Source organism: Bacteroides luhongzhouii (genome assembly GCF_009193295.2).
Lineage (GTDB): Bacteria > Bacteroidota > Bacteroidia > Bacteroidales > Bacteroidaceae > Bacteroides > Bacteroides luhongzhouii.
In genome coordinates, this window is record NZ_CP059973.1 from 2191511 (window position 1) to 2249181 (window position 57671).

38 protein-coding genes, 2 tRNA genes and 3 rRNA genes (1 of these 43 cut by a window edge) are annotated in these 57671 nt (G+C 43.5%); 35 read left to right on the forward strand and 8 right to left on the reverse strand.

Features of this window, described 5'->3' with window-relative positions:
* Window positions 1-548: 548 nt before the first annotated feature.
* A complete protein-coding gene (locus GD631_RS07890; protein WP_143260559.1) occupies window positions 549-1922 on the reverse strand; it encodes a sigma-54-dependent transcriptional regulator in 1374 nt (457 codons plus the stop codon).
* A gap of 87 nt (window positions 1923-2009) precedes the next feature.
* On the opposite strand from GD631_RS07890, the gene GD631_RS07895 reads away from it, so the two are divergent.
* The 15 genes from GD631_RS07895 to rodA all read left to right on the forward strand — a co-directional run bounded on the left by GD631_RS07895 (window position 2010) and on the right by rodA (window position 27727).
* Window positions 2010-2849, forward strand: a complete 840-nt coding sequence (locus GD631_RS07895; protein WP_143260560.1) for a peptidylprolyl isomerase — start codon at window positions 2010-2012, stop codon at window positions 2847-2849.
* A 5-nt stretch (window positions 2850-2854) separates the two neighbouring features.
* Window positions 2855-4087, forward strand: a complete 1233-nt coding sequence (locus tag GD631_RS07900) for a M16 family metallopeptidase (protein WP_143260561.1) — start codon at window positions 2855-2857, stop codon at window positions 4085-4087.
* 111 nt (window positions 4088-4198) lie between these two features.
* Entirely contained in the window at window positions 4199-5557 is a 1359-nt protein-coding gene (locus tag GD631_RS07905) for an MATE family efflux transporter (protein WP_143260576.1), read from the forward strand.
* A 40-nt stretch (window positions 5558-5597) separates the two neighbouring features.
* A complete protein-coding gene (locus tag GD631_RS07910; RefSeq protein ID WP_143260562.1) occupies window positions 5598-7913 on the forward strand; it encodes a hybrid sensor histidine kinase/response regulator in 2316 nt (771 codons plus the stop codon).
* 117 nt (window positions 7914-8030) lie between these two features.
* Entirely contained in the window at window positions 8031-12542 is a 4512-nt protein-coding gene (locus tag GD631_RS07915) for a translocation/assembly module TamB domain-containing protein (RefSeq protein ID WP_185911604.1), read from the forward strand.
* Window positions 12543-12544: 2 nt separating this feature from the next.
* Window positions 12545-14887 carry a translocation and assembly module lipoprotein TamL gene (tamL, locus tag GD631_RS07920; RefSeq protein ID WP_143260563.1) on the forward strand — a complete coding sequence of 781 codons (2343 nt, stop codon included), beginning with the start codon at window positions 12545-12547 and terminating at the stop codon, window positions 14885-14887.
* 128 nt (window positions 14888-15015) lie between these two features.
* The gene (locus GD631_RS07925; RefSeq protein ID WP_004299937.1) at window positions 15016-15927 is read left to right on the forward strand and encodes a nucleotidyltransferase family protein; all 912 of its coding nucleotides are present in this window, start codon (window positions 15016-15018) and stop codon (window positions 15925-15927) included.
* A gap of 142 nt (window positions 15928-16069) precedes the next feature.
* The gene (locus GD631_RS07930) at window positions 16070-18025 is read left to right on the forward strand and encodes an ABC-F family ATP-binding cassette domain-containing protein (RefSeq protein ID WP_143260564.1); all 1956 of its coding nucleotides are present in this window, start codon (window positions 16070-16072) and stop codon (window positions 18023-18025) included.
* A 209-nt stretch (window positions 18026-18234) separates the two neighbouring features.
* Window positions 18235-20271, forward strand: a complete 2037-nt coding sequence (locus tag GD631_RS07935; RefSeq protein ID WP_143260565.1) for a M13 family metallopeptidase — start codon at window positions 18235-18237, stop codon at window positions 20269-20271.
* A gap of 151 nt (window positions 20272-20422) precedes the next feature.
* Window positions 20423-21946, forward strand: a complete 1524-nt coding sequence (gene purH, locus GD631_RS07940) for a bifunctional phosphoribosylaminoimidazolecarboxamide formyltransferase/IMP cyclohydrolase (RefSeq protein WP_008997858.1) — start codon at window positions 20423-20425, stop codon at window positions 21944-21946.
* Window positions 21947-22054: 108 nt separating this feature from the next.
* The gene (locus tag GD631_RS07945) at window positions 22055-23077 is read left to right on the forward strand and encodes a rod shape-determining protein (protein ID WP_004299941.1); all 1023 of its coding nucleotides are present in this window, start codon (window positions 22055-22057) and stop codon (window positions 23075-23077) included.
* Between the two features lie 7 nt (window positions 23078-23084).
* Window positions 23085-23930, forward strand: a complete 846-nt coding sequence (gene mreC / locus GD631_RS07950; protein WP_143260566.1) for a rod shape-determining protein MreC — start codon at window positions 23085-23087, stop codon at window positions 23928-23930.
* The gene (mreD, locus tag GD631_RS07955; RefSeq protein WP_143260567.1) at window positions 23927-24424 is read left to right on the forward strand and encodes a rod shape-determining protein MreD; all 498 of its coding nucleotides are present in this window, start codon (window positions 23927-23929) and stop codon (window positions 24422-24424) included. The genes mreC and mreD overlap by 4 nt, the downstream gene beginning before the upstream one ends.
* Window positions 24425-24426: 2 nt before the next feature.
* On the forward strand, window positions 24427-26289 hold the full coding sequence (gene mrdA, locus GD631_RS07960; RefSeq protein ID WP_143260568.1) for a penicillin-binding protein 2: 1863 nt from the start codon (window positions 24427-24429) through the stop codon (window positions 26287-26289).
* The gene (gene rodA / locus GD631_RS07965) at window positions 26270-27727 is read left to right on the forward strand and encodes a rod shape-determining protein RodA (protein ID WP_143260569.1); all 1458 of its coding nucleotides are present in this window, start codon (window positions 26270-26272) and stop codon (window positions 27725-27727) included. Before mrdA ends, rodA begins: the two co-directional genes overlap by 20 nt.
* A gap of 2 nt (window positions 27728-27729) precedes the next feature.
* Here the strand turns inward: rodA and gldH are convergent, their stop codons facing one another.
* The 5 genes from gldH to GD631_RS07990 all read right to left on the reverse strand — a co-directional run bounded on the left by gldH (window position 27730) and on the right by GD631_RS07990 (window position 32530).
* Window positions 27730-28203 (reverse strand): gliding motility lipoprotein GldH, encoded by a 474-nt coding sequence (gene gldH / locus GD631_RS07970; RefSeq protein WP_143260570.1) that lies wholly within the window; start codon window positions 28201-28203, stop codon window positions 27730-27732.
* Window positions 28181-29734 carry a PSP1 domain-containing protein gene (locus tag GD631_RS07975; protein ID WP_143260571.1) on the reverse strand — a complete coding sequence of 518 codons (1554 nt, stop codon included), beginning with the start codon at window positions 29732-29734 and terminating at the stop codon, window positions 28181-28183. The genes gldH and GD631_RS07975 overlap by 23 nt, the downstream gene beginning before the upstream one ends.
* A 15-nt stretch (window positions 29735-29749) precedes the next feature.
* Window positions 29750-30874: a DNA polymerase III subunit gene (locus GD631_RS07980; protein WP_143260572.1), complete on the reverse strand. Its 1125-nt coding sequence runs from the start codon at window positions 30872-30874 to the stop codon at window positions 29750-29752.
* Between the two features lies 1 nt (window position 30875).
* Window positions 30876-31829 (reverse strand): methylenetetrahydrofolate reductase [NAD(P)H], encoded by a 954-nt coding sequence (gene metF / locus GD631_RS07985; protein WP_143260573.1) that lies wholly within the window; start codon window positions 31827-31829, stop codon window positions 30876-30878.
* 188 nt (window positions 31830-32017) lie between these two features.
* Window positions 32018-32530 carry a ferritin-like domain-containing protein gene (locus tag GD631_RS07990; protein WP_143260574.1) on the reverse strand — a complete coding sequence of 171 codons (513 nt, stop codon included), beginning with the start codon at window positions 32528-32530 and terminating at the stop codon, window positions 32018-32020.
* A gap of 1395 nt (window positions 32531-33925) precedes the next feature.
* Here GD631_RS07990 and GD631_RS07995 point away from each other — a divergent pair.
* From GD631_RS07995 to der, 10 genes are all read left to right on the forward strand, one after another.
* A 16S ribosomal RNA gene (locus GD631_RS07995) occupies window positions 33926-35454 on the forward strand.
* Between the two features lie 208 nt (window positions 35455-35662).
* Window positions 35663-35739 (forward strand) — tRNA-Ile (locus tag GD631_RS08000).
* A 70-nt stretch (window positions 35740-35809) separates the two neighbouring features.
* Window positions 35810-35883: transfer RNA gene (locus GD631_RS08005), tRNA-Ala, on the forward strand.
* Between the two features lie 161 nt (window positions 35884-36044).
* Window positions 36045-38922, forward strand: a 23S ribosomal RNA gene (locus tag GD631_RS08010).
* Window positions 38923-39015: 93 nt separating this feature from the next.
* Window positions 39016-39126: ribosomal RNA gene (gene rrf, locus GD631_RS08015) — 5S ribosomal RNA — on the forward strand.
* The 16S, 23S and 5S rRNA genes sit together here with 2 tRNA genes alongside, the layout of an rRNA operon.
* Window positions 39127-39332: 206 nt before the next feature.
* Window positions 39333-39911: a YceD family protein gene (locus GD631_RS08020; protein ID WP_004313594.1), complete on the forward strand. Its 579-nt coding sequence runs from the start codon at window positions 39333-39335 to the stop codon at window positions 39909-39911.
* Between the two features lie 12 nt (window positions 39912-39923).
* The gene (rpmF, locus tag GD631_RS08025; RefSeq protein WP_004296852.1) at window positions 39924-40109 is read left to right on the forward strand and encodes a 50S ribosomal protein L32; all 186 of its coding nucleotides are present in this window, start codon (window positions 39924-39926) and stop codon (window positions 40107-40109) included.
* An 87-nt stretch (window positions 40110-40196) separates the two neighbouring features.
* Window positions 40197-41204 carry a beta-ketoacyl-ACP synthase III gene (locus GD631_RS08030; RefSeq protein WP_143258977.1) on the forward strand — a complete coding sequence of 336 codons (1008 nt, stop codon included), beginning with the start codon at window positions 40197-40199 and terminating at the stop codon, window positions 41202-41204.
* 86 nt (window positions 41205-41290) lie between these two features.
* Window positions 41291-42172 (forward strand): GTPase Era, encoded by an 882-nt coding sequence (gene era / locus GD631_RS08035; RefSeq protein ID WP_143258978.1) that lies wholly within the window; start codon window positions 41291-41293, stop codon window positions 42170-42172.
* Between the two features lie 48 nt (window positions 42173-42220).
* Window positions 42221-43534: a ribosome biogenesis GTPase Der gene (gene der, locus GD631_RS08040; protein WP_143258979.1), complete on the forward strand. Its 1314-nt coding sequence runs from the start codon at window positions 42221-42223 to the stop codon at window positions 43532-43534.
* Between the two features lie 125 nt (window positions 43535-43659).
* Here der and lptB read toward each other — a convergent pair whose 3' ends face one another.
* Complete coding sequence (gene lptB / locus GD631_RS08045; protein WP_004308626.1) at window positions 43660-44421, reverse strand: LPS export ABC transporter ATP-binding protein; 762 nt, start codon at window positions 44419-44421, stop codon at window positions 43660-43662.
* A 75-nt stretch (window positions 44422-44496) separates the two neighbouring features.
* Between lptB and GD631_RS08050 the strand changes: the two genes are divergently transcribed.
* Both GD631_RS08050 and GD631_RS08055 read left to right on the forward strand, forming a co-directional pair.
* Window positions 44497-45240 (forward strand): MlaE family ABC transporter permease, encoded by a 744-nt coding sequence (locus tag GD631_RS08050; RefSeq protein ID WP_004308627.1) that lies wholly within the window; start codon window positions 44497-44499, stop codon window positions 45238-45240.
* Window positions 45237-46007: an ABC transporter ATP-binding protein gene (locus GD631_RS08055; protein ID WP_143258980.1), complete on the forward strand. Its 771-nt coding sequence runs from the start codon at window positions 45237-45239 to the stop codon at window positions 46005-46007. Before GD631_RS08050 ends, GD631_RS08055 begins: the two co-directional genes overlap by 4 nt.
* Before the next feature lie 65 nt (window positions 46008-46072).
* Here the strand turns inward: GD631_RS08055 and GD631_RS08060 are convergent, their stop codons facing one another.
* Window positions 46073-46318 (reverse strand): RNA-binding protein RbpC, encoded by a 246-nt coding sequence (locus tag GD631_RS08060; protein ID WP_004297160.1) that lies wholly within the window; start codon window positions 46316-46318, stop codon window positions 46073-46075.
* A gap of 606 nt (window positions 46319-46924) precedes the next feature.
* On the opposite strand from GD631_RS08060, the gene tig reads away from it, so the two are divergent.
* From tig to GD631_RS08100, 8 genes are all read left to right on the forward strand, one after another.
* Window positions 46925-48280, forward strand: coding sequence for a trigger factor (gene tig / locus GD631_RS08065; RefSeq protein ID WP_143258981.1), 1356 nt, complete (start codon window positions 46925-46927; stop codon window positions 48278-48280).
* A gap of 143 nt (window positions 48281-48423) precedes the next feature.
* Complete coding sequence (gene clpP, locus GD631_RS08070; RefSeq protein ID WP_004297164.1) at window positions 48424-49086, forward strand: ATP-dependent Clp endopeptidase proteolytic subunit ClpP; 663 nt, start codon at window positions 48424-48426, stop codon at window positions 49084-49086.
* Between the two features lie 2 nt (window positions 49087-49088).
* Complete coding sequence (gene clpX, locus GD631_RS08075) at window positions 49089-50333, forward strand: ATP-dependent Clp protease ATP-binding subunit ClpX (RefSeq protein ID WP_143258982.1); 1245 nt, start codon at window positions 49089-49091, stop codon at window positions 50331-50333.
* 167 nt (window positions 50334-50500) lie between these two features.
* Window positions 50501-52681: a DNA helicase RecQ gene (gene recQ, locus GD631_RS08080; protein WP_143258983.1), complete on the forward strand. Its 2181-nt coding sequence runs from the start codon at window positions 50501-50503 to the stop codon at window positions 52679-52681.
* Window positions 52682-52769: 88 nt separating this feature from the next.
* Window positions 52770-54248, forward strand: a complete 1479-nt coding sequence (guaB, locus tag GD631_RS08085; protein WP_143258984.1) for an IMP dehydrogenase — start codon at window positions 52770-52772, stop codon at window positions 54246-54248.
* A gap of 143 nt (window positions 54249-54391) precedes the next feature.
* Window positions 54392-55936 carry a peptidylprolyl isomerase gene (locus GD631_RS08090; RefSeq protein WP_143259152.1) on the forward strand — a complete coding sequence of 515 codons (1545 nt, stop codon included), beginning with the start codon at window positions 54392-54394 and terminating at the stop codon, window positions 55934-55936.
* A gap of 54 nt (window positions 55937-55990) precedes the next feature.
* Entirely contained in the window at window positions 55991-56836 is an 846-nt protein-coding gene (locus GD631_RS08095; protein WP_143258985.1) for a peptidyl-prolyl cis-trans isomerase, read from the forward strand.
* Between the two features lie 9 nt (window positions 56837-56845).
* Window positions 56846-57671: the 5' portion of a peptidylprolyl isomerase gene (locus GD631_RS08100; protein ID WP_143258986.1), read on the forward strand. The gene runs 557 nt beyond the window's last position; the window shows 826 of its 1383 coding nt (coding positions 1-826); the start codon lies at window positions 56846-56848; its stop codon lies off the right edge, out of view.

Here is a 57671-nt window from a genome sequence, read left to right on the forward strand (position 1 = left end):
GGGCAGAGACAAGGTTTGCCGGTGGCATTGAAAGTGGACCGTTGTGCGTCTACTTTTCTTAGATAGCTACCTAGTTCTTTAGAAAGTTTCTTCACGATGTCCGGATGCTGTGCACTGAGTCTTTTTATTCATGGGATAGTTGTTAAGTGTTTTTAGATGTCTTCTTTTCATAGCATTGTATGTAGGTTACTATATTGGTTTACAAATGCACGCAAATAATTTTTTTTTGAATATATAATTTCTTTCATTTAATATATGTGTTTTATCCAAAAGGGTACGGAAATGAGGTAAACTCATACAATTATAGTTCAAAAAAACTTCCGTAAACATTCTCAACTATACTTATCCCTATGAGAAAAAATACTCATAGTAATGAGAAGAAATACTCATAGTAATGAGAATTTTTTCTCATTGCAGTGAGAATATACCCTTGTTAGAATAGGCTGAAACAGTTCATTATTGTGCAGAAATAAAGTTTTCAACAGAAGTGCCGGAGAAAATTCAGTTAATCCGATGGTGTTACGGAGTATACTTGCAGATTTACAGAGTTATAAGTCTATATTATACAGTTTCAACTTATTATATAATGTCTTCCGGTCAATATTCAGTAATTGTGCAGCTTTACTTTTATTATTTCCAGTTTGGCGCAGTGCTTCCAAAATATGCTCTTTTTCGGTTTCTTCATTGCGTAATGCAATACTGGTGTTACTCAATGCAGGAGTTTCTAAAAGCTCGTTTCCCAATTCCAGCAAGGTAATGAAGCTGCTTTGTGCTAATAAAGTCGCTCTTTTGACGATGTTCTTCATTTGGCGTAAATTTCCCGGCCAATGATAGCTCAATAAAGCTTGGGATGCTTTGGCGTCAAAGCCAATCAGGTGTTTATCCAGTTCCTTGTTTGCTTGGTCGAGGAAGAAGTTGGCAAAGAGTAGAATATCCTCTTTCCGCTCTTTCAAATCAGGCATCCGCAGAGTAAATTCATTGATGCGATGATAAAGATCTTCACGGAAAGTGCCTTTCTCAATACCCTGTTCCAGGTTCTCGTTGGTGGCAGATACCAAACGAATGTCTACCGATATCTCCTGTGTAGAGCCTACCGGACGTATTTTTCTCTCTTGCAGAGCACGGAGCAGTTGTATCTGCACTTCATAACTAAGATTCCCAATTTCATCCAGGAAGATAGTACCTCCGTTGGCAGCAACGAAAGCACCAGTTTTATCAGTCAACGCACCTGTAAACGATCCTTTCACATGACCGAAAAACTCGGAAGCCGCCAGTTCTTTCGGGATAGAGCCACAATCTACGGCAATAAACGGTTTATCGCTTCGTTTGCTAAGCTGGTGAATACGATGTGCCACATACTCTTTTCCAGTTCCGCTGGAACCGTTGATAAGTACGGACATATTGGTCGGAGCTACCAGACCTACATAATTGTAGAGTTGCTTGGCTGCGTCGCTTTCTCCTTCCAGATAGGCACGGTTGTTTTCTATTGAATCTTTAGATGAGGCAGAAGAGCCTTTTTTAGAAGAAGATTTAGCTGTGTTATGAGTCGTAGGAGTTTCTCCGGACTGTAAACATTCAGAGATTTTCTTCAGTAACTCTTCCGGATTCACCGGCTTGGCGATATAATCACGTGCTCCCAGTTTCATTGCTTGCACGGCGGACTGTATATCCGCATAGCCAGTCATGATAATCAAAGGAATATCCATGCCTTGTTCGTTCATCCATTTCAGCAGATCAATGCCTTCATGGTCGGGCAGCCGCAGGTCTGATAAAACCAGGTCGACGCTTTGGCTTTCGATATGTTTCCGGGCGCGGGCAATATTACTCACTGATGATACTTCAAAGCCCTTTTTTCCTAACCAGGTTTTTAGCATCATTCCAAAAGTGATATCATCTTCAACGATCAATATGGAGCTCATCATGTCAGGTTTTGATTCTTTTAAGTCACAAAGGTAAGAGGATTTAGGCGAAAGTGGTATATTTGCAAACTTAAATTAAATAAAAGTGTTATGAAAAAGATTCTATTGATAATATTAACCATATCGTTTTGCGGACTTATTGCCTGCAAAACCGGAACAAAAAAAGGAGGAGACATGGATAAAGAAACGTTGGTAAAGATTGAAACAACTTTAGGAGACATCGAGGTGAAACTATATAATGAGACACCGAAACATCGTGATAATTTTATCAAACTGGTGAAGGACGGGGTTTATGAAGGTACACTGTTTCATCGTGTCATCAAAGATTTTATGATTCAGGCCGGTGATCCGGACTCAAAGAATGCGCCGAAAGGAAAAATGTTGGGTGCCGGAGACGTAGGTTATACCGTTCCCGCTGAATTTGTATATCCTAAATATTTCCATAAGAAAGGTGCCCTGTCCGCTGCCCGTCAGGGAGATAATGTGAACCCGAAGAAGGAATCTTCCGGTTGTCAGTTCTATATCGTGACAGGTAAAGTGTATAACGACTCTACTTTGCTGGGTATGGAAAGCCAGATGAATGAGAATAAGATTAATGTTATTTTCAATACACTGGCACAGAAACACATGAAAGAAATCTATAAGATGCGGAAAGCAAACGATGAAAACGGTCTTTATGATTTGCAGGAAAAACTGTTTGCGCAAGCACAGGAGATGGCTGCCAAAGAACCGGAATTCCATTTCACTCCGGAACAGATTGAAGCATACACGACGGTAGGCGGTACTCCGCATTTGGATGGCGAATATACCGTGTTTGGCGAAGTGGTGAAAGGTATGGACATTGTGGATAAGATCCAGCAGGTGAAAACAGACCGAAGCGACCGTCCTGAAGAAGATGTAAAGATAACAAAGGTGACAATACTTGACTGAATGGTATGAAAATCAACAGGCATATTCTTGATAATGGGTTACGTCTGGTACATTCGCAGGACGAAAGTACGCAGATGGTTGCCCTTAATATATTATATAATGTGGGAGCTCGCGACGAAGATCCCGAGCATACCGGCTTTGCCCATCTGTTCGAACACCTGATGTTCGGAGGGTCGGTGAATATTCCCGATTATGACATGCCGCTTCAATTGGCGGGTGGAGAGAATAATGCCTGGACGAATAATGATATAACCAATTACTACCTCACTGTACCTCGTCAGAACGTAGAAACCGGCTTTTGGCTGGAATCCGACCGGATGTTGAGTCTTGACTTTAGCGAACGGAGCCTGGAGGTACAGCGAGGAGTGGTAATGGAAGAGTTCAAGCAGCGTTGTTTGAACCAGCCTTATGGAGATGTCGGACATCTTTTGCGCCCTCTGGCCTATCAGACGCATCCTTATCAATGGCCTACGATCGGAAAAGAGTTGTCGCATATTGCCAATGCTACGCTGGAAGAAGTAAAAGCATTCTTTTTCCGTTTTTATGCTCCTAATAATGCGATATTGGCCGTGACCGGCAATATCTCTTTCGAAGAGGCAGTTGCTTTGACGGAAAAATGGTTCGCTTCTATTCCTCGTCGGGAAGTTCCTTTGCGGAACCTGCCACAAGAACAGGAACAGACAGAAGAACGGCGGTTGACGGTAGAGAGAAATGTTCCTCTCGATGCTTTGTTTATGGCCTATCACATGTCCGACCATCGGCATCCGGATTATTATGCATTTGATATTTTGTCGGATGTGTTGAGCAACGGACGTTCCAGCCGGTTGAACCAGCGTTTGGTACAACAGAAACAATTATTCTCGAGCATAGATGCCTATATTTCTGGCAGTGTAGATGCAGGGTTATTCCATATTAGTGGAAAACCTTCGGCTGGTGTCACTTTGGAACAGGCGGAAGCGGCAGTAAGGGAAGAACTGGAACTGTTGCAGCAAGAATTGGTTGATGAAGAGGAGCTGGAAAAAGTGAAGAACAAATTTGAGTCCACCCAAATATTCGGCAACATTAATTATTTGAATGTGGCAACCAATCTGGCTTGGTTCGAACTGCTTGGCCGGGCGGAGGACATGGAAAAAGAAGTAGAACGTTATCGTTCTGTCACAGCGAAACAATTGCAGAAAGTAGCCCAATCGGCTTTTCGGAAGGAGAACGGGGTTGTGCTTTACTATAAAAGTAAATGAGGATTTTAAATTTGGCACGGATTACGCTGTTGTTTTATGCAATCATATTTCTAAAAACCGTGAAATCCGCGTAATCCGTGCCTAAAAAGTTCTATTTATAAGACAAAGATGATGAAGAGACTATTTGATATATACAAGGACCATTACAAAGCACTTATTTTTCTCGGACTACCGATTGTGATCGGTCAAATAGGAGTGATTGTTCTCGGATTTGCTGATACATTAATGATCGGGCATCATAGTACGATTGAGTTGGGGGCGGCTTCCTTCGTAAATAATGTGTTTAATCTGGCGATTATTTTCAGTACAGGGTTTTCGTATGGACTGACTCCCATTGTAGGAGGTCTGTATGGGACTCGTCAGTATGCTCCTGCCGGACAGGCATTGCGCAACAGTTTGCTGGCAAACCTGATGGTTGCGTTGCTGTTGACTATATGTATGACTATTCTTTATTTGAATATAGAGCGTCTCGGACAGCCGGAAGAATTGATTCCTTTGATTAAACCGTATTACCTGGTTTTGCTTGCTTCATTAGTGTTTGTCATGCTTTTCAACGGATTCAAGCAGTTTACAGACGGAATTACGGATACCAAAACCGCCATGTGGATATTGCTTGGAGGAAATGTCTTGAATATCATAGGAAATTATATTCTGATTTACGGTAAACTCGGATTGCCCGAATTAGGTTTGTTGGGAGCAGGTATCAGTACGCTGTTCTCACGTATTGTGATGGTGATTGTGTTTATAATCATTTTTGTGCGTAGCCCGCGTTTTGTCCGTTATAAGATTGGCTTTTTCCGTTTGGGGTGGTCACGCGCCGTATTTGGACGCTTGAATGGACTCGGATGGCCGGTTGCTTTCCAGATGGGAATGGAGACAGCCTCCTTTAGTTTGAGCGCTATCATGATCGGTTGGCTGGGGACTATTGCTTTGGCTTCTCATCAGGTGATGTTGGCTATTTCGCAGTTTACATTTATGATGTATTACGGTATGGGGGCTGCTGTTGCTGTTCGTGTCAGCAATTTCAATGGTCAGAATGACATTGTCAATGTACGCCGTTCGGCCTATGCCGGTTTTCATCTGATGATGACATTGGGTGTCGTGCTTTCCCTGATTGTTTTTCTTTGCCGGAATTACTTGGGAAGCTGGTTTACCGACAGTCAGGAAGTGGCTGCTATGGTGACATCTCTAATCTTCCCTTTCCTTGTCTATCAGTTTGGCGACGGATTACAAATTACTTTCGCCAATGCTTTGCGTGGAATTTCAGATGTAAAACTGATGATGGTTATCGCCTTTATCGCCTATTTCATTATTTCGCTTCCCGTAGGTTATTTCTGCGGCTTTGTAATGGGATGGGGCGTAGTAGGTGTCTGGATGGCATTTCCTTTTGGTTTGACGAGTGCGGGACTGATGCTCTGGTGGCGTTTCCACTATATGACGAAACTCCCCGAACCCCATCCCAAAACCTAATACTTAATATTTAAAACTTAATACTTAAAACTCTACCCCAATGGCTTCCTTCCGTTTTACAAAGTTGAAAATAACCGCCGGTTACACTTTGTTACTGGCGATCCTCCTTTTCTCGCTGGTGTTTGTACATCGTGAGATGGAAGCATTGTCGGCAGCCGACGATCAACAGAATTTAAGAACAGATAGTCTGTTGACCCTTCTCCACGAGAAAGATCAAAACACGATTCAGATGTTGCGGGTGTTAAGTGAAGCAAACGACAGTCTTCTCTCAGCTTCGGAGATTGAAGAAATCATTTCCGAACAAGATTCTGTGATTACCCAACAACGGGTACAACATCGGGTCATCACCAAGCGTGACTCGTTAATAACTACTCCCAAAAAGAAGGGATTCTTCAAACGACTTGCAGAAGTGTTTTCCCCTTCTAAACAAGACAGTGCCGTATTAGTTAATACATCTTTGGAAGTAGCCACTGATACCATTCTCCAACCGACTACCTCTAAAGATTCTCTTCAGCAGAAAATCCGCATGGCTACCGAAGAAAAACGGTTGCAACGGAAGAAAACAATTCGGCGCACCAGTACAAAGTACCAGCGGATGAATACGCAGTTGACGGCACGAATGGATAGTCTGATTAAACAATATGAGGAAGAAATGACCCTGCGTGCCCGTCAGGATGCCGAACTTCAGCAGGAGGTGAGAATGCGGTCGGCACGTATCATTGGTGGTATCGCATCTGGTGCCGTACTATTATCGGCTTTTTTCCTGATATTGATTATGCGGGATATCTCTCGCAGCAACCGCTATCGTCAGCAATTGGAGGTGGCGAATAAACGGGCGGAAGATTTGCTTGTTGCCCGTGAGAAATTAATGCTGGCCATTACCCACGACTTTAAAGCTCCGCTGGGTTCAATCATGGGATATACCGAACTTCTGTCCCGGTTGACAAAAGATGAACGGCAACGGTTCTACCTCGACAATATGAAGAGTTCTTCGGAACATTTGTTGAAGCTGGTCAGTGACTTGCTCGATTTCCATCGACTCGATCTCAATAAAGCGGAAGTGAATCGTGTAACCTTTAACCCTTCCCAGCTATTCGACGAAATTTATGTCAGTTTCGAACCTTTGACCGCTGCCAAAGGTTTGGCCTTGCAATGTCACGTTGTCCCGGAACTGAACGGAAGATACATCAGTGATCCTTTGCGACTCCGGCAAATTGTGAATAACCTTTTGTCCAATGCCGTAAAGTTTACTCAAAAAGGAGAAATTAGCCTGACAGCCAGTTATGATTCTTCTAAGTTAACCATCGCCATCGCCGATACAGGAAAAGGAATGGCATCAGAAGATCGTGAACGTATCTTTCAGGAGTTTACACGTCTTTCCGGTGCGCAGGGGGAAGAAGGTTTCGGACTCGGACTCTCTATTGTGAAGAAATTGGTAACCTTGCTTGAAGGAACCATTGACGTGCAAAGCACATTAGGAAAAGGGAGCTGTTTTACTGTCACTCTGCCTCTTTATCCGGTAGGTAAATCCATTGCGGAAAGTGAATCTTCCGAAAATAAAAATGAGGATATAACAGAAGAACTGAGTACGATTCCTCCGATGAAAGTCATTCGTGTTCTTTTGATTGATGACGATAAGATTCAGCTGAATCTGACTGCTGCCATGTTGAAGCAACATGGTATCGATGCGGTATGTTGTGAACAGCTGGAGCAACTGATTGAACAGCTTCGTTCTTCTGTCTTCGATGTATTGCTGACAGATATACAAATGCCTGCCATCAACGGTTTTGATTTGGTAAAACTATTGCGGGCTTCTAATATACCACAAGCAAAAACAATCCCTGTCATTGCTGTGACCGCTCGTAGCGAAATGGATAAGATTGCTTTACATGAACATGGCTTTGCCGGTTGTCTGCATAAACCGTTTACAGTAAAAGAATTATTGATGACGGTAAATGAAGGGCAACTCTCGGCTGATGAAGCGCATATCACAGAAGATATGGAAACAGCCGGAATAAACTTCTCTGCACTTACTGCTTATTCTGAAGACGATCCGGAAGCGGCATACTCCATTGTTCAGACTTTTATTGAAGAAACAGGTAAGAATGCTGCGCGGATGCAACAAGCGTTGAATAATAAAGAGGTGGACGGGATAGCAGCTATGGCGCATAAGCTCCTCCCTCTCTTTACAATGATTGGAGCGGATGAAACCATACCTCCATTAAAGTGGCTGGAAGCTTGTCGTGGAGAAGAATTCTCGAAGAAAATAGAAGAAACAACGCTTAGTATATTAGAGGCTGTCCGTAAAATAATAAGTGAGGCAGATTGCTATTTGATGGTGATGAAAAATACCTAATAAGCCTTTTTCTTCTACTCCTTGACTAGTATCTGTATCTTTCTTACTATTAGCCAAACCTTTTTTCAAAATAATTTGTTTACTTTGTGTCACCTTATTTACACTGACACATTTTACATGAAACGAAAATGGATACGCTGGGTAAGCTGGATACTGCTTACTCCTATAATACTCTTTGTAATACTAATGGTATTGCTTTATGTTCCTCCCGTTCAGAATCTTTTGCGCCGGGAGGTTACTGCATATGCCTCTAAGGCAACCGGTATGCAGATTCAGGTGGAGCGGATAGACCTTCGTTTCCCACTTAATCTGTTGGTTCGTGGCGTAGAGGTCATTCAACAGCCGGATACTCTTTTGTCTTTGGAAAGCCTGAATGTCCGTGTGCAGGCATGGCCGTTAATAAAAGGAAAAGTCGAAGTGGATGAAGTCACTTTGAGCCAGGTAGCTGTTAATTCTGCCAATTTGATGGAAGGGATGAAGATTAAAGGCGTTTTAGGACGTTTCTTCCTGCAAAGCCATGGTGTTGACTTGTCCAATGAAGTAGCCGTTATCAATCAGGCCGAACTGTCTGATACCCATGTGGAGTTGTTGATGAATGATACCACAACCACTCCTAAAGATACTACAGACTCTGCTCCTGTAAATTGGAAAGTGGATCTTCATCAGTTGAAATTAAAGAATGTATCATTCAGTATGCAACTTCCTGCTGATTCCATGCGGATGGCAGCTCATATCGGGGAGGCTGCTATTGATGATGCACAGGCTGATTTGAAAAATCAGTTTTATGGCTTGAAGAAGTTCCTGCTGTCGGGAACTTCCGCCAGTTATGATACAGGAACTGCGCAACCAATAGAGGGGTTTGATGCTTCCCATATTGCCGTTCGTGATGTTCGCATCGCTTTGGATTCCCTGCTGTATAAAGGCAGGGATATGAATGCGGTCATTCGTGAGTTTACAATGAATGAACGTTCCGGGCTAAGTGTTATTTCACTGACAGGTAGAGCATATTCCAACGATTCAATCATAAGTGTTCCTGGTTTAAAACTAAAAACTCCTCATTCTGAAATAGATTTATCAGCCCATACCTATTGGGAACTAGTCAACATCCCGACTACAGGTCGTTTGTCCGCTAACCTCAATGCCTATATCGGCAAAGAAGATGTTCTGTTATTTGCAGGGGGACTGCCTGATAGTTTTAAAGAAGCCTATCCATTTCGTCCGCTTGTCATTCGTGCCGGTACGGACGGTAACTTGAAACAGATGCAGATTTCCCGTTTTACGGTAGACTTGCCGGGTGCTTTTGCTTTAGAGGGCGGCGGTATGATAGAAAACCTGGCCGACAGTCTGACGCGTACCGGAACCATTGGTCTGAAAATGACTACTCAGAATTTAAACTTCCTGACCGCTTTGTCAGGAGAAGCTCCCAATGGTACGATTGTGGTTCCTGACAGCATGAGTCTGGTGGCAAAAGTCGACATCAAAGGCCCTGAATATAAAGCAGACCTCCGTTTGAAAGAAGGAAAAGGAGCTATGGACGTGAATGCTGCATTAAATACATCTACCGAAGTTTACAAAGCCGATCTGAAGATAGACAATTTGCAACTCCATAATTTCCTCCCGAAAGACTCTATCTATGAACTTTCTCTTTCGGCTGCGGCTAATGGTCGTGGACTGGATATTATGTCCTATCATTCTTTTGCCAAACTGAATCTTTCATTAGATCAGCTTCATTATGCAAAATATCATCTCTCCAATCTTAATTTGACAGGAGACCTTAAAGGCGCACTGGTCACCGCACATCTGACAAGTGACAATGCTTTATTGAAAATGACAACCGATGCGGAATATAATTTGGCACACAGTTATCCTGATGGTAAGATAACGGTTGATGTTACTCAACTGGATTTACATGAATTAGGAGTCATGCCGCAGCCAATGAAGCGCCCGCTTACTTTTAATTTACTTGCCGAAGCTCGTCGGGATTTAGTTTCGGCACATTTCGTCTCCGGAGATATGAAACTTGATTTGAGCGCACGTTCCGGTGTTAATCCTTTAATTCGCCAATCTACTCACTTTGTGGATGTATTGATGAAGCAGATTGAGGAGAAAGCATTGAATCACGCTGAATTGCGTAAGGCGTTACCGACAGCCGTTTTCTCTTTCTCTGCAGGACAAGAAAACCCTTTGTCATATTTTCTGGCTACTAAAAAGATAGGTTACCATGATGCTTCTGTGAAATTCGGAACAGCTCCTAATTGGGGAATTAATGGAAAAGCCGCTATTCATGCTTTGAAAGTAGACACCTTGCAACTAGACACGATTTTCTTTACTGTCAAACAAGATACTACACTCATGAAATTGCGTGCCGGTGTTATTAACGGACCGAAGAATCCGCAATTCTCTTTCTCTACTACACTGACAGGAGAGATTCGTGACCGGGATGCGGAACTGCTGGTAGACTTTAAGAATGGAAAAGGAGAAACGGGCGTACTGCTCGGTGTCAATGCGCGTCCTTTGTTTGAAGGGCAAGGAAAAGGCGATGGATTAGCTTTCACATTAATCCCGGAAGAACCGATTATTGCCTTCCAAAAATTTCATTTTAATGAGAATCACAACTGGATTTATGTGCATAAGAATATGCGTGTATACGCTAATGTAGATATGTGGGATGATGAAGGAATGGGATTCCGTGTACATTCGGTGCGGGGTGATACTGTTTCTTTACAGAATATTGATGTCGAAATCCGAAGAATCAGTTTAGCCGAATTAAGCAAAGTACTGCCTTATTTCCCGGAAATAACCGGTTTATTCTCTGCGGAAGCACATTACGTGCAGACTGAAAAAGATCTTCAACTCTCGGTTGAATCATCTATTGACGAACTGACTTATGAACGTCAACGGATTGGTGATGTAACATTAGGAGCTACTTGGTTGCCGGGTGAACAAGGGAAACAATATCTTAACGCTTATCTGAATCATGACAAGGTGGAAGTGATGGTGGCGGATGGCAAGCTAGTCCCAACCCGGACAGGAAAAGATAGCCTGGAAGTAAATGCCACTCTGGAGCACTTTCCGCTCCGTGTAGCTAACGTATTCATTCCCGACAAAATGGCTGCACTGGCCGGTGATATGGATGGTAATCTGAACATTACCGGTAGCACCGAACAGCCTTTGATTAATGGTGAACTGATATTGGATAGTGTTTCTGTCCTTTCCCGACAGTATGGTGCTAACTTCCGGTTCGACAACCGCCCGGTACAGATAAAGAATAATCGTTTGGAATTTGATAAATTCGCTATTTATACAACAGGAAAGAATCCATTTACGATTGACGGATCTGTTGATTTCAGAGATATGTCCCGGCCGATGGCAAATTTGAATCTGCTGGCGCAGAACTATACGCTTCTGGATGCTAAACGCACCCGCGAAAGTCTGGTCTACGGAAAAGTATATGCTGATTTTCGGGCAACGGTGAAAGGTCCGTTAGACGGATTGAATATGCGTGGAAACATGAGTTTGTTGGGCAATACAGATGTTTCTTATATATTGACCGATTCACCGTTGACTGTACAGGACCGTTTGGGAAGTTTGGTAACCTTTACTTCATTTAGTGACACCACTACGGTTGTTCAGCAAGAAGTGCCGACCGTTTCTTTAGGCGGGCTGGATATGGTGATGATGGTACACATCGACCCGTCCGTTCGTTTGAAAGTCGATTTGGACGCAAGCAATGACAATCGTGTTGAGCTGGAGGGAGGAGGTGACCTTTCTATGAAATACACTCCGCAAGGTGATCTGACATTGACCGGACGCTATACGTTGAGTGGTGGCTTGATGAAATATGCTTTGCCTGTCATCGCTGCCAAAGAATTTGCTATCGACAACGGCAGCTATGTGGAATGGACGGGAAATCCTATGGACCCGATGCTGAACTTCAAAGCAACCGACCGTATCCGTGCTTCTGTCTCCGAAGGAGAGAATGGCGGAACACGTATGGTTAATTTCGATGTGTCCATCGTCGTCAAGAACCGACTGGATAATCTTTCTTTCGCCTTTGACGTATCTGCCCCCGAAGACGCAACCATACAAAATGAATTGACGGCTATGGGAGCGGAAGAAAGAGGTAAACAGGCTTTATATATCATGGTTATGAAAACCTACCTTGGTACCGGACCGATTGGCGGCGGAGGTGGTGGACTGGGTAAACTGAATATGGGTTCTGCATTGAACTCCGTATTAAGTAGCCAAATCAACTCATTGATGGGGAACCTGAAAAATGCCAGTGTTTCTGTCGGTATCGAAGATCACGATTTGTCGGATACGGGTGGTAAGCGTACGGATTACAGTTTCCGTTATTCACAACGTCTCTTCAATAACCGTTTCCAGATTGTAATCGGAGGTAAAGTTTCTACGGGTGAGAATGCGACGAATGACGCGGAATCTTTCATCGATAACATCTCTCTGGAATATCGTCTGGATAGAACCGGAACCCGTTATGTCCGTCTGTTCTACGATAAAAACTACGAGAGTGTACTCGAAGGCGAGATTACGGAAACCGGAGTCGGTCTGGTGCTTCGCAAGAAGCTGGATAAACTCAGCGAACTGTTCATCTTTAAGAAAAAGAAGTAAACATGAAAGGTATATATAATAACATATTAGCAAGTTGTCTGATTGGTATCATCTTGCTTTCGGGTTGTTCGGTGACAAAGCATCTGCCCGAAGGGGAGGTACTTTATACAGGAGGAAAAACTGTCATACAAAATAAGTCGACAACACCGGTAGGGGGGACGGCCCTGACAGAGATTGATGCGGCTCTTGATAAAACTCCCAGTACGAAGATGTTGGGAGGACTTCTGCCTATTCCTTTTAAGATGTGGATGTACAATGACTTTGTGAAATATAAAAAAGGATTTGGAAAGTGGATGTTCAACCGACTGGCTGCCAACCCTCCGGTATTTATTTCTACTGTTAATCCGGAGGTCCGCATCAAGGTGGCTACAAACTTACTCCGCGATTATGGTTACTTTAATGGGAAAGTGACTTATGAAACATTGGTTGATAAGAAAGATAGCCTGAAAGCAAGTATTCTTTATACGGTAGACATGAAGAATCCTTATTTTATAGATACAGTTTATTATCAGCGTTTCACTCCCCAAACTTTGCGCATTATGGAACGGGGACGTCGAATGTCTTATATAAGTCCCGGCGAGCAGTTTAACGTGGTCGATCTGGATGCAGAACGTACTCGTATCAGCACGCTGTTGCGTAACCGGGGATATTTTTATTTCCGTCCCGATTATATGACTTATCAGGCAGATACGACGTTGGTTCCCGGTGGACATATCAGTCTTCGTCTGATTCCCGTTCCGGGATTACCCGCTGCGGCACAACGTCCTTACTATGTAGGGGATGCTTCTGTTTATCTGTTTGGTAAGAATGGTGAGACGCCCAATGACAGCATGATGTATAAGAATCTGAATATTCATTATTATAAGAAATTGCAGGTACGTCCGAATATGCTTTATCGTTGGTTGAACTATCAACAGTTTGTGCGGAACGCACAGATGCGGGCTTCCAATCGTACCCGTCTTTACAGTCAGTATCGACAGGAACAAGTGCAGGAGAAACTTAGCCAGTTGGGGATCTTCAGTTATCTGGATTTGCAATATGCCCCGAAAGATACGACAGCCGTTTGTGATACGCTGAACGTAACTATGCAGGCCACGTTTGCCAAGCCGCTGGATGCCGAGCTGGAATTAAATGTTGTAACCAAAAGTAACGACCAAACCGGTCCCGGGGCATCATTCGGTGTCACCCGGAACAATGTATTCGGAGGTGGTGAAAGCTGGAATGTGAAGCTGAAAGGCTCTTATGAATGGCAAACCGGCGGAGGAGAAAAAAGTTCTCTGATGAACAGCTGGGAGATGGGAGTTTCTACCTCTCTGACTTTCCCGCGTGTGGTTTTCCCACATTGGGGGAAAAGGGAGTTTGACTTCCCGGCTACCACTACATTCCGTTTATACATCGACCAGCTGAACCGTGCCAGATATTATAAACTGTTGTCATTCGGTGGAAATGCTACCTACGATTTCCAACCGACACGTACAAGCCGGCATAGTATCACTCCTTTCAAACTGACATTCAACGTTCTGCAACACCAATCGGAAGAGTTCAAGGAAATAGCCGATGCCAATCCTGCATTATATATCAGTTTGAAAGACCAGTTTATCCCTGCAATGGAGTATACATATACTTATGATAATGCTTCCACACGTGGTGTAAAGAATCCGATCTGGTGGCAGTCTACCGTCACTTCTGCCGGAAACCTGACCTCGGTGATTTACCGTGCTTTCGGTCAGTCTTTCAGCAAAGAGGACAAACGTTTGCTGAACGTCCCTTTCGCGCAGTTTGTGAAACTGAATACGGAATTCCGCCACTTGTGGAATATGGACAAGAACAATAAGATTGCTTCTCGTGTAGCCTTGGGCGCTCTCTTCGCCTACGGTAATGCAACGATTGCCCCTTACAGCGAACAATTCTATGTGGGTGGTGCCAACAGTATCCGTGCTTTCACGGTACGTAGCATCGGACCGGGTGGATACCATCCCGCAGAAAGCCGCTATTCTTACCTCGACCAGACGGGTACTTTCCGTTTTGAGGCAAATGTAGAATATCGTTTCCGTATCTTTAAGAGTATTTGGGGTGCTACTTTTCTGGATGCAGGAAATGTTTGGTTGATGCGTAAAGATGAGGCTCGTCCGGACTCACAGCTCGAACTGAAAACTTTCCCGAAACAAATCGCCTTGGGTACTGGTGTCGGTATTCGTTATGATATGGATATTCTTGTGTTCCGTCTTGATTTCGGTATCCCTTTGCATCTACCTTACGATACAGAACGAAGCGGATATTACAATGTCACAGGAGCCTTTATGAAAAATCTGGGAATACATTTTGCTATCGGTTATCCCTTCTAATGAATGATTTTTGTACGATTTTGGTAAATAATGATTGATATTTGTCCTGTTGGATTCAACTATTTTTGTAATTTTGCAACGAAATCTGATGCCGTTGACATCACTAACCTTTTAATATTACACAATTTATGAAACCAACTTTATTCTTATTGGCAGCCGGTATGGGTAGCCGTTATGGAGGCTTGAAGCAATTAGACGGACTAGGTCCTAATGGCGAAACTATTATGGATTACTCAATCTATGATGCTATCAATGCCGGATTTGGTAAGCTTGTATTTGTAATCCGCAAAGATTTTGAACAAGATTTCCGTGATAAAATTATTTCCAAATACGAAGGTCACATTCCTTGCGAACTGGTATTTCAATCAATCGACGATCTTCCGGAAGGCTTTACTTGCCCGGCAGACCGTACCAAACCTTGGGGTACTAACCATGCAGTAATGATGGGCGCTGATGTGATTAAAGAACCGTTTGCAGTTATCAACTGCGATGACTTCTATGGTCGCGATTCTTTCCAGGTAATGGGTAAATTCCTTTCTGCTCTTCCTGAAAATTCAAAGAACGTTTATTCAATGGTAGGTTTCCGTGTAGGAAATACATTGAGCGAAAGCGGTACGGTATCTCGTGGTATCTGTAGTACAGATGCTAAAGGATTGTTGACGTCTGTAGTAGAACGTACGAAGATTCAACGTCTGGACGGTGAAGTGAAATATATCGGTGATGATGGCGAATGGACGGCTACTCCCGATACGACTCCGGTAAGTATGAATTTCTGGGGTTTCACTCCTGATTACTTCGCTTACAGCCAGGAATTTTTCAAGACTTTCCTTAGCGATCCGAAGAATATGGAAAACCTGAAGAGCGAATTCTTCATCCCATTGATGGTAGATAAATTGATTAATGACGGAACTGCCACTGTTGAAGTACTGGATACTACCAGCAAATGGTTTGGTGTTACTTATCCGGAAGACCGTCAGAGCGTAGTAGATAAGATTCAGGCATTGGTAGATGCTGGTGAATATCCTGCTAAGTTGTTCTAAACGAAGAGTTATTGGTAAAGATAGAGGGCAGTCATTCATAAGAATGACTGCTTTTTTGTTTTTCATAACGTATCATACTAAGCTGTATCTAATAAATATTCAGTATCTTTGCAGTCCAAAATGTTATAAATCAGAAGCAGAAGTGATTTCAGTAGAAGGATTATCAGTAGAGTTTAATGCGACGCCGCTTTTTGAGGACGTCAGCTATGTAATTAATAAGAAAGACCGCATTGCGTTGGTTGGCAAAAATGGTGCCGGCAAATCAACCATGCTGAAGATATTGGCAGGTTTGCAGTCACCGACACGCGGAGTGGTAGCTACTCCGAAAGATGTAACTATAGGATATTTGCCACAGGTCATGATTCTTTCCGACAACCGGACGGTGATGGGAGAGGCAGAACTGGCATTCGAACATATATTTGAGCTTCAGGCGAAGTTGGAACGGATGAATCAGGAATTGGCCGAACGGACAGACTATGATTCGGAAGAATATCATCAGTTGATAGACCGTTTCACGCATGAAAACGATCGGTTCCTGATGATGGGCGGTACGAACTTTCAGGCGGAAATCGAACGGACACTTCTCGGACTGGGATTCAGTCGGGAAGATTTTGAACGCCCTACCTCGGAATTCTCCGGTGGATGGCGTATGCGTATCGAGCTGGCAAAATTGCTTTTACGTCGCCCGGACGTACTTCTGCTCGATGAGCCGACCAACCACCTCGATATTGAAAGTATCCAGTGGCTGGAAAACTTTTTGTCTACACGTGCCAATGCAGTGGTGCTGGTCAGCCACGACCGTGCTTTCCTGAATAACGTAACGACCCGTACCATCGAAATCACTTGCGGTCAGATTTACGACTACAAAGTGAAATACGATGAATTTGTAGTCCTGCGTAAAGAACGTCGTGAACAACAGCTCCGTGCTTACGAAAATCAGCAGAAACAAATACAGGATACGGAAGACTTCATCGAACGCTTCCGTTATAAAGCGACGAAAGCCGTACAGGTACAAAGCCGTATCAAGCAACTGGAAAAGATAGACCGCATCGAAGTGGACGAAGAAGATAATTCCGCCTTGCGTTTAAAATTCCCTCCAGCCAGTCGTAGCGGAAACTATCCCGTGATTTGCGAAGATGTGCGCAAAGCGTATGGCAGCCATGTCGTTTTCCATGATGTCAATCTGACTATCAACAGGGGAGAGAAAGTTGCTTTCGTCGGGAAGAACGGAGAGGGTAAGTCTACATTGGTGAAATGTATCATGGATGAGATCGATTTCGAAGGCAAACTAACGATCGGACATAATGTGCAAATCGGTTATTTTGCGCAGAACCAGGCACAAATGTTGGATGAGAACCTGACTGTATTCGATACGATTGACCGGGTAGCGACAGGAGATATCCGTCTGAAGATACGTGATATACTGGGAGCTTTCATGTTTGGAGGCGAAGCTTCGGACAAAAAAGTGAAAGTACTTTCCGGTGGAGAGCGTACGCGATTGGCGATGATTAAACTTCTGCTGGAGCCCGTAAACCTCCTGATTCTGGACGAACCGACCAACCATTTGGATATGCGTTCGAAAGATGTTTTGAAGGAAGCTATCCGCGAATTTGACGGAACAGTGATTCTTGTCAGCCACGACCGTGATTTTCTGGATGGACTTGCGACTAAAGTATATGAGTTCGGTGGCGGACTTGTAAAAGAACATCTTGGAGGTATCTATGAATTCTTGCAAAAGAAAAAGATAGACAGCTTGAACGAGCTTCAGAAAGGAGCGGGGCTGTCGGCTTCTTCCACGGCTTCAGCTAAGGGCAATGAACCTGAAACCGGTCAGCCTTCGGAGAATAAGCTCTCTTACGAAGCCCAGAAAGAACTTAATAAGAAGATTAAGAAACTCGAACGTCAAGTGGCGGACTGTGAAGCCTCGATAGAGGAAACCGAATCCGCGATTGCTATCGTAGAAGCGAAGATGGCAACTCCCGAAGGAGCTTCGGATATGCAGCTCTATGAACGGCATCAGAAACTGAAACAGCAGTTGGATACAATCGTTGAAGAGTGGGAGCGGGTTTCGATGGAATTGGAAGAAGTGAAAAACTAGAACAAAACGCATACTTCCGGGCACTATGTAAGAGAAACACTATACCTCGGTAGAAGGTATTCCTGGCGGGTATCTGTTCCTCGGTGTCGAAACAGGTGTTTCTCGGTGAGGAACGAGGTGTTCCTCGGTGTCGGTCACCTTCTTCCTCGGTGCCGGACTGCGGGTAGGATGATTGTTGATTAGAGAGACTATTTAATTATTTATACAATATGAAAGTAACCAAGTATTTACCAATTCTTGCCGTATGCCTTATGACAACAGGATGTAACAGTAAGAAAGAGGTCGTGCTGACGTCCGGTATCGACCTTGCTAATCTGGATACCACGGCTATGCCGGGTACAAGTTTTTATCAATATGCCTGTGGAGGTTGGGTGAAAGATCATCCGCTGACAGACGAGTATTCACGTTTCGGTACATTCGATATGTTGCGCGAAAACAGTCGTGAACAACTGAAAGCATTGATTGCCGAATTGGCAGCGAAGAAAGATAACGCACCGGGTAGTGCTGCCCAGAAAGTAGGCGATCTTTATAATATCGCAATGGATAGCGTGAAGTTGAATCAGGAAGGTGTAGCTCCGATCAAAGCCGAACTGGCAGCCATTGACGCTCTCAAGGATAAAGGAGAAATCTATGCATATATCGCAGAGAGCCAGAAGAAAGGGATCCGTCCTTACTTCACCATGTTCGTAAGTGCGGATGATATGAACAGTTCCATGAATATCGTACAGACTTATCAAGGTGGTATCGGAATGGGACAACGTGACTATTATCTGGAGAATGACGAGCAGACTAAAAATATCCGTAATAAATATCAGGAACATATCGCCAAAATGTTCCAGTTGGCAGGTTATGATGAGGCTACTGCACAGAAAGCTGTGAAAGCAGTGATGAACATCGAAACTCGTCTGGCGAAAGCCGCTCGTTCACAAGTGGAATTGCGTGATCCTCATGCTAATTATAACAAGATGGACATGGCAACGCTGAAAAAGAACTTCCCTACTTTTGACTGGGATACTTATTTCACCGTTTCCGGTTTGAAAGATTTGAAAGAAGTGAATATAGGTCAGCCTGCTGCCATGAAGGAAGTAGCCGATGTGATAAACACCGTATCACTGGACGATCAGAAACTGTATCTCCAATGGGGATTGATAGATGCTGCCGCTTCTTATCTAAGCGATGCATTTGAAGCACAAAACTTCGACTTCTACAGCAGAACAATGTCTGGTAAGAAAGAAATGCAACCTCGCTGGAAACGTTCCGTGAGCACCGTAGATGGTGTACTTGGCGAAGTGGTAGGACAGATGTACGTAGAGAAGTACTTCCCGGCTGCAGCCAAAGAACGTATGGTTACACTGGTGAAGAACCTGCAAACTTCTTTGGGAGAACGTATCAAAGGTTTGGAATGGATGAGTGAACCTACCAAGGAAAAAGCATTGGAGAAACTGGCAACTTTCCATGTAAAAATCGGTTATCCTGATAAATGGAAAGATTACTCCGCATTGGAGATCAAAAATGATTCTTACTGGGCAAATATCGAACGTGCCAACGAGTGGGATTACAACGAAATGATTGCTAAAGCCGGCAAACCAGTAGACAAGGATGAATGGTTGATGACTCCTCAAACAGTGAACGCTTATTATAACCCGACTACTAATGAAATCTGTTTCCCGGCAGCTATCCTGCAACCTCCGTTCTTCGATATGAATGCGGACGATGCTATGAATTACGGTGCAATCGGTGTGGTTATCGGCCATGAGATGACTCATGGATTTGACGATCAGGGACGTCAATATGACAAAGACGGAAATCTGAAAGACTGGTGGACAGAAGAAGATGCTAAAAAGTTCGAAGAACGTGCACAGGTGATGGTGAACTTCTTTGACAGCATTGAAGTGGCTCCGGGCGTACACGCAAACGGTAATTTGACACTGGGAGAGAACATTGCCGACCACGGAGGTTTGCAAGTTTCTTTCCAAGCTTTCAAGAAAGCAACAGAAGCCGCACCGTTGGAAGTTGTCGATGGATTTACTCCGGAACAACGTTTCTTCCTGGCTTATGCTAATGTGTGGGCAGGAAATATCCGTCCGGAAGAAATTCTCCGATTAACCAAACTTGATCCTCATTCATTAGGAAAATGGCGTGTGGACGGTGCTCTTCCTCATATCCAGAATTGGTATGAAGCATTCAAAATCACTGAGCAGGATCCGATGTTCGTATCTAAAGAAAAACGAGTGTCTATATGGTAATAGTTTTTGAATATAGATAGCGTTCGCGAAGAGGCGTTGATTCTCCATTGAGGAGAGTCAACGCTTTTTTTTATTAATTCACACCTTATTTATTACGTACGATAAACAATATTTCGTAACTTTGCACATCAAATACTTAATAAGCAATTCAATGTCAGAGTCTAAAAGAATAAAAACTGCATTGGTATCTGTATACCATAAAGAAGGTTTGGATGAAATTATTACCAAACTTCACGAAGAGGGAGTAGAGTTTTTGTCAACAGGCGGAACTCGTCAGTTTATTGAATCATTGGGATATCCTTGCAAGGCAGTGGAAGATTTGACCACTTATCCTTCTATTCTCGGTGGTAGAGTAAAGACATTACATCCGAAAATTTTCGGAGGTATTCTTTGTCGTCGCGGCCTGGAACAGGATATGCAACAGATTGAGAAATATGAAATCCCCGAGATAGATCTGGTTATTGTTGATTTGTATCCGTTTGAAGCTACCGTAGCTTCCGGTGCATCTGAAGCAGACATTATTGAAAAAATCGATATAGGCGGAATCTCATTGATTCGCGCCGCAGCCAAGAACTACAACGATGTAATCATCGTAGCTTCTCAAGCTCAATACAAACCATTGCTGGATATGTTGATGGAGCACGGCGCTACTTCTTCACTTGAAGAACGCCGTTGGATGGCTAAAGAAGCATTTGCCGTTTCTTCTCACTACGATTCGGCTATTTTCAACTATTTCGATGCCGGCGAAGGTTCTGCCTTCCGTTGCTCTGTTAATAGCCAGAAGCAACTTCGTTACGGTGAAAACCCACATCAGAAAGGTTATTTCTACGGAAATCTGGAAGCAATGTTCGACCAGATTCACGGGAAAGAAATCTCTTATAACAATCTTCTCGACATCAACGCAGCCGTTGACCTGATCGATGAATTCGATGACCTCACTTTCGCAATCCTGAAACATAACAACGCTTGCGGATTAGCTTCCCGTGCTACAGTTTTGGAAGCTTGGAAAGACGCATTGGCCGGTGATCCGGTTTCTGCTTTCGGCGGTGTGTTGATTACGAATGGTGTCATCGACAAAGAAGCAGCGGAAGAAATCAACAAGATTTTCTTCGAAGTGATTATCGCGCCGGATTATGATGTGGATGCACTCGAAATCCTGGGACAGAAAAAGAACCGCATCATCCTCGTTCGTAAGGAAGCTAAATTGCCTAAGAAACAATTCCGAGCTTTGCTGAATGGCGTATTGGTGCAGGATAAAGATACTAATATTGAAACGGTAGCCGACCTGAAAACCGTGACAGACAAAGCTCCTACTCCGGAAGAAGTGGAAGATATGTTGTTTGCCAACAAAATTGTGAAGAACAGCAAGTCAAATGCCATCGTGTTGGCAAAGGATAAGCAACTTCTTGCAAGCGGTGTAGGACAGACCTCGCGTGTAGACGCATTGAAACAAGCAATTGAAAAAGCCAAATCATTCGGTTTCGACCTGAATGGTGCAGTTATGGCTTCCGATGCTTTCTTCCCGTTCCCCGATTGTGTGGAAATTGCAGATCAGGAAGGTATTACGGCTGTTATCCAACCGGGAGGTTCGGTAAAAGACGATTTATCTTTTGCTTATTGCAACGAGCATGGTATGGCGATGGTGACTACCGGTATCCGTCATTTTAAACACTAAAAATAAGTATTAGGTATAAAGTATTAAGTATTAACCTTGCGGATAGCTCAGTTTTAACTTCCTACTTTATATCTAATACTTAATACTTATTACTTAATACTTTAATAAATGGGATTATTTTCTTTTACACAAGAGATAGCAATGGACTTGGGCACAGCCAATACTATCATTATCACGAACGGAAAAATCGTGGTGGATGAGCCTTCGGTTGTAGCTCTGGATCGCCGTACAGAAAAGATGATTGCCGTGGGGGAAAAGGCGAAGTTGATGCATGAAAAAACCCACGAAAACATACGTACTATCCGTCCGTTGAGAGACGGAGTGATTGCCGACTTCTATGCTTGCGAGCAGATGATGCGCGGTTTGATAAAGCAGGTGAATACTCGCAACCATTTGTTTTCACCTTCTCTTCGCATGGTGATTGGCGTTCCTTCGGGAAGTACGGAAGTCGAACTCCGTGCTGTCCGTGACTCTGCGGAACATGCCGGCGGCCGTGATGTTTATTTGATTTTCGAACCGATGGCTGCGGCAATCGGTATCGGCATCGACGTAGAAGCTCCGGAAGGGAACATGATTGTCGATATAGGTGGTGGGTCTACGGAAATTGCCGTTATCTCTTTGGGAGGTATCGTTTCTAACAACTCCATCCGTACAGCCGGTGATGACCTGACAGAGGATATTCGCGAATATATGAGCCGTCAGCACAATGTGAAAGTCAGCGAGCGTATGGCGGAACGTATCAAAATCAATGTAGGCGCTGCTTTAACCGAACTGGGTGATGATGCTCCGGAAGATTATATCGTTCACGGGCCGAACCGTATCACAGCTCTTCCGATGGAAGTGCCTGTATGCTATCAGGAAGTAGCTCACTGTTTGGAGAAATCAATTTCAAAGATCGAAACGGCTATCTTGAGTGCATTGGAAAATACACCTCCTGAACTGTATGCTGATATTGTGCACAATGGTATCTATCTCTCCGGAGGTGGTGCATTGCTTCGTGGACTGGATAAGAGATTGACCGATAAGATCAATATTCCTTTCCATATTGCGGAAGATCCTTTGCATGCAGTTGCCAAAGGTACAGGGGTGGCATTGAAGAACGTAGACCGTTTCTCTTTCTTAATGAGATAAACCGGGGATGAGGAATTTATTAAACTTCCTTCTGAAATACAATTACTGGTTCCTCTTCATCTTATTGGAGGTAGCCAGTTTTGTTTTGTTATTTCGGTTCAACCGTTATCAGCAGAGTGCATTCTTCACTTCTGCCAATACGGTGGTGGGGGCGGTTTATGAAGTTTCGGGAGGGATTTCCTCTTATTTTCATCTGAAATCAGTCAACGAAGATCTGTTGGATCGCAACATGGTGCTCGAACAACAGATCACTAATCTGGAAAAAGCATTGAGAGAGCATCAGCTTGATTCTATGACAATCAACAGCATTCGGCAGGTGCCTCAGGCGGATTATCAGTTGTTTAAAGCGCATGTGATAAAGAACAGTTTGAATCTGGTTGATAATTATATCACGCTTGATAAAGGTTCCTCTTCCGGTATTCGCTCTGAAATGGGAGTGGTGGATGGTAATGGAATTGTAGGAATTGTTTATGAGGTATCCCCTTCCTATTCGGTGGTGATTTCGGTATTGAATAGCAAATCGAATATCAGTTGCAAGATTGTCGGGAGTGATTATTTCGGTTACCTGAAGTGGGAACATGGAGATTCGCGCTATGCTTATCTGAAAGACCTGCCTCGTCATGCAGAGTTTAATTTGGGAGATACAGTAGTTACCAGTGGTTTTTCCACCGTCTTTCCCGAAGGTATAATGGTGGGGACGGTAGATGATATGTCCGACTCTAATGATGGACTCTCATACCTGTTGAAAATTAAGCTGGCTACTGATTTCGGTAAGTTGAGTGACGTTCGGGTGGTAGCCCGGACAGGCCAGAAAGAACAGAAGAAACTTGAAAACAAGGTGATGAAAGAATGATTATTACTTATATACATAAAATCGGGTGGTTTATCGGCTTGGTACTTCTTCAGGTGTTAATCCTCAATAGTGTGCATATTGCTGGCTATGCTACTCCTTTTCTCTATATCTATTTTATTCTGAAATTCAGTTCCGGCACTTCCCGGAATGAGCTGATGTTGTGGGCTTTTTTCTTCGGGCTGACCATTGATATATTCTCCGATACTCCGGGAATGAATGCGGCGGCTACCGTGCTGCTAGCCTTTCTTCGTCCCTCTTTACTTCGTCTGTTCACGCCCCGTGATAATCCGGACAGCTTTATTCCCTCTTTTAAGACGATGGGAATCAGTCCTTTCTTAAAATATACCACTGCAAGTGTTTTTGTGCACAGCCTGGCATTACTCTCCATTGAGTTCTTCTCATTTACCAGCATTTGGCTGTTATTGCTGCGAGTGCTTCTTTGCACTATTCTGACTGTAACCTGTATCATAGCTATAGAAGGGATTAAAAAGTAACGATGGCAAAAGATTATGTCTTAGAGAAGCGCAAATTTGTAATCGGAGGCATTGCTATCTCCATTGTTTTGATTTATCTGATACGTCTTTTTGTATTGCAGATCACAACGGATGACTACAAGAAGAATGCTGACAGTAACGCTTTTCTGAATAAGATCCAGTACCCCTCGCGTGGTGCTATTTATGACCGGACCGGTAAACTGCTGGTATTCAACCAGCCGGCCTATGACATAACAATCGTTCCGAAGGAAATTGAGAATCTGGACACACTCGATTTATGCCAATCGTTGAATATCACCCGTGCACAGTTTCTCAAAATTATGAGCGACATGAAAGACCGTCGCCGTAATCCGGGGTATTCCCGCTATACCAACCAGTTGTTTATGTCGCAACTTTCGGCGGAAGAATGTGGTGTCTTTCAGGAAAAGTTGTTTAAATTTCGTGGCTTTTATATCCAACGGCGTACCATCCGCCAATATTCGTACAATGCTGCCGCCCATGCTTTGGGAGATATCGGAGAAGTCTCCGCAAAAGAAATGGAAGCGGATGAAGAAGGATACTACATCCGTGGGGATTATGTCGGCAAGTTAGGAGTCGAAAAATCGTATGAAAAGTACCTTCGTGGCGAGAAAGGAATTGAGATTCTGCTTCGCGATGCGCACGGTCGTATCCAGGGGCATTATATGGATGGTGAATATGACCGTCCTTCCGTTCCCGGTAAGAACCTGACATTGAGTCTGGATATTGACTTACAGATGCTGGGGGAACGTTTATTGAAGAATAAGATTGGAAGTATCGTGGCTATCGAACCGGAGACCGGAGAAATCCTTTGTCTGGTATCCTCTCCCAATTATGACCCGCATTTGATGATTGGCCGCCAGCGTGGCAAGAACCATCTGGCCTTGCAACGTGATATGACCAAACCGCTTTTGAATCGTGCCTTGATGGGAGTGTATCCTCCGGGATCTACTTTCAAGACAGCGCAAGGACTGACATTCCTGCAAGAAGGAATCATAACCGAACAAAGTCCGGCATTCCCTTGCTCACATGGGTTCCATTACGGAAGATTGACAGTGGGCTGCCACGCTCACGGATCTCCTTTACCATTAATTCCGGCTATTGCCACATCGTGCAATTCCTATTTTTGTTGGGGGCTGTTCCGTATGTTTGGCGACCGTAAATACGGTTCACCGCAAAATGCCATTACGGTCTGGAAAGACCATATGGTTTCGCAGGGATTTGGCTACAAACTGGGGGTTGATTTGCCGGGAGAGAAACGGGGTTTGATTCCGAATGCGCAGTTCTACGATAAAGCCTATCGCGGCCATTGGAACGGATTGACAGTAATCAGTATCTCTATCGGGCAGGGGGAGATTTTGTCTACTCCTCTTCAGATTGCTAACTTGGGAGCAACGATTGCTAACAGAGGGTATTTTGTGACACCGCATATTGTAAAGGAAATCCAAGACAATCAGTTGGATAGCATCTATCGTGTACCACGCTATACCACTATTGAGAAAAGACATTATGAATCAGTCGTAGAAGGGATGCGTGGCGCAGCCACCGGAGGAACTTGCCGTATGCTGTCAGTGATGGTTCCGGATTTGGAAGCTTGTGGAAAGACGGGTACTGCGCAGAACCGTGGACACGACCACTCGGTATTTATGGGTTTCGCGCCGATGAACAAACCGAAGATAGCTATTGCCGTCTATGTAGAGAACGGCGGATGGGGTGCTACCTACGGAGTTCCTTTTGGCGCACTGATGATGGAACAATATTTGAAAGGCAAGCTTTCGCCGGAGAACGAGTTGAGAGCGGAAGAATTTAGTAACAGAGTGATATTATATGGTAACGAGGAGCGATAGTTTGTGGAAAACGCTGGATTGGGTAACGATTTGTATTTACCTGCTCTTGATTGTCGGTGGATGGTTTAGCGTCTGCGGAGCCAGTTATGATTATGGCGAACGCGACTTCCTCGACTTTTCGACTCGTGCCGGCAAGCAATTTGTATGGATTATCTGTTCCTTCGGGCTCGGATTTGTGCTATTGATGCTGGAAGATCGTATGTATGATATGTTCGCGTACATTATATATGTGGGGATGATTCTTTTGCTCATTGTTACTATCTTCATAGCGCCGGACACCAAAGGGTCGCGCTCCTGGCTCGTCATGGGACCTGTGAGCCTGCAACCCGCCGAGTTTGCCAAGTTTGCTACGGCCTTGGCATTGGCCAAATACATGAACTCTTATTCATTCAGTATCAAGAAAGAAAAGTGTGCCTTTATCTTGGGATTCATCATTCTTCTCCCGATGTTATTGATTATCGGTCAGCGGGAGACAGGCTCCGCATTGGTTTATCTTGCTTTTTTCCTGGTTCTTTATCGTGAAGGAATGCCGGGAGTAGTGCTTTTTGCGGGCGTATGTGCGGTAATCTACTTTGTGGTCGGCATCCGTTTTGATGAAGTCTTTATCGCCGATACTCCTACACCACTGGGAGAATTTATCGTATTACTATTGATCTTATTATTTGCCGGTGGCATGGTGTGGGTATATCGCAAGAAATGGTCTGCTACCCGCAATATTGTTGGTGGAAGTCTGGTTATATTGCTGATTGCTTATTTAATATCCGAATATTGGGTACATTTTAGTCTCGTTTGGGTGCAATGGGCGCTTTGTATTGTGGTGATAGGCTATCTGATTTATTTGGCATTAAGTGAGCGGCAACGTACTTATTTCCTGATTGCCCTGTTTACAATCGGTTCTGTCGGCTTCCTGTATTCTAGTAATTATGTATTTGATAATGTGCTCGAACCTCACCAGCAAGTCCGTATCAAAGTAGTGCTCGGTTTGGAAGAAGATTTGACCGGTGCCGGATATAATGTGAATCAGTCCAAGATTGCCATCGGTTCCGGTGGATTGACAGGAAAAGGATTCCTGAATGGTACGCAAACAAAATTAAAGTATGTGCCCGAACAGGATACTGACTTTATATTCTGTACGGTGGGTGAAGAGCAAGGATTTGTCGGTTCGGCTGCTGTCCTGTTGGCTTTCCTTATTTTGATTTTACGATTGATATTCCTGTCCGAAAGGCAGACTTCCAACTTTGGGCGAGTTTATGGATATTCGGTCGTCAGTATTTTCCTTTTCCACTTATTTATCAATATCGGTATGGTGCTGGGATTAACTCCGGTTATCGGTATTCCATTGCCTTTCTTCAGCTATGGAGGTTCTTCTTTATGGGGATTTACGATATTGCTGTTTATCTTCCTGCGCATTGATGCGGGACGTGGCAGAAGACTCTAATCTTACTGTTTTTCAATGCGGATGCCTACATCACTCAAACCTTTTAGCTTTTCATCTTTCATTCCGTTGACTACTTTAATTGTGTAATTGCCGGAACGTAAGGGGAGGACGGACTTGATAAAAGTTTCCGATTGGTAAATGCTTCCCCATCCGTGTCCCATCCATCTTCCGGTGGAGTCAGCCAGGCAGAAAGCGATAGTGTCAGTGCGCCACACCGTAGAATCCTGTAGATTCTGACTGATAAATAAATAGAGGTCATGATAAGGATATTCAATACCGTTGCGGACTTCCGCAAAAAGTCGGAGAGTGGTGGGAACACTGTCGGTTATAGGAATCTGAAAAGAGAGTGTATCACTCTTTCCCCATCCCTCGTTGGGAAGGGATTGGTAAGAGTGATACACCGTATGCTCATTGCAGGCTGTCAGTAAGCAAGCGCTGAATAGACTCAATATACTATTCTTGAGTAGGCCTTTCATTAGTTGACTGTTTCTCCTGATTCTGATTTCTTTCCGGTCTGGAAGGACGCTCCTGGTTGGGACGACGTTCTTGACGTTCCTGTTCTTGCTGTTCCCGTTGACGGTCTTGCTCCCGTTGACGGTCTTGTTGCTGTGGGCGTTCCTGACCTTGCGGACGTTCCTGATTCGACCGATCTTGTCCTTGTGGGCGTTCCTGATTTGATCCCCTTTCCGGACGTCTGTTTTCGTTGTTCCGTCCCTGGTTCTGTCCTCTGTTCCGGTTGTTATTGTTATTTCTCGGGCGGTTGTCTCTTTCCCCTCTGTTACCGTTTTCTGACTGTTGCGGGCGGTTTTCATTCTCCCGTTGAGGTTGTTGCGGACGATTACCACCTTCTGCTTGCTGCTGCGGGCGGTTGCCGTTATTATTGTTATTGCTTCCTTTCTTCTTCTTTTTGTTATTCCGGTTAGCGTTATTGCCACCCTCTTTATTATTCCGGCTGCGGTCGAAACGCGTAACACTTTCTTGTTCCAGCAAGTCAATCGGTTTCTTTGGTTCCGGTTTCTTTTCTTCTTCGAGCAGGCTGTCCGGTTTCATCCCTTTTTTATTCATGGAGATAACTTCGAATGCACGTTTGCCGCTGATGGTGACCAGATTGGCAGGGAAGTTCTTATCCGTAGAGTAAGAAACCTGGTTACTTAGAATATCCGCTTTGAAGAAATAGAAAGTACCATCTTTCGTTTCCAGCTCTATTTCTCTCGAAGGGAGACGTTTTTGAGCTTCTACATAACAGTCCACCTCGTAGTTCAGACAGCATTTCAGCTTGGCGCACTGTCCGGCAAGTTTTTGCGGATTCAATGAGATATCCTGAAAACGGGCTGCGCTGGTAGAAACAGAAACGAAGCTGGTCATCCACGTAGCACAGCAAAGTTCGCGTCCGCAAGGACCGATCCCACCAATGCGTCCTGCTTCCTGACGGGCACCGATTTGTTTCATTTCGATACGTACACGGAACGCCTCGGCCAATACTTTAATCAGCTGGCGGAAGTCTACCCGCTCGTCGGCGATATAGTAGAAAATAGCTTTGTTACCATCTCCCTGATACTCTACGTCACCGATTTTCATATCCAGATTGAGATTCAACGCAATCTGACGTGCACGAATCATCGTCGCATGTTCTTTGGCTTTGGCTTCGTTGAACTTTTCCATATCTACCGGCTTAGCTTTCCGATAGACACGTTTGATTTCCGTATCTGCCTTGAAGTTTGCTTTCTTCATTTGCAGGGGAACGAGCCGACCGGTCAATGTAACCACGCCGATGTCATGTCCGGGAGCTGCTTCAACGGCAACTACATCTCCTTTTTCCAGTTTAATCTTGTTGCTGTTCCGAAAATATCCCTTCCGGGTATTCTTGAATTGCACTTCAACCATGTCACTCTCTTCCGCGTTGCCCGGTATATCTGCCAGCCAATCGTAGGTATTCAGCTTTTTATCTTGTCGGGAGCATCCTTTGCAGCAAAGGCCGCCGCTTCCATTATGAAGTTTATATTCCATAAGTTTATATATTTATTATTGCTTCAACAGCACAATCATCTTCAGCGAGAAGTCGAAGAATACCATTTTAGCATTTACATTCTGTTCTATATGTAGTTGCGCTTCGCTTAATTCGTCCATGATGCCCATCACGTTACGTTCGTTGACAAAAGGCGCAAAGCGGATTGCAAAATTTTGTTCATTAATCGTCATATACGTCAAATTGCGCTGGTGCAGGTTGAAGATAAAGTTTTCGCGAATCATGCGCTGGCAGTATTCCAAAAAGTTTTTCTGGCGTTCGCGTCCCATGCTGGCCACCTGTTCACTCCACATCTTCATTTCTCTTATCTTCCGTTGATAAGACAATCGCATCAGGTTGACGAAGAGTTCGAAGAATAACTGGTTCTCCTCGTTCAGATGAATTGTTTCGAGTGCCTTGATGAAATTCCCATTTGCCAGGTGGGCAATCGAGATACTATCAGCAGGCTGAATATGATATTTAGTCTGTAATACCCGGTCGATGCTGGCCTCGTCAATTTTCCGCACATTCATCCGTTGTGTACGGCTCAGAATAGTAGGCAGAATCATGTCCGGAGCTTCAGATACCAACAGGAAAATAGTCTTCTCCGGTGGTTCTTCAAGCAACTTCAATAGTTTGTTGGCACATACCGGATGCATTTTCTCCGGCAGCCATACAATCGTAATCTTAAATCCTCCTTCGCTGGATTTCAGGCTAAGTTTTTTAAGGATTTCATCACTCTCTTTGGCGTAGATCAATGCTTGTGAGTTCTCCGCGTCCATTTCACCTAACCAGTGGTTGAGGTTGAAATAAGGATTGTTGATCACAAACGGTCTCCAATCGGCAATGTAATCATCGCATACTTCTTTCTTTCCCTTCGCACTTTTAACGATGGGAAATACGAAATGTACATCCGGATGTACCAGCTTATTGAATTTCACACAAGACGGACAGACACCGCAAGCATCCGTTTCACCCCGATTGGTGCAACTGATGTAGCGTGCGTAAGCAATGGCCAACGGCATTTTCCCGACTCCTTCCGGTCCGCAAATGAGCTGGGCATGTGGAATACGCCCTTCATTCACTTCCTGAATAAGCCGTTGCTTAATTTCTTCCTGTCCGATTACGTCTTTGAAAAACATATCAATAAATGATTTTAGCTACTTCTTTGATACTGTCTACCGCTCCGATGGAATAGAAATGAATACTCGGAACTCCGTGAGCCATCAATTCCTTGCATTGGGCTATACACCATTCAATACCGACCTGTTCGGCATCTGCATCATTTTTGCATCGGTTTACTTCTTTCACCAGATCTTCCGGCAAATCCACTTTGAATGTTTTGGGTACCATGCTCAATTGAGACAACTTTTTGAAAGGCTTGATTCCGGGAATGATGGGAACTTGAATACCTGCCTCTTTGGCCAGCTTCACGAACTCAAAATATTTCTTATTATCGTAGAAAAGTTGCGTCACAGCATATTCAGCTCCTGCTTCTACTTTCTTTTTCAACCAGTAAAGATCAGACTCCAGATTAGGTGACTCTTCATGCTTTTCCGGATAACACGCCACTCCATAAGAAAAAGGACTGGCGGTGACTTTCATCTCAGAGCCGTCAACGAAAATTCCCTTATTGAAATTATTGATCTGTTCTTGCAGTTCAATCGCATGATGATATCCGTCTCCTTCGGGAGTAAATACCGATTCATGTTTAGCCTTGTCTCCACGCAGCACCAGCAAATCTGTGATGTTTAGAAATTGCAAATCCAGCAATACATATTCGGTTTCCTCACGAGTGAAACCGCTGCACAAGATATGGGGGACTACGGTGATATTATATTTATTCTGAATGGCAGCCGCTACGGCAACTGTCCCGGGACGTCTTCTTAAACGGTTTCTCTGAAAAAGCCCGTTGCCGAGATCTTTGTAGACATATTCGCTGCGATGCGTTGTGATATTGATATATTTCGGATCAAATTCTCGAAGAGTGTCGATTGTCTGATAGAGCTTTTCAATTCCGGTTCCCTTTAAAGGAGGGAGAATCTCGAAAGAAAAAGCTGTATCCTTACTATTATTTATTAAATCAATTACTTTCATTCCTTTTCGTTGATGTTGTTATCTACTTGGATTAAACATGCATATTGGGACAAAAATACGAAAAAAGAAAGATTTCTTCTTGATTTGTTTGAAAATAGTTTGGTTTTTATCGTACTATTACATAAAAGAGGGCATATCACGTATTCCGGATGCGCCCTCTCTTACCTAATCATTAATTAAATTAGAATTTACTTTTCAAGAAATGATTTCTTCATTCTGGCAATGTCAGTTAGATAATCTTGTAAATCTTGTTCATGTTCTTCTTCTTCAGCAAGAATATGTTTTGCGATATCACAAGTGGTGAAATCTTTCCCGTTGGTAAAGTCGGCAATTTCCTGATAACGGAGAATGGCACAGCGTTCGGAAGCAACATTATCCTTTAGGAGACTGACAGAGTCGAAGCCTTGCGGAGCATCATATTTGCATCTTGCCAGTTCGAACCATTGTTTCGGATCAAGTACCGGAACCCCTTCCAGTTCGATGATACGGTCGGCAAGCAACTGCGCATGTCTACGTTCTTCTTCGGCATGTTCTTCGAACTCTCTTTGTACGTCGGCACGCATGGCGCCTTCCACTACTAATGCACCTACCCAATACTGGTAATATGCCAGCCATTCTTCAGCCAATGCTGCGTTCAACTGTGAAATTAAACTTTCTACGTCTAATTTTCCCTGTAAGATTTTTACACTTTCTCTAGCCATAATTTTAAAGTTTAGGTTACTGTATTTAAGTCGGGTATGTAACAGCCGGAGAATGTTTTTGTTTGAGTATCCCGGAGGTTTTAACAGAAAGAATGTATTGTGTGGTGCAGTTCCTCCTTTTTTATATAACATTGAAGGTTTCAATATATCGTTTGCAGCTTTTTTTATTTTCACGCAATTCCTCCTTCTGTATAGGTCACAATGAACATTCCCCTTTTTTATCTATTTCTCTCTTTTATCTTTCACCCAACGGCAATATAAAGCTCAACTGTCGCATTTATAAATTGAACCTGCAAACTTAGATTCCAAATAAGAGTTTAGTATCACTTTTACCCTCACACCCTCACACCAGCTTCTATTCCCTTATTCATCGGAGTTACAGGCGTGAGGGTAAGGGTGAGAGTAGGTGAGGGTAGCTTTTTACCCTCACCCAATAGGTGTTAAGACTTTATATATATATGTTTATCTCTTATGCTTCTTCTGTTAACTCTTAATGCTTTTCAATGGCTTACTACAGTGAATAAACTTGTTCACGCATGTGAGCTTGTTTGTTTACATATGATAGCTTATTTGTTTACTGCAGTGAGCCCTTGATAACTTTTGAGCAAGAGAATGTAAACCCTAAGGGAAAGACTAATGAAATACTATGCTATATGATAACAGATGCCTGTATTTTAAAAACAGGATAGTAAATATTTTATTGATTAATAAGAGTAAGTTGTAAGTTTAAACAGCGTAATAGGAGGTGGCTGCTTTGCTGTTTTTTGATAACTTTTATTTTTCGGAAAGCTGTTTTTTGTTGGTCTCTTTGAGACGTTTTCCATTTTATCTCCTCTTTGCGGATCTCTTTTTGTTATCTGCTTCTCGCGCGCATATATAATATATTAATGTATTCTTTCTTACCTTACTTCAAGTGTTTGTAATGTAAATAAAGAAATATATATACCATAACATCGTTATGATTCAGCAAGTTAGAATAATTGTCGGAAAATAATTAGAAAAAATAGTTAGATATATTTGGATGTTATTGATAAGTTGTCTACTTTTGCACCCGCTTTGCTAGAGAGACAGAGCCTAATGATTGACATTCTGCTACAAGATTAAGGCATCAGAGAATAAAAACAAAAAAACTTCGAAAAAGTTTGGAAGTTATCTGAAAAAGTCCTTATCTTTGCATCCGCTTTCGAAAAGAAAGCAGACGCGGTGGAAGCCACGTTAGTTCTTTGAAATATTGATAAACAATACAAGTAGTACAAGTAAAAAATAGAACCGTCAATACTTGTCCGAGATGGTAGCGATACGATTTAGGATGTCAGGTATTTGAAATAAGGTCAATAAAATTACGGCGTCCTGAACAGAGCAAAAAATCATCTTAACGGATGACAAGATACTTTTACAATGAAGAGTTTGATCCTGGCTCAGGATGAACGCTAGCTACAGGCTTAACACATGCAAGTCGAGGGGCAGCATTTTAGTTTGCTTGCAAACTAAAGATGGCGACCGGCGCACGGGTGAGTAACACGTATCCAACCTGCCGATAACTCGGGGATAGCCTTTCGAAAGAAAGATTAATATCCGATGGCATATCAGTCCCGCATGAGATTGATATTAAAGAATTTCGGTTATCGATGGGGATGCGTTCCATTAGTTTGTTGGCGGGGTAACGGCCCACCAAGACTACGATGGATAGGGGTTCTGAGAGGAAGGTCCCCCACATTGGAACTGAGACACGGTCCAAACTCCTACGGGAGGCAGCAGTGAGGAATATTGGTCAATGGACGAGAGTCTGAACCAGCCAAGTAGCGTGAAGGATGACTGCCCTATGGGTTGTAAACTTCTTTTATATGGGAATAAAGTATTCCACGTGTGGAATTTTGTATGTACCATATGAATAAGGATCGGCTAACTCCGTGCCAGCAGCCGCGGTAATACGGAGGATCCGAGCGTTATCCGGATTTATTGGGTTTAAAGGGAGCGTAGGTGGATTGTTAAGTCAGTTGTGAAAGTTTGCGGCTCAACCGTAAAATTGCAGTTGAAACTGGCAGTCTTGAGTACAGTAGAGGTGGGCGGAATTCGTGGTGTAGCGGTGAAATGCTTAGATATCACGAAGAACTCCGATTGCGAAGGCAGCTCACTAGACTGCAACTGACACTGAGGCTCGAAAGTGTGGGTATCAAACAGGATTAGATACCCTGGTAGTCCACACAGTAAACGATGAATACTCGCTGTTTGCGATATACAGCAAGCGGCCAAGCGAAAGCATTAAGTATTCCACCTGGGGAGTACGCCGGCAACGGTGAAACTCAAAGGAATTGACGGGGGCCCGCACAAGCGGAGGAACATGTGGTTTAATTCGATGATACGCGAGGAACCTTACCCGGGCTTAAATTGCACCTGAATATATTGGAAACAGTATAGCCGCAAGGCAGGTGTGAAGGTGCTGCATGGTTGTCGTCAGCTCGTGCCGTGAGGTGTCGGCTTAAGTGCCATAACGAGCGCAACCCTTATCTTTAGTTACTAACAGGTTATGCTGAGGACTCTAGAGAGACTGCCGTCGTAAGATGTGAGGAAGGTGGGGATGACGTCAAATCAGCACGGCCCTTACGTCCGGGGCTACACACGTGTTACAATGGGGGGTACAGAAGGCAGCTACCTGGTGACAGGATGCTAATCCCAAAAACCTCTCTCAGTTCGGATCGAAGTCTGCAACCCGACTTCGTGAAGCTGGATTCGCTAGTAATCGCGCATCAGCCATGGCGCGGTGAATACGTTCCCGGGCCTTGTACACACCGCCCGTCAAGCCATGAAAGCCGGGGGTACCTGAAGTACGTAACCGCGAGGAGCGTCCTAGGGTAAAACTGGTAATTGGGGCTAAGTCGTAACAAGGTAGCCGTACCGGAAGGTGCGGCTGGAACACCTCCTTTCTGGAGTGATGTCGTAAGACGATGCAACTCTACATGAATAATGTAAAACGGCCATCGTTAAAAATAATGACTTTAAAGGTTCTGTTTTTTGTACTACTGGTACTTGTTTATTTATAATATATAGATCAACCATCTATAGAAGTATAGATAGAGATAAACAAGAGAAAAAAGAAGCCGAGTCTAACGCACAGGTAGACAAGGTTGAACTAGTCCTATAGCTCAGTTGGTTAGAGCGCTACACTGATAATGTAGAGGTCGGCAGTTCAACTCTGCCTGGGACTACCAAGCTCAAGAATGAGGAACAGCGAAAGCTGAAAGCTGAAAGCTAAAAAACGATATTCTTGAACAACCTCTTGGGGGATTAGCTCAGCTGGCTAGAGCATCTGCCTTGCACGCAGAGGGTCAACGGTTCGAATCCGTTATTCTCCACTCTCTCTGAAAAGAGAAAACGATCTTTGACATGATGTACAAAAAGTAAAATTAAAAGTAAGAGCTAAAAGTATATATCAAACCGTACGTGTTCGAGTATGCAATATTGATAGCTGGGAGCAATTCCAACGTCAGTACCAATACAAGAATAAAACGTTTGAAAGAAAGTAAGCAAGGGCGCATGGCGGATGCCTTGGCTCTCGGAGGCGATGAAGGACGTGATAAGCTGCGATAAGCTTCGGGTAGGTGCAAATAACCTTTGATCCGAAGATTTCCGAATGGGACAACCCGTCATTCTGAAGGAATGACATCTTGCATAGCAAGAGGCTAACGCAGGGAACTGAAACATCTTAGTACCTGCAGGAAAAGAAAATAATAATGATTCCCCTAGTAGTGGCGAGCGAACGGGGATTAGCCCAAACCAATGTTGTTACGGCAATATTGGGGTTGTAGGACCACGATATCGCAAGACATTTAGTGAGAAGAATTCTTTGGAAAATGAAACCATAGACGGTGATAGTCCGGTATTCGAAGCTAAACGAAGCGTAGTGGTATCCTGAGTAGCGCGGGACACGAGGAATCTTGCGTGAATCTGCCGGGACCATCCGGTAAGGCTAAATACTCCCGAGAGACCGATAGCGAACCAGTACTGTGAAGGAAAGGTGAAAAGCACTTCGAATAGAAGAGTGAAATAGTCCCTGAAACCGTGCGCCTACAAGCGGTCGGAGCTTCGTAAGAAGTGACGGCGTGCCTTTTGCATAATGAACCTACGAGTTACTTTTTCCGGCAAGGTTAAGCATTTCAAAATGTGTAGCCGAAGCGAAAGCGAGTCTGAACAGGGCGACTAGTCGGAAGGAGTAGACGCGAAACCAAGTGATCTACCCTTGGTCAGGTTGAAGGTTAGGTAACACTAACTGGAGGACCGAACCGATAAGCGTTGAAAAGCTTCCGGATGAACTGAGGGTGGGGGTGAAAGGCTAATCAAACTTGGAGATAGCTCGTACTCCCCGAAATGCATTTAGGTGCAGCCTTGGGAATTACTACTGTGAGGTAGAGCGACTGATAAGATGCGAGGGCTTCACCGCCTATCAAGTCTTGATAAACTCCGAATGCGCAGTAGTTCGATCCCAGGAGTGAGGGCATGGGTGCTAAGGTCCATGTCCTAAAGGAGAAGAATCCAGTCCATCAGCTAAGGTCCCGAAATAATTGCTAAGTTGAACTAACGAAGTCAGATTGCTAAGACAGCTAGGATGTTGGCTTGGAAGCAGCCATTCATTTAAAGAGTGCGTAACAGCTCACTAGTCGAGGAGTTTGGCGTGGATAATAATCGGGCATCAAGCAATTTACCGAAGCTATGGGATCAGTAATGATCGGTAGGGGAGCATTCCACTCTGCGTCGAAGGTGAAGCGTGAGCTTTGCTGGAGCGTGTGGAAAAGCAAATGTAGGTATAAGTAACGATAAAGGGGGTGAGAAACCCCCTCGCCGAAAGACTAAGGTTTCCTGATCAACGCTAATCGGATCAGGGTTAGTCGGGTCCTAAGGCTCAGCCGAACGGTGAGGCCGATGGCAGAACAGGTTAATATTCCTGTACTACCTTAAGGAGTGACGTGGAGACGGAGTCGTGACAACGCCGCGGACTGACGGAATAGTCCGTTGAAGGGTGTAGATGTTGATCTTTGCAGGCAAATCCACAAAGAGAGTCGAACCTGATAGTATACCAATTCCTTCGGGAAACGGTAATAGTGCGTGTAAGCATACTCCCAAGAAAATCCGCTAAACTTAATCTTTAAGGTACCCGTACCGCAAACGGACACACGTAGTCGGGTTGAATATACTAAGGCGCTTGAGTGATTCACGGTTAAGGAACTAGGCAAATTGACCCTGTAACTTCGGGATAAAGGGTCCCAACGAGAGTTGGGCGCAGAGAATAGGTCCAGGCAACTGTTTAACAAAAACACAGGGCTGTGCTAAATTGAAAGATTACGTATACAGCCTGACACCTGCCCGGTGCTGGAAGGTTAAGAGGAGATGTCATCGCAAGAGAAGCATTGAATTGAAGCCCCAGTAAACGGCGGCCGTAACTATAACGGTCCTAAGGTAGCGAAATTCCTTGTCGGGTAAGTTCCGACCTGCACGAATGGTGTAATGATCTGGACACTGTCTCAACCGTGAGCTCAGTGAAATTGTAGTATCGGTGAAGATGCCGATTACCCGCGATGGGACGAAAAGACCCCGTGAACCTTTACTATAGCTTAACATTGAATTTGGGTAATTGATGTGTAGGATAGGCCGGAGACTTCGAAGCAGGTACGCCAGTATTTGTGGAGTCGCTGTTGAAATACGGCCCTTTGATTATTTGAGTTCTAACCCGTGGTTGCGGGGACACTGTTTGGTGGGTAGTTTGACTGGGGTGGTCGCCTCCAAAAGTGTAACGGAGGCTTCTAAAGGTGCCCTCAGGACGATTGGTAACCGTCCGTAGAGTGTAATGGCATAAGGGCGCTTGACTGGGAGACAGACAAGTCGATCAGGTAGGAAACTAGAGCATAGTGATCCGGTGTTTCCGTATGGAAGGGACATCGCTCAAAGGATAAAAGGTACTCCGGGGATAACAGGCTGATCCCTCCCAAGAGCTCATATCGACGGAGGGGTTTGGCACCTCGATGTCGGCTCGTCACATCCTGGGGCTGGAGAAGGTCCCAAGGTTGGCTGTTCGCCCATTAAAGTGGCACGCGAGCTGGGTTCAGAACGTCGTGAGACAGTTCGGTCTCTATCTATCGTGGGCGTATGAAATTTGCGTGGCTCTGACACTAGTACGAGAGGACCGTGTTGGACTGACCGCTGGTTTACCAGTTGTGCCGCCAGGTGCATTGCTGGGTATCTAAGTCGGGATTGGATAAGTGCTGAAAGCATCTAAGTACGAAGCCAGCCACAAGATTAGATTTCTTAGGGTCGTCAAAGACGATGACGTTGATAGGATGCAGGTGTAAAGGTGGTAACATCAAAGCCGAGCATTACTAATTGCCCGTTCACTTTCTTTCAAATATGTACCGGTTGGGTATATACGTTTAGCGGATTGCTCTTCAATGAGCGATGAGCTTTCGATTTTACTTTTCATCATGTCATAACCTTATTCAGGTGGTTATAGCACGAGGGTTCCACCTCTTCCCATTCCGAACAGAGAAGTTAAGCCTCGTCACGCCGATGGTACTGCGTAACAGTGGGAGAGTAGGTAGCCGCCGTTTTTAAGAAGCCTCGCTTGTCTATTGACGGGCGAGGCTTTCTGTTTTTTTATTACTCTGGTATTTATACCGCCCTTTTTAACAGATGCAAACCTCATAATACCTATTAAAAAAGTGAATATTTACTGATAATTTGTATGTTATGAGGATATTTATTTGTATCTTTGTCGCCCGAATTGTAAGCTAACGATTTAAAAAAGAGAGAAGCTTTGGGAAAATTTGATAAATACAAAATTGACTTGAAAGGTATGCAAGCAGACTCCGCTAAGTATGAGTTTGTATTGGATAACCTTTACTTCGCTCACATTGATGGTCCTGAAGTTCAGAAAGGAAAAGTCAATGTTACATTGACTGTGAAAAGAACCTCTCGTGCTTTCGAGCTGAGTTTCCAAACTGACGGAATGGTATGGGTACCATGCGACCGTTGTCTGGATGATATGGAGTTACCTATCAGTTCTTCTGATAAACTGATGGTAAAGTTTGGTCATGAATATGCAGAAGAAGGTGACAACCTGATCGTGATTCCCGAGGAAGAAGGGGAAATCAACGTTGCATGGTTCATGTATGAATTTGTTGCGCTGTCTATTCCGATGAAGCATGTACATGCTCCCGGCAAGTGTAATAAAGCGGTAACTAGTAAATTGAACAAGCATTTGAAAACAAATGCGAATGAGGATAGCGATGATACTTTCGACACAGGTGGAGATGACATCGTAATTGAGGAAGAAGTGGAGGAACAAATTGATCCTCGCTGGAATGAATTAAAAAAAATATTAGATAATAATTAAAGTTTTAAGAAAATGGCACATCCTAAGAGAAGACAATCAAGTACGAGACAAGCGAAGAGAAGAACTCATGATAAGGCAGTAGCTCCTACATTGGCTATTTGTCCGAATTGCGGCGAATGGCACGTTTACCACACAGTATGTGGCGCTTGTGGCTATTACAGAGGTAAGCTCGCTATTGAGAAAGAAGCAGCTGTATAATTAGTACAGTTATACTGAAAACAGCCTGAGGGTAAAGCTCTCCGGCTGCTTTAAGTATTATAGTATTGCTAATTTAAAATAGGTTTGATGGAAAAAATAAATGCAGTAATCACAGGAGTCGGCGGGTACGTTCCCGATTATATCTTAACTAACGACGAGATATCAAAAATGGTAGATACCAACGACGAATGGATTATGACTCGTATCGGAGTAAAGGAAAGACATATTCTGAATGAGGAAGGATTAGGTAGTTCATACATGGCACGCAAAGCTGCCAAACAGTTGATGAAGAAAACCGGTGCTAATCCTGATGACATTGATTTGGTTGTTGTTGCTACCACTACTCCTGACTATCACTTCCCTTCTACAGCTTCTATTCTTTGTGATAAACTCGGACTGAAGAATGCGTTTGCCTTCGATTTGCAGGCTGCTTGTAGTGGTTTTCTGTATTTGATGGAGACAGCAGCTAATTTCATCCGTTCGGGAAGATATAAGAAAATTATCATTGTCGGTGCCGATAAGATGTCGTCAATGGTTAACTATACAGATCGTGCTACATGCCCTATCTTCGGTGACGGCGCTGCTGCCTTTATGGTGGAACCGACTACGGAAGATTACGGAATCATGGATTCGATACTGAGAACTGATGGCAAAGGATTGCCTTTCCTCCACATGAAAGCTGGTGGTTCGGTTTGTCCTCCGTCTTATTTCACAGTAGACAATAAAATGCACTATTTGCACCAGGAAGGAAGAACAGTGTTTAAATATGCTGTATCCAACATGTCGGATGTGTCTGCTGCTATTGCAGAAAAGAATGGTCTGACGAAAGATAGTATCAACTGGATTGTTCCGCATCAGGCGAATGTCCGTATTATCGAAGCCGTGGCTCACCGTATGGAGGTGCCAATGGATAAAGTGTTGGTAAATATTGAGCATTACGGTAATACAAGTGCCGCTACTCTTCCTCTGTGTATCTGGGATTATGAAGATAAACTCAAGAAAGGTGATAATATCATTTTCACTGCATTCGGTGCCGGATTTACATGGGGCGCAGTTTACGTGAAATGGGGTTATGACGGAAAGAAGGAATCGTAACGTAAGTTACTGAACTATAACACTCAAAAACGCATCCTATTTCGATTCGATGCGTTTTTTTGTCTCAACCAATAAAATGAAGAGAAATGCATAAAGCAGGTTTTGTAAACATTGTAGGAAATCCGAATGTCGGAAAATCGACATTGATGAATGCTTTGGTAGGCGAACGTATTTCGATTGCTACCTTCAAGGCGCAGACAACTCGTCACCGGATTATGGGAATCTATAATACGGATGAAATGCAGATTGTTTTTTCTGATACTCCGGGAGTATTGAAGCCCAATTATAAATTACAGGAGTCGATGCTGAATTTTTCTACTTCGGCATTGACGGATGCGGATATCTTGCTTTATGTGACTGACGTGGTGGAGACGCCGGATAAGAATAATGAGTTTATGGAGAAGGTACGTCAGATGACGGTGCCTGTGCTTTTGCTCATCAATAAGATAGATCTTACAGATCAGGAAAAACTGGTAAAGCTGGTGGAAGATTGGACAGAATTGCTTCCCCAAGCCGAAATTATTCCGATTTCTGCTACATCGAAGTTCAATGTGGACTATGTGATGAAGCGAATCAAAGAACTGTTGCCCGATTCTCCTCCTTATTTTGGAAAGGATCAGTGGACGGACAAGCCTGCCCGTTTCTTCGTGAATGAGATTATCCGGGAAAAGATTCTGCTCTACTACGACAAGGAGATTCCCTATTCGGTGGAAGTTGTCGTAGAGGAGTTTAAGGAAGAGCCGAAGAAGATTCATATTCGTGCGGTGATTAACGTGGAACGTGATTCGCAGAAAGGAATTATTATCGGTAAACAGGGCAAGGCGTTGAAGAAGGTAGCTACCGAGGCCCGCCGCGAACTGGAACGTTTCTTTGGAAAGACTATTTTCCTTGAAACGTATGTGAAAGTAGATAAAGATTGGCGTAGTTCGGATAAGGAGCTGCGTAATTTTGGTTATCAGTTAGATTAAGAGTATTCATGCGACTGCGATAGTCGTGAAAAAACAAGGTATTGAACTATGGGTAATTTAGTTGCAATTGTAGGACGCCCGAATGTGGGCAAGTCTACCTTATTTAACCGTCTGACGAAGACTCGTCAGGCTATTGTGAATGAAGAAGCGGGTACAACCCGCGACAGGCAATATGGCAAGTCCGAGTGGCTGGGTCGTGAGTTCTCCGTGGTGGATACCGGCGGATGGGTGGTTAATTCGGATGATGTTTTTGAAGAGGAAATCCGTAAGCAGGTATTATTGGCAGTGGATGAAGCGGACGTTATTTTGTTCGTTGTGGATGTGATGAATGGAGTGACCGATTTGGATATGCAGGTAGCGGCTATTCTGCGCCGTGCTAATAGTCCGGTGATTATGGTTGCCAATAAAACGGATAATCATGATTTACAGTATAACGCTCCCGAGTTTTATAAATTGGGATTGGGCGATCCGTATTGTGTTTCTGCCATGACAGGAAGTGGTACGGGTGATTTGATGGATTTGATTGTCAGCAATTTCAAGAAGGAGTCTTCTGAAATCTTGGATGATGATATTCCCCGTTTTGCTGTAGTAGGACGTCCGAATGCCGGCAAGTCTTCCATTGTAAACGCCTTTATTGGGGAAGAACGTAATATCGTGACAGAAATTGCAGGAACTACCCGTGACTCGATCTATACTCGTTACAATAAATTCGGATTTGATTTTTACCTGGTAGATACGGCAGGTATCCGTAAGAAAAACAAGGTAAATGAAGACTTGGAATATTATTCAGTGATTCGTTCGATTCGTGCCATCGAAGGCTCTGATGTTTGTATTCTGATGTTGGATGCAACGAGGGGTGTTGAGAGCCAGGACTTGAATATCTTCTCTCTGATACAAAAGAACCAGAAAGGATTGGTAGTCGTGATTAATAAATGGGACTTGGTGGAAGATAAATCAGTGAAAGTGCAGAAGACATTTGAGGAAGCTGTCCGTTCACGTTTTGCTCCGTTTGTCGATTTTCCAATCATCTTTGCTTCTGCATTGACTAAACAACGTATTCTAAAAGTGCTGGAAGAAGCACGTAATGTATATGAGAACCGGACGACAAAAATTCCGACGGCTCGTTTGAATGAAGAAATGCTTCCGTTGATCGAGGCTTATCCGCCTCCCTCAAATAAAGGTAAGTATATCAAGATTAAATATATCACACAGTTGCCGAATACGCAGGTGCCTTCATTTGTCTATTTTGCCAACTTGCCGCAGTATGTGAAGGATCCGTACAAACGCTTCCTCGAAAATAAGATGCGTGAGAAATGGAATCTGACAGGTACTCCGATTAATATTTATATTCGACAGAAATAAGATTCACCACAGAGGACACAGAGAAATAATAAATCAAAGACACGGACTGTCTCAACTATATAAATATATATTGGGGCAATCCGTGTCTTCTTATAAAATAAAACTCTGTGTCCTCTGTGGTGAATCTATTTCTCCAACTGGAAGTCTTTACGACGTAAAACGAAGCTGTTACTCAAGTATTTTTCGCGCACAATCTGATTCTCCGATAATTCTTCCGGTGTTCCCTGGAAAAGAATCTTTCCTTCGAACAACAGATAGGCGCGGTCAGTGATACTAAGTGTCTCTTGTACGTTGTGGTCGGTAATCAGGATTCCGATATTCTTGTCTTTCAGTTTCCATACAATTTGCTGGATATCTTCTACGGCAATCGGGTCTACACCGGCAAAAGGTTCGTCAAGCATGATGAATTTGGGGTCGATGGCAAGACAACGGGCAATCTCCGTACGGCGGCGTTCACCTCCGGACAATTGGTTTCCTTTGTTTTTGCGTACCTTTTGCAGACGGAATTCTGCTATCAGACTTTCAAGTTTTTCCTTTTGATATTCTTTGGGTTTGTTAGTCATTTCCAGTACAGCGGCGATATTATCTTCCACACTCATCTGGCGGAAAACGGAAGCTTCCTGTGCAAGGTAGCCGATTCCCGTTTGTGCGCGTTTGTAAACCGGATATTTGGTAATCTCCAGGTCGTCGAGGAAAATACGTCCTTCATTCGGAGTAATCAGCCCTACAGTCATATAGAATGAAGTCGTCTTACCGGCACCGTTCGGTCCCAGCAAACCTACAATCTCACCTTGCTTCACATTGATGGAAACGTGGCTCACAACGGTTCGTTTACCGTACTTCTTAACCAGGTCTTCCGTGCGGAGCACCATCTTGCTTTCTTCCATATTCTAGTTATTTTGCGGCAAATGTAGTAAAAATAAGCTGAAATAATGTACATTTGCAGACAAATAGTGTGAGTTATGATAAAAGCATTGAGAACCGTCGGGAGATATTTCATGCTGATGGGACGGACTTTTTCCCGTCCTGAACGTATGCGTATGTTTTTCCGGCAATACCTTAACGAGTTGGAGCAATTAGGTGTGAACTCCATCGGCATCGTGCTGTTGATTTCGTTTTTCATCGGCGCGGTTATTACCATCCAGATCAAGTTGAATATCGAAAGTCCGTGGATGCCTCGCTGGACAGTGGGATATGTGACACGTGAAATTATGTTGCTGGAATTTTCTTCCTCTATCATGTGTTTGATTCTTGCGGGAAAAGTAGGTTCGAATATCGCTTCGGAATTAGGAACGATGCGGGTGACGCAGCAGATTGACGCGCTCGAAATTATGGGTATCAATTCGGCGAACTACCTGATTCTGCCTAAGATTACGGCGATGGTAACTGTGATTCCTATTTTAGTGACGTTCAGTATCTTTGCCGGAATTATCGGTGCCTTTTGCACGTGTTGGTTTGCCGGGGTTATGAATGCGGTCGATCTGGAATATGGATTGCAATATATGTTTGTGGAGTGGTTTATTTGGGCCGGTATCATCAAATCCCTCTTTTTCGCGTTTATTATTGCAAGTGTGTCGGCTTTCTTCGGATATACGGTAGATGGTGGATCGATTGCTGTGGGAAAGGCTTCTACGGATGCCGTAGTATCCAGCAGTGTATTGATTCTGTTTGCGGACTTGATATTAACTAAACTTCTGATGGGATGATTGAGATTAAAGGACTTTATAAATCATTTGATGATAAAACAGTATTGAGTGATATCAATGCTAGTTTTGAAAATGGAAAGACGAATTTGATTATCGGTCAGAGTGGCTCCGGTAAGACAGTGTTGATGAAGTGTATTGTAGGATTGCTTACTCCGGAGAAGGGGGAAGTCTTATATGACGGACGTAACCTTGTCTTGATGGGGAAGAAGGAGAAAAAGATGCTTCGCAAGGAGATGGGGATGATTTTCCAGAGTGCGGCTCTGTTTGACTCGATGACGGTGTTGGACAATGTGATGTTTCCGCTGAATATGTTTAGCAATGATACTTTGCGTGACCGTACCAAACGGGCGATGTTCTGCTTGGATCGTGTGAATCTGGGGGAAGCGAAAGATAAGTTTCCGGGAGAAATCAGCGGGGGTATGCAGAAGCGTGTGGCTATTGCACGTGCGATTGCCCTGAATCCGCAATATTTGTTTTGTGATGAACCGAACTCGGGACTCGATCCGAAAACGTCATTGGTTATTGATGATCTTATCCATGATATTACTCAGGAATATAACATGACGACCATTATCAATACGCATGATATGAACTCTGTATTGGGAATTGGCGAGAAGGTGATTTATATTTATGAAGGACATAAAGAGTGGGAAGGGACAAAAGATGATATCTTTACCTCTACCAACGAACGACTGAATAACTTTATCTTTGCTTCAGACTTGCTCCGTAAGGTGAAGGACGTGGAAGTGCAGGGAATGGAAGGGTAATAAAAAAACTTCTGTCATCGGGTGACAGAAGTTTCTTTTTTTCTTAGCTATATTAGCGTCGGCAATTAAGCTCTAGGTCTAGCTTCTTTAACTACCATTGTACGGCCCATGTATTCAGCTCCGTTCAATTCAGCAATAGCTTTTGCAGCTGCAGCGTCGTCTTCCATTTCGATGAAAGCGAATCCTTTGGATTTACCGGTTTCACGGTCCATAACAACTTTAACTGATGATACTGCTCCGTAATCTTCCATCACTTGTTGCAGATCTCCTTCCTTAACACGGTAGTTAAGGTTTCCAACATAAATGTTCATAATGAAAATGATAAAAAATAAATAAATGAATAAAACTCTCTGGATAGATGGTTACTAATAAAAAGATTAAAACGACAGAGAGTTTACAGATGCGTTTTTGTAACGGAAGTAAAAACCTTGTAATCAAATCGAGAAACTAATGCTCCATCAATCCGCAACAAAGAAAAGAATAATTTTTGGATTAACCATCTTTTTGGAAGGTTAATTTGCGGATTATCAGAAAAAAGTTCTTTCCTTTTCTCTTGAAAGAAAAGAAAGAACCAAAGAAAAGTTCAAGGCTGACTTTTTTCTCCTACTCGCTTCCTTCACTGCGCTAAAGGGCAGAAACTCGCTACGCTCAAACAGTCTGCCCTTTTTGACGCTTCGTTACGGGCGCTCGCTTGACGGAGAAAAAAGTGGGCCGGGGGAACCTGGCGGGCGGGGTGATGGGGATTTTATATAGTTAATGGATGGAATATCAGTGGAATATTAATAAAAGATGTGTGAAAGATGGGTGGCGTTGCTGAAATAAATCTGCAATGTCTTTTGAAATTTGAAAGATTAGCACTAATTTTGCACCCTCTTTGAGTATAGAACAAAGTATAAATCAAATAAATAATTGTCAGAATGAACGTTTCATTACAAAACATTGACAAAGTAAGCGCAGAGCTTACTGTAAAGCTTGAGAAAGCAGATTATCAGGAGAAAGTAGACAAAGAGTTGAAATCACTCCGTCAGAAGGCACAGATTCCAGGATTCCGTAAAGGTATGGTGCCGACAAGTCTTATTAAAAAGATGTATGGTAAATCGGTGATTGCAGAAGTTGTGAATAAGGCATTGCAAGAAGCTGTTTACAATTATATTAGAGAAAATAAGGTGAATATGCTGGGCGAGCCGTTGCCTAATGAAGAAAAGCAACAGAATATTGATTTCGATACAATGGAAGAATTCGATTTCGTGTTCGATATCGCTTTGGCACCTGAATTTAAAGCAGAAGTAAGCACTAAAGATAAAGTAGATTATTATTCTATCGAAGTTTCTGAAGAAATGATCGACAACCAGGTGAAGATGTACACTCAACGCACTGGCAAGTATGATAAGGTAGACGCCTACGAAGATAATGATATGCTGAAAGGTCTGCTGGCACAGTTGGACGAAGAAGGTAATACAAAAGAAGGTGGTATTCAGGTAGAAGCTGCTGTGTTGATGCCTGCTTATATGAAGAATGACGATCAGAAAGCTATTTTTGCTAATGCAAAAGTAAATGATGTATTGGTGTTCAATCCGAATGTTGCTTATGACGGACATGCTGCAGAACTGGGTTCTTTGTTGAAGATCGACAAGGAAATCGCGAAAGACGTTAAGTCTGACTTCAGCTTCCAGGTAGAAGAAATCACTCGTTTTGTTCCGGGTGAATTGACACAGGAAGTGTTCGACCAGGCATTCGGCGAAGGTGTTGTGAAGACTGAAGAAGAATTCCGCGCTAAGATTAAAGAAGAAATGGCAGCAAGATTTGTTGCTGACAGCGATTATAAGTTCCTGATCGATATTCGCAAAGTGATGATGGAAAAAGTAGGTAAGTTGGAATTCTCTGACGCTCTGCTGAAACGTATCATGTTGCTGAACAACGAAGAAAAGGGTGAAGAATATGTTGCTGAAAACTATGATAAGAGCATCGAGGAATTGACTTGGCACCTGATTAAGGAGCAGTTGGTTGAAGCAAACGATATCAAAGTAGAACAGGAAGATGTTCTGAAGATGGCTAGAGAAACAACGAAGGCACAGTTTGCTCAATACGGTATGTTGTCTATCCCTGATGATGTGCTTGACAACTATGCACAGGAGATGTTGAAGAAGAAAGAAACTATCAATAATCTGGTAAGTCGTGTTGTAGAAGTGAAGCTGGCTGCTGCTTTGAAAGCGCAGGTTACTTTGGAAAACAAGAACGTTTCGATCGAAGAATTCAATAAGCTGTTTGAATAATCATTCGGTTGAATAGAATATAAAGTCACAGAAACACAGAGTTTTTATAAAATTATAACTCTGTGTTTTTTTGTGTCTCTGTATTCTTTTTCGTTTCTTTGTACTTACGTTTATTTTTAATTTATAAGAAAGGAACAATTAACATGGATGATTTTAGAAAATACGCAACCAAGCATTTAGGAATGAATGGCATGGTATTGGATGATGTGATTAAATCGCAGGCCGGGTATTTGAATCCCTATATTCTGGAAGAAAGACAGTTGAACGTTACTCAACTCGATGTTTTCTCCCGTTTGATGATGGACCGCATCATTTTCCTCGGTACACAAGTAGATGACTATACAGCGAATACGCTTCAGGCACAGTTGCTGTATCTGGATTCTGTTGATCCGGGTAAGGATATCTCTATCTATATCAACTCTCCGGGTGGAAGTGTATATGCCGGACTAGGTATTTATGATACGATGCAGTTTATTTCAAGTGATGTTGCTACAATTTGTACAGGTATGGCAGCTTCAATGGCAGCTGTACTGCTTGTTGCCGGTGCTGAAGGCAAACGTTCGGCGTTGCCTCACTCACGTGTGATGATTCACCAACCGATGGGTGGTGCGCAAGGACAAGCGTCGGACATTGAAATCACAGCTCGTGAGATTCAGAAATTGAAGAAAGAACTTTATACGATCATCGCCGATCATTCGCATACTGATTTCGATAAAGTATGGGCGGACTCTGACCGCGACTACTGGATGACAGCTCAGGAAGCGAAAGAATACGGTATGATTGATGAGGTATTGATTAAGAAATAAAAATGGCTGATTCAAAGACAAAGAAAAGGTGTAGCTTCTGTGGACGGTCGGAGAATGAAGTCGGATTCCTGATTACGGGAATGAACGGCTATATCTGCGACAGCTGTGCTACCCAGGCTTATGAGATCACTCAGGAAGCATTGGGCGAAGGCAAGAAAAGCGCGGGAGCTACCAAACTCAATTTAAAAGAACTGCCCAAACCGGTAGAAATCAAGAAATTCCTCGACCAGTATGTGATCGGACAGGATGATGCGAAACGCTTCCTTTCCGTATCGGTCTATAACCATTATAAGCGTCTGTTGCAAAAAGACAGCGGGGATGATGTGGAGATTGAAAAGTCGAACATTATTATGGTAGGTAGTACCGGAACCGGAAAGACGTTGCTTGCACGTACGATTGCTAAGTTGTTGCACGTGCCGTTTACTATTGTAGACGCTACGGTGCTGACAGAGGCCGGTTATGTAGGCGAAGATATCGAAAGTATTTTAACCCGTTTGCTTCAGGTGGCAGATTATAATGTACCTGAAGCAGAGCAGGGTATTGTGTTTATCGATGAGATCGACAAGATTGCCCGCAAAGGAGATAACCCTTCCATCACTCGCGATGTGAGCGGTGAAGGTGTACAGCAGGGATTGCTGAAATTACTCGAAGGTTCTGTTGTGAACGTACCTCCCCAGGGTGGCCGTAAGCATCCGGACCAGAAGATGATTCCGGTAAATACCAAAAATATTCTCTTTATTTGTGGTGGCGCTTTCGACGGTATCGAAAAGAAGATCGCCCAACGGTTGAATACACATGTCGTAGGTTATACGGCATCGCAGAAAACAGCGATGGTGGACAAGAATAACATGATGCAGTATATCGCTCCGCAGGATTTGAAGTCATTCGGACTGATTCCCGAAATTATCGGTCGTCTTCCGGTACTGACCTATTTGAATCCGCTGGATCGGGATGCGCTTCGTGCTATCCTCACCGAACCGAAAAACTCTATCATCAAGCAGTACATCAAACTGTTTGAAATGGATGGTATCAAGCTCACATTTGAAGATGCTGTCTTCGAATATATCGTCGATAAGGCGGTAGAATATAAGCTGGGTGCCCGTGGATTGCGTTCAATTGTGGAAACAATCATGATGGATGTCATGTTTGAAATCCCTTCAGAGGACAAAAAAGAGTATGAAGTGACGCTGGATTATGCTAAGATGCAACTGGAAAAAGCGAATATGGCACGACTACAAACCGCTTAAAATCAAAGAGTAAGACTGCAGTAAATAATCGTAACTGTATTTTCTTGAAAATATTAGTCGCATTTTGCTTGGTAATTACGAAGTTGTTTATAACTTTGTTTGGCTCTCTTGAAAAAGGGACGTACTTAAAGTTAAACCATGAACTGAATAAAACAACCTAAGTTAAGATGGCAGGGAAGATTAATTTAACAGATGAACTGAAGAAGTATTTCGGATTTAATAAGTTCAAGGGAAACCAGGAAGCGATCATTGATAACTTGCTCGATGGTAAAGATACCTTTGTACTGATGCCTACCGGTGGCGGGAAATCTTTATGCTATCAGCTACCTTCGCTCTTGATGGAAGGTACGGCAATTGTAATTTCTCCGCTTATTGCGTTGATGAAGAATCAAGTGGATGCAATGCGCAATTTCAGTGAAGAAGATGGCGTCGCCCATTTTATCAATTCTTCATTAAACAAAGGTGCGATAGACCAAGTGAGGTCAGACATCCTTGCCGGAAAGACAAAATTGCTATATGTGGCACCGGAATCGCTGACGAAAGAAGAAAACGTAGAATTTTTGCGTTCGGTGAAAATCTCGTTCTATGCAGTAGACGAAGCTCACTGTATTTCTGAATGGGGACATGACTTCCGACCGGAATATCGGCGGATTCGCCCTATTATCAACGAAATAGGAAAGGCTCCGTTGATTGCGTTGACCGCAACAGCGACACCGAAGGTGCAGCATGATATCCAGAAAAATCTGGGAATGGTAGATGCTCAAGTTTTCAAATCGTCGTTCAACCGTCCGAACCTTTATTATGAGGTACGCGCGAAGACCGCTAATATTGATAGGGATATTATCAAGTTTATCAAAAACAATCCGGAAAAATCGGGCATTATCTATTGCCTTAGCCGGAAAAAAGTAGAGGAACTTGCTGAAATCCTTCAGGCAAACGGTATCAATGCGCGTCCTTATCATGCTGGAATGGATTCGTTGACCAGGACTAAGAATCAGGATGATTTCCTGATGGAAAAAGTGGACGTTATTGTAGCAACTATCGCTTTCGGTATGGGAATCGACAAGCCGGATGTAAGGTTTGTGATTCACTACGATATTCCAAAGAGTCTGGAAGGGTATTACCAGGAGACCGGACGTGCCGGTAGAGATGGCGGTGAAGGTCAGTGCATAACCTTTTATACAAACAAAGACTTGCAGAAACTGGAGAAGTTCATGCAAGGAAAACCTGTGGCAGAGCAGGAAATTGGCAAGCAGCTTCTGTTGGAAACCGCTGCTTATGCCGAATCTTCCGTATGCCGGCGCAAGACGTTGCTGCATTATTTCGGTGAAGAATATACGGAAGAGAATTGTGGAAATTGTGACAACTGTTTAAACCCTAAAAAACAAGTGGAGGCTCAAGAGTTATTGTGTGCCGTGATTGAAGCGATTATCGCGGTGAAAGAAAATTTTAAGGCAGATTATATTATAGACATACTACAAGGTAAAGAAACTTCCGAAGTACAGGCGCATTTGCATGAAGATCTCGAAGTCTTCGGCTCCGGTATGGGTGAAGAGGATAAAACATGGAACGCAGTGATTCGTCAAGCGCTGATCGCGGGTTACTTGAGCAAGGATGTGGAGCATTACGGACTCCTGAAAGTAACGGAAGAGGGACACAAGTTCCTGAAGAAGCCGAAGTCATTCAAGATTACCGAAGATAACGACTTTGAAGAGACGGAAGAAGAAGTTCCGGCACGTGGCGGTGGTTCCTGTGCGGTAGACCCTGCTCTTTATTCTATGTTGAAGGACTTGCGGAAGAAGCTCTCGAAGAAACTGGAAGTACCGCCTTATGTAATCTTCCAGGATCCGTCTTTGGAAGCGATGGCTACCATTTATCCGGTGACATTGGATGAGTTGCAGAATATACCGGGCGTAGGTGCCGGAAAAGCAAAACGTTATGGTGAGGAGTTCTGTAAATTAATCAAACGCCATTGTGAAGAGAATGAAATAGAACGTCCCGAAGACTTGCGGGTACGTACGGTTGCCAATAAATCTAAGATGAAGGTAGCTATCATTCAGGCTATTGACCGTAAAGTGGCGTTAGATGATATCGCTCTTTCCAAAGGAATTGAGTTCGGTGAGCTCCTGGACGAGGTAGAAGCTATCGTCTATTCGGGAACCAAACTGAATATCGATTATTTCTTGGAAGAAATCATGGATGAAGATCATATGCTCGATATCTACGATTATTTCAAGGAATCTACCACTGATAAGATTGATGATGCGCTTGATGAATTAGGCGATGACTTCACTGAAGAGGAAGTTCGCTTGGTACGTATTAAGTTCATCTCTGAAATGGCTAATTAAAAAAAAGCGAAAAAAATAGGCGTGCAGGTATGCGGTTTTGAATAAAAACCGTATATTTGCACGCAATAATTTTTAAACGCATAGCCCTATGTCATTTATTGCTGATAAGATTGTAATGGATGGGTTAACTTACGACGACGTATTGTTGATCCCTGCTTATTCTGAAGTTTTACCGCGCACTGTCGATCTCTCGACTAAGTTTTCAAAAAACATTGAGTTAAAAATTCCTTTTGTGACGGCTGCCATGGATACGGTTACCGAAGCGAAAATGGCTATTGCCATTGCTCGTGAAGGCGGTATCGGTGTGATTCACAAAAATATGTCTATCGAAGAACAGGCAAGGCAAGTTGCTATTGTAAAACGTGCCGAAAATGGTATGATTTATGATCCTGTAACTATTAAAAGAGGTTCTACTGTGCAGGATGCGCTGGACATCATGGCGGAATATAAAATCGGTGGTATCCCTGTGGTAGATGATGAAGGTTACTTGGTTGGTATTGTTACTAACAGAGATTTGCGTTTCGAAAGAGACATGACTAAACATATTGATCTTGTCATGACTCCGAAAGAAAGATTGATAACAACAAACCAGTCTACTGATCTGGAATCTGCAGCACAGATTCTTCAGAAACATAAGATTGAGAAACTTCCGATTGTCGGAATGGATGGAAAGTTGATTGGTCTTGTCACTTATAAAGATATTACAAAAGCAAAAGATAAACCGATGGCTTGTAAAGATGCCAAAGGACGTTTGCGTGTAGCTGCCGGTGTAGGTGTGACTGCCGATACGCTGGATCGTATGCAAGCATTGGTAGATGCCGGTGCGGATGCAATTGTGATTGACACAGCTCACGGTCACTCTATGTTTGTGATTGAAAAACTGAAAGAAGCTAAAAAACGCTTCCCGAACATTGATATCGTAGTGGGTAATATTGCTACCGGAGAAGCTGCGAAAGCTTTGGTAGAAGCAGGAGCGGATGCGGTGAAAGTAGGTATCGGCCCGGGTTCTATCTGTACCACTCGTGTGGTTGCCGGTGTAGGTGTTCCACAGCTGTCTGCTGTTTATGATGTAGCAAAAGCATTGAAGGGTACAGGTATTCCTTTGATTGCCGATGGTGGTTTGCGCTATTCGGGTGACGTAGTAAAAGCGTTGGCCGCCGGTGGATATTGCGTAATGATCGGATCATTGGTTGCCGGAACAGAAGAATCTCCGGGCGACACTATCATCTTCAATGGTCGTAAATTCAAATCCTATCGTGGTATGGGATCGTTGGAAGCGATGGAGAACGGTTCGAAAGACCGCTACTTCCAGAGTGGAACTGCTGATGTGAAGAAGCTTGTTCCGGAAGGAATTGCTGCCCGTGTTCCTTATAAAGGTACACTTTTCGAAGTTGTTTATCAATTGACAGGTGGTTTGCGTGCAGGTATGGGATACTGCGGTGCTGCCAATATTGATAAACTCCACGACGCTAAGTTTACCCGAATTACCAATGCAGGTGTAATGGAAAGCCATCCGCACGACGTGACGATTACTAGTGAATCGCCTAACTATAGCCGTCCGGAATAATAGATAGATACGGTGAACTATTAACGGTGAACGGTGAACAGGCTGTATTGTCAGCAAGGTGTTCACTGCTCACCGTTTGTTGTTTATCTGTTATTGCCTCTGTGATGCTTGTTGTTTATTGTTTGGAAAATAAAAAGATGATGATGAAAAGAAGCCTGTTGTTGGGATGTATTTCTCTCTTTGTTGTCGCGGTCTTTGCTCAAGAAGATCCGGTGTTGATGCGTGTTAACGGAAGAGAGATACTCCGTTCGGAATTTGAATATGCATATCGCTGTTATGCGGAACGCTCAAATGCCCGGCTTTCACCAAAAGAATATGCGACACTTTTCGCTCAATCGAAATTGAAGGTGGAAGCAGCCAGGGCTGCCGGACTTGATACGACTGCTGTTTTCCGTAAACAACACGAGAAGCGTCGGGCAGAATTGGTAGAATCTTATCTGATTGACAAACAAGTGATGGATAGTTGTGCCCGTATCTTGTATCAGAAGATGGGACTGAAAGCACGTAGCGGCCGGGTGCAGGTCATACAAATTTTTAAACGTTTACCGCAGACGGTTACTTCCCGTCATTTGGAAGAAGAAAAAGCCCGGATGGATTCTATATACCGGATGATACAGAATCAGCCGGATTTGAATTTTAACCGTTTGGTGGAAAACTGTTCGGATGATAAGCGGAGTAGATGGATAGAAGGTCTGGAGACAACGAGTGAATTCGAGGATGTTGCTTTCTCTTTGGCGAAAGATGCGGTATCACAGCCTTTCTTCACTCCTGAAGGAATTCATATCTTGAAAGTGATTGACCGGGAGGAAACATCGGCTTATGAAAATGTCAGTGGCAGGTTGATAGAGCGGTTACGGCGTAAGGAGATTTTAGACAAAGGTACGGCAGAGATGCTCGACCGATTGAAAAAGGCATGGCAGTATACCCCGAATCAGGCAGCAATAGAAGAACTGTTGACGAAAGGCCGGACAGAACAAAATCTGTTTACGATTGATGGACAGGCATATACCGGAGCTATGTTTACGCGTTTTGCGTCTTCTCATCCTCAAGCTGTCAAACGGCAGTTGGAAGGGTTTATAGCTAAATCATTATTGGATTATGAAAGCCGGAATATAGATAAAAAGCATCCGGAAATTCGTTATGCCTTGCGGGAATCTGACGAAAACTATCTGGTGGAAGAAATCACACGGCAGAAAATAGAGTTGCCTGCCACTAATGATCGGGCCGGATTGGCTACCTACTTCAAATTTCATTCGTCGGATTATCGGTGGGAGAGTCCCCGATATAGGGGAGTCGTGCTCCATTGTGTTGATAAAAAGACGGCAAAGCAAGCTAAAAAAATGCTGAAGAAAGTGCCGGAAAAAGAGTGGGCGGACAAGCTTCGGCAAACTTTTAATACATCCGGGACGGAAAAGATACAGATTGAACAAGGAATTTTTGCCGACGGAGACAATAAATATATAGATAAACTGGTTTTTAAGAAGGGTGATTTTGAGCCTGTAATGTCTTATCCTTTTACCATTGTGATAGGCGAAAAAATGAAAGGTCCGGATGATTATCGGGAAGTGATTGATCAGGTGCGGAAGGATTATCGAAGCTATCTTGACACGTGCTGGGCACGGGAATTGAGGGAGTCTGGTAAGGTTGAAATAAACCAAGAGGTTTTAAAAACAGTTAATAATAACTGATGTAACCGATTATTCACTATCTTCGTACCTTAAATAAGTAGATTTTAGTTGCCAATGCGAATATTAGTCCTCTTACTGATTACCCTTCTTGGTTGTGGAGCGTGCAAAGAACAGCGCGACCACAAAGGAAAGACTCCTTTGGTAGAGGTGGACGGTAACTTTTTATATAAAGAAGATTTGATGTCCGTGCTTCCGGTCGGATTGTCAAAAGATGATAGTATTCTCTTCACCGAACACTATATTCGTAGTTGGGCGGAAGAGATTTTATTATATGAGAAAGCTGCGAACAATATTCCCGATAATGTGGATGTAGACAAACTGGTGGAGAATTATCGGAAAGCGCTGATTATGCATACTTATCAGCAGGAGTTGATAAACCAGAAGTTGTCGAATGATATTTCCGAACACGAGATTGCAGAATATTACGGGAAAAACAAAGAACTGTTTAAACTGGAAACCCCGTTGATAAAGGGATTGTTTATCAAAGTGCCGTTGACGGCCCCCCAGCTGAACAATGTGCGCAGGTGGTATAAGTCGGAAAAACAGGATGCTGTTGAGAGCCTGGAAAAATATAGTTTGCAGAATGCGGTGAAATACGAATACTTCTATGACAAATGGGTGTCTGTGACTGATATATTGGATATGATTCCATTGAAAGTAGAGGCACCGGAAGAGTATGTAGACAAACACCGTCAGGTAGAATTGAAAGATACGGCATATTATTATTTCCTGAATGTGAGTGATTATCGCGGAATTGGTGAAGAGAAACCGTATGAATTTGCCCGTTCGGAAGTGAAAGACTTACTGATTAATCAGAAACGGGTGAGCTTTATGGAACAGGTAAAGAACGACTTGTATCAGCAGGCAGTAAGTAAGAAGAAGATTATATATAATTATTAAATACAAAGAATGAAGAAGTTTGTGAACTTTAGATTTGTTGTTACCCTTGTCCTGGCAATATTTGCTAATGTGGCAACCTATGCACAAGATAATGTGGTTGATGAAGTAGTTTGGGTAGTAGGTGACGAAGCTATTTTGAAATCAGATGTAGAAGAGGCCCGTATGGATGCCTTGTATAATGGACGCAGATTTGATGGCGATCCTTATTGTGTAATTCCTGAAGAGATTGCCGTGCAGAAGTTGTTCCTGCATCAGGCAAAGTTAGACAGTATCGAGGTTTCCGAAGCGGAAATCATCCAGCGTGTGGATATGATGACCAACATGTACATCCAGCAGATCGGTTCCAGAGAGAAGATGGAGGAGTATTTCAATAAAACTTCCACCCAGATTCGTGAGACTTTGCGTGATAATGCACGTGACGGATTGACCGTTCAGAAGATGCAGCAGAAACTGGTGGGAGAAATTAAAGTGACTCCGGCAGAAGTACGCCGTTACTTCAAAGATCTTCCACAGGATAGTATTCCCTATATTCCGACACAAGTGGAAGTGCAGATCATTACTTTACAACCGAAAATTCCTATCTCGGAGATTGAGGATGTAAAAAAGACGTTGCGTGATTATACTGAGCGTGTGACCAAAGGTGAGATTGATTTTTCTACATTGGCGCGTTTGTATTCGGAAGACAAGGCATCTGCCATTAAAGGTGGCGAATGTGGATTCATGGGGCGTGGTATGATGGACCCCGCTTATGCGAATGTGGCATTCAGCTTGCAAGATCCGAAGAAAGTTTCCAAGATTGTAGAGTCGGAATTTGGTTACCACATTATCCAGTTGA

Bases quoted from the DNA above. Each gene is read 5' to 3' on its own strand.
- GD631_RS07890 (WP_143260559.1), bottom strand. From the start codon at position 1,922: ATGATGAGCTCCATATTGATCGTTGAAGATGATATCACTTTTGGAATG.
- GD631_RS07895 (WP_143260560.1), top strand. From the start codon at position 2,010: ATGAAAAAGATTCTATTGATAATATTAACCATATCGTTTTGCGGACTT.
- GD631_RS07900 (WP_143260561.1), top strand. From the start codon at position 2,855: ATGAAAATCAACAGGCATATTCTTGATAATGGGTTACGTCTGGTACAT.
- GD631_RS07905 (WP_143260576.1), top strand. From the start codon at position 4,199: ATGAAGAGACTATTTGATATATACAAGGACCATTACAAAGCACTTATT.
- GD631_RS07910 (WP_143260562.1), top strand. From the start codon at position 5,598: ATGGCTTCCTTCCGTTTTACAAAGTTGAAAATAACCGCCGGTTACACT.
- GD631_RS07915 (WP_185911604.1), top strand. From the start codon at position 8,031: ATGAAACGAAAATGGATACGCTGGGTAAGCTGGATACTGCTTACTCCT.
- tamL (WP_143260563.1), top strand. From the start codon at position 12,545: ATGAAAGGTATATATAATAACATATTAGCAAGTTGTCTGATTGGTATC.
- GD631_RS07925 (WP_004299937.1), top strand. From the start codon at position 15,016: ATGAAACCAACTTTATTCTTATTGGCAGCCGGTATGGGTAGCCGTTAT.
- GD631_RS07935 (WP_143260565.1), top strand. From the start codon at position 18,235: ATGAAAGTAACCAAGTATTTACCAATTCTTGCCGTATGCCTTATGACA.
- purH (WP_008997858.1), top strand. From the start codon at position 20,423: ATGTCAGAGTCTAAAAGAATAAAAACTGCATTGGTATCTGTATACCAT.
- GD631_RS07945 (WP_004299941.1), top strand. From the start codon at position 22,055: ATGGGATTATTTTCTTTTACACAAGAGATAGCAATGGACTTGGGCACA.
- mreC (WP_143260566.1), top strand. From the start codon at position 23,085: ATGAGGAATTTATTAAACTTCCTTCTGAAATACAATTACTGGTTCCTC.
- mreD (WP_143260567.1), top strand. From the start codon at position 23,927: ATGATTATTACTTATATACATAAAATCGGGTGGTTTATCGGCTTGGTA.
- mrdA (WP_143260568.1), top strand. From the start codon at position 24,427: ATGGCAAAAGATTATGTCTTAGAGAAGCGCAAATTTGTAATCGGAGGC.
- rodA (WP_143260569.1), top strand. From the start codon at position 26,270: ATGGTAACGAGGAGCGATAGTTTGTGGAAAACGCTGGATTGGGTAACG.
- gldH (WP_143260570.1), bottom strand. From the start codon at position 28,203: ATGAAAGGCCTACTCAAGAATAGTATATTGAGTCTATTCAGCGCTTGC.
- GD631_RS07975 (WP_143260571.1), bottom strand. From the start codon at position 29,734: ATGGAATATAAACTTCATAATGGAAGCGGCGGCCTTTGCTGCAAAGGA.
- GD631_RS07980 (WP_143260572.1), bottom strand. From the start codon at position 30,874: ATGTTTTTCAAAGACGTAATCGGACAGGAAGAAATTAAGCAACGGCTT.
- metF (WP_143260573.1), bottom strand. From the start codon at position 31,829: ATGAAAGTAATTGATTTAATAAATAATAGTAAGGATACAGCTTTTTCT.
- GD631_RS07990 (WP_143260574.1), bottom strand. From the start codon at position 32,530: ATGGCTAGAGAAAGTGTAAAAATCTTACAGGGAAAATTAGACGTAGAA.
- rpmF (WP_004296852.1), top strand. From the start codon at position 39,924: ATGGCACATCCTAAGAGAAGACAATCAAGTACGAGACAAGCGAAGAGA.
- GD631_RS08030 (WP_143258977.1), top strand. From the start codon at position 40,197: ATGGAAAAAATAAATGCAGTAATCACAGGAGTCGGCGGGTACGTTCCC.
- era (WP_143258978.1), top strand. From the start codon at position 41,291: ATGCATAAAGCAGGTTTTGTAAACATTGTAGGAAATCCGAATGTCGGA.
- der (WP_143258979.1), top strand. From the start codon at position 42,221: ATGGGTAATTTAGTTGCAATTGTAGGACGCCCGAATGTGGGCAAGTCT.
- lptB (WP_004308626.1), bottom strand. From the start codon at position 44,421: ATGGAAGAAAGCAAGATGGTGCTCCGCACGGAAGACCTGGTTAAGAAG.
- GD631_RS08050 (WP_004308627.1), top strand. From the start codon at position 44,497: ATGATAAAAGCATTGAGAACCGTCGGGAGATATTTCATGCTGATGGGA.
- GD631_RS08055 (WP_143258980.1), top strand. From the start codon at position 45,237: ATGATTGAGATTAAAGGACTTTATAAATCATTTGATGATAAAACAGTA.
- GD631_RS08060 (WP_004297160.1), bottom strand. From the start codon at position 46,318: ATGAACATTTATGTTGGAAACCTTAACTACCGTGTTAAGGAAGGAGAT.
- tig (WP_143258981.1), top strand. From the start codon at position 46,925: ATGAACGTTTCATTACAAAACATTGACAAAGTAAGCGCAGAGCTTACT.
- clpP (WP_004297164.1), top strand. From the start codon at position 48,424: ATGGATGATTTTAGAAAATACGCAACCAAGCATTTAGGAATGAATGGC.
- clpX (WP_143258982.1), top strand. From the start codon at position 49,089: ATGGCTGATTCAAAGACAAAGAAAAGGTGTAGCTTCTGTGGACGGTCG.
- recQ (WP_143258983.1), top strand. From the start codon at position 50,501: ATGGCAGGGAAGATTAATTTAACAGATGAACTGAAGAAGTATTTCGGA.
- guaB (WP_143258984.1), top strand. From the start codon at position 52,770: ATGTCATTTATTGCTGATAAGATTGTAATGGATGGGTTAACTTACGAC.
- GD631_RS08090 (WP_143259152.1), top strand. From the start codon at position 54,392: ATGAAAAGAAGCCTGTTGTTGGGATGTATTTCTCTCTTTGTTGTCGCG.
- GD631_RS08095 (WP_143258985.1), top strand. From the start codon at position 55,991: ATGCGAATATTAGTCCTCTTACTGATTACCCTTCTTGGTTGTGGAGCG.